This is a genomic window from Pseudoxanthomonas sp. SGNA-20 (assembly GCF_003931635.1).
In the GTDB taxonomy this organism is placed as follows: Bacteria; Pseudomonadota; Gammaproteobacteria; order Xanthomonadales; family Xanthomonadaceae; genus Pseudoxanthomonas.
Window position 1 is genome coordinate 217,653 of sequence record NZ_RRYK01000004.1, and the last position, 48,807, is coordinate 266,459.

48 protein-coding genes (1 of these 48 cut by a window edge) are annotated in these 48,807 nt (G+C 69.6%); 30 read left to right on the forward strand and 18 right to left on the reverse strand.

Annotation, left to right across the window (positions count from 1 at the left end; genetic code table 11):
• From metG to EIM48_RS09865, 3 genes are all read right to left on the reverse strand, one after another.
• Positions 1 to 1,906, reverse strand: the 5' portion of a protein-coding gene (metG, locus tag EIM48_RS09855) for a methionine--tRNA ligase (RefSeq protein WP_125111548.1). Its footprint begins 215 nt before the window's first position; 1,906 of the gene's 2,121 nt are visible here — the first part of the coding sequence; its start codon is at positions 1,904 to 1,906; its stop codon lies beyond the left edge, outside the window.
• 119 nt (positions 1,907 to 2,025) lie between these two features.
• On the reverse strand, positions 2,026 to 5,010 hold the full coding sequence (locus EIM48_RS09860) for a TonB-dependent receptor (protein ID WP_125111549.1): 2,985 nt from the start codon (positions 5,008 to 5,010) through the stop codon (positions 2,026 to 2,028).
• 247 nt (positions 5,011 to 5,257) lie between these two features.
• Positions 5,258 to 5,698: a DUF2147 domain-containing protein gene (locus tag EIM48_RS09865; RefSeq protein WP_125111550.1), complete on the reverse strand. Its 441-nt coding sequence runs from the start codon at positions 5,696 to 5,698 to the stop codon at positions 5,258 to 5,260.
• 214 nt (positions 5,699 to 5,912) lie between these two features.
• Here EIM48_RS09865 and apbC point away from each other — a divergent pair, with 214 nt between their 5' ends.
• Both apbC and dcd read left to right on the forward strand, forming a co-directional pair.
• Positions 5,913 to 6,983 carry an iron-sulfur cluster carrier protein ApbC gene (apbC, locus tag EIM48_RS09870; protein ID WP_019399896.1) on the forward strand — a complete coding sequence of 357 codons (1,071 nt, stop codon included), beginning with the start codon at positions 5,913 to 5,915 and terminating at the stop codon, positions 6,981 to 6,983.
• 118 nt (positions 6,984 to 7,101) lie between these two features.
• Positions 7,102 to 7,674 carry a dCTP deaminase gene (gene dcd, locus EIM48_RS09875; protein ID WP_019399897.1) on the forward strand — a complete coding sequence of 191 codons (573 nt, stop codon included), beginning with the start codon at positions 7,102 to 7,104 and terminating at the stop codon, positions 7,672 to 7,674.
• Positions 7,675 to 7,692: 18 nt separating this feature from the next.
• On the opposite strand, the gene EIM48_RS09880 is transcribed toward dcd, so the two are convergent.
• The 4 genes from EIM48_RS09880 to EIM48_RS09890 form a co-directional block, all read right to left on the reverse strand.
• The gene (locus tag EIM48_RS09880) at positions 7,693 to 7,872 is read right to left on the reverse strand and encodes a DUF5668 domain-containing protein (RefSeq protein WP_019399898.1); all 180 of its coding nucleotides are present in this window, start codon (positions 7,870 to 7,872) and stop codon (positions 7,693 to 7,695) included.
• A 110-nt stretch (positions 7,873 to 7,982) separates the two neighbouring features.
• Positions 7,983 to 8,147: a DUF5668 domain-containing protein gene (locus tag EIM48_RS15430; RefSeq protein WP_019399899.1), complete on the reverse strand. Its 165-nt coding sequence runs from the start codon at positions 8,145 to 8,147 to the stop codon at positions 7,983 to 7,985.
• A gap of 29 nt (positions 8,148 to 8,176) precedes the next feature.
• Complete coding sequence (locus EIM48_RS09885) at positions 8,177 to 8,584, reverse strand: HIT family protein (protein WP_037034477.1); 408 nt, start codon at positions 8,582 to 8,584, stop codon at positions 8,177 to 8,179.
• A complete protein-coding gene (locus tag EIM48_RS09890) occupies positions 8,581 to 9,282 on the reverse strand; it encodes a dienelactone hydrolase family protein (protein WP_019399901.1) in 702 nt (233 codons plus the stop codon). Before EIM48_RS09890 ends, EIM48_RS09885 begins: the two co-directional genes overlap by 4 nt.
• A 153-nt stretch (positions 9,283 to 9,435) precedes the next feature.
• Between EIM48_RS09890 and rimO the strand changes: the two genes are divergently transcribed.
• The gene (rimO, locus tag EIM48_RS09895; protein ID WP_125111551.1) at positions 9,436 to 10,803 is read left to right on the forward strand and encodes a 30S ribosomal protein S12 methylthiotransferase RimO; all 1,368 of its coding nucleotides are present in this window, start codon (positions 9,436 to 9,438) and stop codon (positions 10,801 to 10,803) included.
• 169 nt (positions 10,804 to 10,972) lie between these two features.
• On the opposite strand, the gene EIM48_RS09900 is transcribed toward rimO, so the two are convergent.
• The 3 genes from EIM48_RS09900 to EIM48_RS09910 form a co-directional block, all read right to left on the reverse strand.
• Positions 10,973 to 11,992 (reverse strand): DegV family protein, encoded by a 1,020-nt coding sequence (locus EIM48_RS09900; RefSeq protein WP_019399903.1) that lies wholly within the window; start codon positions 11,990 to 11,992, stop codon positions 10,973 to 10,975.
• A gap of 95 nt (positions 11,993 to 12,087) precedes the next feature.
• Complete coding sequence (greB, locus tag EIM48_RS09905) at positions 12,088 to 12,588, reverse strand: transcription elongation factor GreB (protein ID WP_125109066.1); 501 nt, start codon at positions 12,586 to 12,588, stop codon at positions 12,088 to 12,090.
• A gap of 97 nt (positions 12,589 to 12,685) precedes the next feature.
• On the reverse strand, positions 12,686 to 14,242 hold the full coding sequence (locus EIM48_RS09910) for a helicase HerA-like domain-containing protein (protein ID WP_125111552.1): 1,557 nt from the start codon (positions 14,240 to 14,242) through the stop codon (positions 12,686 to 12,688).
• 107 nt (positions 14,243 to 14,349) lie between these two features.
• Here EIM48_RS09910 and EIM48_RS09915 point away from each other — a divergent pair, with 107 nt between their 5' ends.
• Positions 14,350 to 15,912 (forward strand): transglycosylase SLT domain-containing protein, encoded by a 1,563-nt coding sequence (locus EIM48_RS09915; protein WP_039731787.1) that lies wholly within the window; start codon positions 14,350 to 14,352, stop codon positions 15,910 to 15,912.
• A gap of 96 nt (positions 15,913 to 16,008) precedes the next feature.
• On the opposite strand, the gene asd is transcribed toward EIM48_RS09915, so the two are convergent.
• Positions 16,009 to 16,857 carry an archaetidylserine decarboxylase gene (asd, locus tag EIM48_RS09920; protein ID WP_019399878.1) on the reverse strand — a complete coding sequence of 283 codons (849 nt, stop codon included), beginning with the start codon at positions 16,855 to 16,857 and terminating at the stop codon, positions 16,009 to 16,011.
• Positions 16,854 to 17,507 carry an SCO family protein gene (locus EIM48_RS09925; protein ID WP_019399879.1) on the reverse strand — a complete coding sequence of 218 codons (654 nt, stop codon included), beginning with the start codon at positions 17,505 to 17,507 and terminating at the stop codon, positions 16,854 to 16,856. Before EIM48_RS09925 ends, asd begins: the two co-directional genes overlap by 4 nt.
• 122 nt (positions 17,508 to 17,629) lie before the next feature.
• Here EIM48_RS09925 and prmB point away from each other — a divergent pair, with 122 nt between their 5' ends.
• The 7 genes from prmB to EIM48_RS09960 all read left to right on the forward strand — a co-directional run bounded on the left by prmB (position 17,630) and on the right by EIM48_RS09960 (position 25,679).
• Entirely contained in the window at positions 17,630 to 18,562 is a 933-nt protein-coding gene (gene prmB, locus EIM48_RS09930) for a 50S ribosomal protein L3 N(5)-glutamine methyltransferase (protein WP_026010782.1), read from the forward strand.
• A 170-nt stretch (positions 18,563 to 18,732) separates the two neighbouring features.
• The gene (aroC, locus tag EIM48_RS09935; RefSeq protein ID WP_125109070.1) at positions 18,733 to 19,857 is read left to right on the forward strand and encodes a chorismate synthase; all 1,125 of its coding nucleotides are present in this window, start codon (positions 18,733 to 18,735) and stop codon (positions 19,855 to 19,857) included.
• A 10-nt stretch (positions 19,858 to 19,867) separates the two neighbouring features.
• On the forward strand, positions 19,868 to 20,908 hold the full coding sequence (locus tag EIM48_RS09940; RefSeq protein WP_019399883.1) for a D-glycerate dehydrogenase: 1,041 nt from the start codon (positions 19,868 to 19,870) through the stop codon (positions 20,906 to 20,908).
• Positions 20,909 to 21,032: 124 nt separating this feature from the next.
• On the forward strand, positions 21,033 to 22,058 hold the full coding sequence (locus EIM48_RS09945) for an aspartate-semialdehyde dehydrogenase (protein WP_125111553.1): 1,026 nt from the start codon (positions 21,033 to 21,035) through the stop codon (positions 22,056 to 22,058).
• A gap of 421 nt (positions 22,059 to 22,479) precedes the next feature.
• A complete protein-coding gene (locus EIM48_RS09950; RefSeq protein WP_125111554.1) occupies positions 22,480 to 24,246 on the forward strand; it encodes a FimV/HubP family polar landmark protein in 1,767 nt (588 codons plus the stop codon).
• 6 nt (positions 24,247 to 24,252) lie between these two features.
• Complete coding sequence (gene truA, locus EIM48_RS09955; protein ID WP_125111555.1) at positions 24,253 to 25,026, forward strand: tRNA pseudouridine(38-40) synthase TruA; 774 nt, start codon at positions 24,253 to 24,255, stop codon at positions 25,024 to 25,026.
• Positions 25,023 to 25,679 carry a phosphoribosylanthranilate isomerase gene (locus tag EIM48_RS09960; RefSeq protein ID WP_019397962.1) on the forward strand — a complete coding sequence of 219 codons (657 nt, stop codon included), beginning with the start codon at positions 25,023 to 25,025 and terminating at the stop codon, positions 25,677 to 25,679. Before truA ends, EIM48_RS09960 begins: the two co-directional genes overlap by 4 nt.
• 481 nt (positions 25,680 to 26,160) lie before the next feature.
• Here EIM48_RS09960 and EIM48_RS09965 read toward each other — a convergent pair whose 3' ends face one another.
• Entirely contained in the window at positions 26,161 to 26,526 is a 366-nt protein-coding gene (locus EIM48_RS09965; RefSeq protein ID WP_232207890.1) for a helix-turn-helix domain-containing protein, read from the reverse strand.
• Between the two features lie 417 nt (positions 26,527 to 26,943).
• Here EIM48_RS09965 and EIM48_RS09970 point away from each other — a divergent pair, with 417 nt between their 5' ends.
• The 8 genes from EIM48_RS09970 (at position 26,944) to EIM48_RS09980 (ending at position 32,551) form a co-directional block, all read left to right on the forward strand.
• Positions 26,944 to 28,206, forward strand: a complete 1,263-nt coding sequence (locus EIM48_RS09970; protein ID WP_026010384.1) for an HlyD family efflux transporter periplasmic adaptor subunit — start codon at positions 26,944 to 26,946, stop codon at positions 28,204 to 28,206.
• A 157-nt stretch (positions 28,207 to 28,363) separates the two neighbouring features.
• The gene (locus tag EIM48_RS09975; RefSeq protein ID WP_037034467.1) at positions 28,364 to 30,481 is read left to right on the forward strand and encodes a peptidase domain-containing ABC transporter; all 2,118 of its coding nucleotides are present in this window, start codon (positions 28,364 to 28,366) and stop codon (positions 30,479 to 30,481) included.
• Between the two features lie 82 nt (positions 30,482 to 30,563).
• The gene (locus tag EIM48_RS15325) at positions 30,564 to 30,728 is read left to right on the forward strand and encodes a hypothetical protein (protein ID WP_158675204.1); all 165 of its coding nucleotides are present in this window, start codon (positions 30,564 to 30,566) and stop codon (positions 30,726 to 30,728) included.
• A 71-nt stretch (positions 30,729 to 30,799) separates the two neighbouring features.
• Positions 30,800 to 30,949 carry a hypothetical protein gene (locus tag EIM48_RS15330; RefSeq protein WP_156810417.1) on the forward strand — a complete coding sequence of 50 codons (150 nt, stop codon included), beginning with the start codon at positions 30,800 to 30,802 and terminating at the stop codon, positions 30,947 to 30,949.
• Positions 30,950 to 31,043: 94 nt separating this feature from the next.
• On the forward strand, positions 31,044 to 31,202 hold the full coding sequence (locus EIM48_RS15335; protein ID WP_019397967.1) for a hypothetical protein: 159 nt from the start codon (positions 31,044 to 31,046) through the stop codon (positions 31,200 to 31,202).
• A 40-nt stretch (positions 31,203 to 31,242) separates the two neighbouring features.
• Entirely contained in the window at positions 31,243 to 31,401 is a 159-nt protein-coding gene (locus tag EIM48_RS15340) for a hypothetical protein (RefSeq protein WP_019397968.1), read from the forward strand.
• 121 nt (positions 31,402 to 31,522) lie between these two features.
• Complete coding sequence (locus tag EIM48_RS15345; protein ID WP_158675205.1) at positions 31,523 to 31,678, forward strand: hypothetical protein; 156 nt, start codon at positions 31,523 to 31,525, stop codon at positions 31,676 to 31,678.
• A 420-nt stretch (positions 31,679 to 32,098) separates the two neighbouring features.
• A complete protein-coding gene (locus EIM48_RS09980; RefSeq protein WP_083852393.1) occupies positions 32,099 to 32,551 on the forward strand; it encodes a CPBP family glutamic-type intramembrane protease in 453 nt (150 codons plus the stop codon).
• A gap of 30 nt (positions 32,552 to 32,581) precedes the next feature.
• Here the strand turns inward: EIM48_RS09980 and EIM48_RS09985 are convergent, their stop codons facing one another.
• Positions 32,582 to 33,469, reverse strand: a complete 888-nt coding sequence (locus tag EIM48_RS09985) for a LysR family transcriptional regulator (protein WP_125111557.1) — start codon at positions 33,467 to 33,469, stop codon at positions 32,582 to 32,584.
• A 93-nt stretch (positions 33,470 to 33,562) separates the two neighbouring features.
• Here EIM48_RS09985 and trpB point away from each other — a divergent pair, with 93 nt between their 5' ends.
• Together trpB and trpA are read left to right on the forward strand one after the other, a co-directional pair.
• The gene (gene trpB, locus EIM48_RS09990; RefSeq protein WP_125111558.1) at positions 33,563 to 34,777 is read left to right on the forward strand and encodes a tryptophan synthase subunit beta; all 1,215 of its coding nucleotides are present in this window, start codon (positions 33,563 to 33,565) and stop codon (positions 34,775 to 34,777) included.
• An 83-nt stretch (positions 34,778 to 34,860) separates the two neighbouring features.
• A complete protein-coding gene (trpA, locus tag EIM48_RS09995) occupies positions 34,861 to 35,664 on the forward strand; it encodes a tryptophan synthase subunit alpha (RefSeq protein WP_026010385.1) in 804 nt (267 codons plus the stop codon).
• Positions 35,665 to 35,976: 312 nt separating this feature from the next.
• On the opposite strand, the gene EIM48_RS10000 is transcribed toward trpA, so the two are convergent.
• The 3 genes from EIM48_RS10000 to EIM48_RS10010 form a co-directional block, all read right to left on the reverse strand.
• Positions 35,977 to 36,525, reverse strand: a complete 549-nt coding sequence (locus EIM48_RS10000; RefSeq protein ID WP_125111559.1) for a methylated-DNA--[protein]-cysteine S-methyltransferase — start codon at positions 36,523 to 36,525, stop codon at positions 35,977 to 35,979.
• Complete coding sequence (locus EIM48_RS10005; RefSeq protein WP_125076197.1) at positions 36,522 to 38,048, reverse strand: AlkA N-terminal domain-containing protein; 1,527 nt, start codon at positions 38,046 to 38,048, stop codon at positions 36,522 to 36,524. The genes EIM48_RS10000 and EIM48_RS10005 overlap by 4 nt, the downstream gene beginning before the upstream one ends.
• 97 nt (positions 38,049 to 38,145) lie before the next feature.
• Positions 38,146 to 39,384, reverse strand: a complete 1,239-nt coding sequence (locus EIM48_RS10010; RefSeq protein ID WP_233581672.1) for an ectonucleotide pyrophosphatase/phosphodiesterase — start codon at positions 39,382 to 39,384, stop codon at positions 38,146 to 38,148.
• A gap of 192 nt (positions 39,385 to 39,576) precedes the next feature.
• Between EIM48_RS10010 and EIM48_RS10015 the strand changes: the two genes are divergently transcribed.
• Together EIM48_RS10015 and hutU are read left to right on the forward strand one after the other, a co-directional pair.
• On the forward strand, positions 39,577 to 40,023 hold the full coding sequence (locus tag EIM48_RS10015) for a hypothetical protein (RefSeq protein ID WP_028914767.1): 447 nt from the start codon (positions 39,577 to 39,579) through the stop codon (positions 40,021 to 40,023).
• Between the two features lie 81 nt (positions 40,024 to 40,104).
• A complete protein-coding gene (gene hutU / locus EIM48_RS10020; protein ID WP_125111560.1) occupies positions 40,105 to 41,778 on the forward strand; it encodes a urocanate hydratase in 1,674 nt (557 codons plus the stop codon).
• A gap of 662 nt (positions 41,779 to 42,440) precedes the next feature.
• Here hutU and EIM48_RS10025 read toward each other — a convergent pair.
• On the reverse strand, positions 42,441 to 43,448 hold the full coding sequence (locus tag EIM48_RS10025; protein WP_125111561.1) for an integron integrase: 1,008 nt from the start codon (positions 43,446 to 43,448) through the stop codon (positions 42,441 to 42,443).
• 181 nt (positions 43,449 to 43,629) lie between these two features.
• Here EIM48_RS10025 and EIM48_RS10030 point away from each other — a divergent pair, with 181 nt between their 5' ends.
• The 7 genes from EIM48_RS10030 to EIM48_RS10060 all read left to right on the forward strand — a co-directional run bounded on the left by EIM48_RS10030 (position 43,630) and on the right by EIM48_RS10060 (position 48,741).
• Complete coding sequence (locus EIM48_RS10030) at positions 43,630 to 44,595, forward strand: GDSL-type esterase/lipase family protein (protein ID WP_125111562.1); 966 nt, start codon at positions 43,630 to 43,632, stop codon at positions 44,593 to 44,595.
• 71 nt (positions 44,596 to 44,666) lie between these two features.
• Positions 44,667 to 45,068, forward strand: coding sequence for a hypothetical protein (locus EIM48_RS10035; RefSeq protein ID WP_125111563.1), 402 nt, complete (start codon positions 44,667 to 44,669; stop codon positions 45,066 to 45,068).
• Between the two features lie 81 nt (positions 45,069 to 45,149).
• On the forward strand, positions 45,150 to 45,419 hold the full coding sequence (locus tag EIM48_RS10040; protein ID WP_125111564.1) for a hypothetical protein: 270 nt from the start codon (positions 45,150 to 45,152) through the stop codon (positions 45,417 to 45,419).
• 48 nt (positions 45,420 to 45,467) lie between these two features.
• The gene (locus tag EIM48_RS10045) at positions 45,468 to 46,094 is read left to right on the forward strand and encodes a hypothetical protein (RefSeq protein ID WP_125111565.1); all 627 of its coding nucleotides are present in this window, start codon (positions 45,468 to 45,470) and stop codon (positions 46,092 to 46,094) included.
• An 842-nt stretch (positions 46,095 to 46,936) separates the two neighbouring features.
• Entirely contained in the window at positions 46,937 to 47,464 is a 528-nt protein-coding gene (locus EIM48_RS10050; protein WP_125111566.1) for a hypothetical protein, read from the forward strand.
• A gap of 69 nt (positions 47,465 to 47,533) precedes the next feature.
• Positions 47,534 to 48,160, forward strand: coding sequence for a hypothetical protein (locus tag EIM48_RS10055; protein ID WP_125111567.1), 627 nt, complete (start codon positions 47,534 to 47,536; stop codon positions 48,158 to 48,160).
• A 68-nt stretch (positions 48,161 to 48,228) separates the two neighbouring features.
• The gene (locus EIM48_RS10060; protein ID WP_125111568.1) at positions 48,229 to 48,741 is read left to right on the forward strand and encodes a hypothetical protein; all 513 of its coding nucleotides are present in this window, start codon (positions 48,229 to 48,231) and stop codon (positions 48,739 to 48,741) included.
• Positions 48,742 to 48,807 lie beyond the last annotated feature (66 nt).

A 48,807-nucleotide genomic window follows, 5' to 3' on the forward strand; every position in this document is an offset into this window, starting at 1 on the left:
GCTCGCCGGCGTCCAGCAGGAAGCGCAGCAGCTTGTCCGAGCCTTCCACGAAGCCGCACTCCAGCACCTTGCCGATGCGCAGGTCGAGCTTGGCGAAGTCCTCGATGCCGATGTACTGCGGCGCGCTGGCCGCCGGCGCGGCGTCCTTCTTCGCCTCGGCCTTCTTTTCCGGCTGGGCGGGGGCGGCGGGAGCGGCGGCGAGGGTGTCCTTGGAGGCTTCGGTCATGGCGTCGATCAGCTTGGGGTCGATACGGGTGAACAGGGGGGTATAGGCGGCCACGGTGCGACCGGCCAGGTCCACGCGGCGGTCCACCGCCAGGGTGGTGCCCAGCCAGGCCTCGGCACGGGCGATGGTCGCCGGCACGATGGGCTTGAGCACGCCGGCGATGTCGGCGAAGGCCTGGATGGCGGTGCTCAGCACCAGGTGCAGGTCGGCGCGCCGCGACGGGTCCTTGGCCAGCGCCCAGGGTGCGGTAGCAGCGATGTACTCGTTGGCCAGGTCGGCGGCCGCCATCGCGTTGCGTGTCACCGCCGCGAAGTTGTCTTCTGCGTAAAGTTCCGGCGCGGTTTCGATTCGTCCGCGTACATTGGCGAGCAGATGGCGCGCGGTCTCGGCCCAGCCTTCGGAGAGGTCGCCGGTCTCATTGACTAGCGGCGGGGGCGTGGCCAGCACGTTGCCGAAATGCACGTCCAGCAGCTTGGCGCAGCGGCTGGCGATGTTGGCGAACTTGCCGACCAGGTCGCTGTTCACGCGGGCGACGAAATCGGACAGGTTGAGGTCCAGGTCGTCCACGCCGCCGGAGGACTTGCACGCGAAGTAGTAGCGCAGCGCGTCCGGCTCCAGTCCCACGTCCAGGTAGGTGCGGGCCATGATGAAGGTGCCGCGCGACTTGGACATCTTGGCCCCGTCCACGGTCAGGTAGCCGTTGACGTGCAGGCGGTCGGGCTTGCGCAGGCCGTTGCCTTCCAGCACCGCCGGCCAGAACAGGCCGTGGAAATTGACGATGTCCTTGCCGATGAAGTGGTGCAGCTCGGCGTGGTCGCCCGGCTGCAGCAGCCGCTCCATGGCCGCCTCGTCGAAGTCGCCGGCCTTGCCGCTGCGGGCCAGGGCCAGCAGGCTGGAGAAGTAGCCGATCGGCGCGTCCAGCCACACGTAGAAGTACTTGCCGGGGTGGCCGGGGATCTCGAAGCCGAAGTAGGGTGCGTCGCGGGAGATGTCCCAGTCGCGCAGGCCGCCTTCGCCTTCGATCCACTCGGCCAGCTTGGCCTTGACCCCGGGCAGGGCCACGTCGCCGGCCAGCCACTCGCGCAACACCTCGGTGTACTGGCCCAGGCGGAAGAAGAAGTGCTCGGAGGCACGCAGCTCCGGGGTGGCGCCGGACACGGCCGAGCGCGGATCGATCAGGTCGGTGGGGCCGTAGGTGGCGCCGCAGACCTCGCAGTTGTCGCCGTACTGGTCCGGGGACTTGCAGCGCGGGCAGGTGCCCTTGACGTAGCGGTCGGGCAGGAACATCTGCTTGACCGGGTCGTACAGCTGCTCGATCGAGCGGCGCTCGATGCTGCCGCGCGCCTCCAGGGCGGCGTAGAAACGCCCGGTCAACTCGCGGTTCTCCTCCGAATGGGTGGAGTGGTACCAGTCGAAGGCCACGCCGAAGGCGTCGAAGTCGCGCTCGTGCTCGGCCTTGATCCGGGCGATGAAGGCCTCCGGGGTGACCCCGGCCTTCTCCGCCGCCAGCATGATCGGGGTGCCGTGGGTGTCGTCGGCGCAGACGTAGTACACCGCGTCCCCGCGCATGCGCCGCGCCCGGACCCAGATGTCGGCCTGGATGTAGCCGACCAGGTGGCCCAGGTGCAGCGGGCCGTTGGCGTAGGGCAGGGCGTTGGTGACGAGGACGGAGCGGGACATGGCGGTCGGTGGGGAAAGGGACCGCCGATTATCGCATGGCGGGCGCTCCGGGCCCGCCGGGCGGCTGCCGGCGCCCCGGCGCACGGGCCCGGCGGGGCCGGGCCCGTGCGCGGCGGCGCTCAGAAGCGGTAGGTCGCGCCCATGTAGAAGAACCGGCCGATGCTGTCGTAGTTGGCGCTGCCGATGTCGGCGCCGAAGTAGTTCAGCGGCGGGTCCTTGTCCGAGGCGTTGTCGATGCCGAGGTACACGTTCAGCTCGCTCTCCGGGAAGGTGTAGCCCAGCCGGAGGTTGTGGTAGGTGTACGAGCCATTCATGATCGGCCTGGCCGAGCCCGGGTTGGCGTTGTAGCTCTTGGGCTGGACCCGCAGGTTGCCGTCGACGTACTTCATGTTCCAGCTGGCGCTCCAGTTGCCGAACTCGAAGCTGTTGTCCAGCGTGGCGCGCCAGCGCGGGTCGGTGTAGTAGGTGACGTTCTCGTCGAACTCGTCCGGGAAGTCCTGGAACTGCCACTCCCGCGACTGCAGCAGGCGGGTGCCGACGAAGCGCGAGACCACGCTGGCGCCGAACAGGTTGTAGCGGTAGTCGATCTCCAGGTCCACGCCGACCCGGCGCGACTTGGCCAGGTTCTCGTTCAGCGCCACCCAGCGGGTGATCGAGTAGGCCGGGAAGTCGCGGCCCTGCGGGTCGACGTAGCCGCCCACCGGGGCGCGGGTGATCATGGCGCAGAACTGGTTGCCGATGCCGCCGGGCGAGTCGACGCAGCGGGTGGCCAGGGTCTGCGCGTTGACCGCGCCGATCGCGTCCTTGAGGGTGATGTTCCAGTAGTCCACCGACACGCCCAGCCCGTTGATGAAGTCCGGCTGCCATACCAGGCCCAGGGTCCAGCTGCGGGCGCGCTCTTCCTCCAGGTCCGGGTTGCCGCCGCTCACGCCCGGCCGGCTGGCACTGAAGGTGTCGATCCAGCCTTCCGGGATGCCCAGCGCGCTGCAGTTGGCCACGCGCAGGGCGCGGTCCTCGGCGGTATCCGGGCGGTTGGGGTTGGTGGGCTGGTAGTTGCAGGGGTCGTTGATGGTCGCGAAGTTCTCCGACTGCGGGTTGTACAGCTCGCCGATGCTCGGCGCGCGCACCGCCCGCGCCAAGGTGCCGCGGAAGCGCAGGGTGTCGATGATTTCCCAGTTCAGGCCGATGTTCCAGGCCAGGGTCTCGCCGATGCTGCTGTAGTCGGAGTGGCGCGCCGCCAGGTCCAGGGACATGTTGTAGATGCCGGGCAGGTCGGCCAGCAGCGGGATGGTGGTCTCGGCGAACACCTCGGTGACGTCGTACTCGCCGCCGCGGCTGGGGATGGCGTTGAGGAAGGTCAGGCCCAGCGCGGCCAGCGGGTCGGTGTTCTCCTGGCTCTTCTCCTTGCGGTACTCCACGCCCGCGGCGAAGCCCACGTCGCCGGCCGGCAGCGAGAACAGCCGGCTGTTGGCCACCGAGGCCGCCACCACGTTCTGCTCCAGGGTCGAGGAATTGAGCGAGGTGGTGTTGAACCAGGCGATCGCCTCGGGCGTGCGCGCCACCGCGCCGTCGCCGAACACGCTGAACGGGATGCAGCCGTTGCTGGCGAAGCTGGAGTAGCGCGTGCCGGTGTGCGGGTTGACCGCGTCCTCGTCGATGCTGGCGCGGCAGACGATGTTGCCGTTCTCGTCGCGCACCGCGTCCAGGCCGGCGTGCCAGCGCTCGTTGATGCGGTTGTTGAGGTTGCGGCGGTCGATCTTGGACTGGCCGTAGTTGACCGATGCCTCGTAGGTCCAGTCCTCGCCGAGGTTGCCCTCGAAGCCGAACACCGCGCGCACGGTCTGGCGGTCCACGTCCTCGCCGCGCCGGCCGGCGTCGACGTTGAAGCGGGTGACCTGCAGCTGGGTCAGGCCGTTGGCGTCCATCAGCGCGCCCAGCTCGGGCGAGATGAAGGCGTTGTCGCGGCGGATGCGGATCGGCTGGTCGAACGCCGGCTGGCCGTAGAAGTTCGACTCGGTCTTGCTGTACTTGCCCTCGAAGAACATGCGGTGGTTCTCGTTGAGCTCGAAGTTCAGCTGGAAGTTGGCGCTGAAGCGGTCGAACGCCGGCTCCAGGTCGGCCACCGCGTTGAGGTCGGCGAAATCGCAGTCCACGCATGAGGTCGGGCTGACCACCACGCCGTCGTAGCGGGCGCGGCGGAACGTGCCGTCCGGGTTGAACAGGTAGCGGTTGGTCGGGTTGTTGACGTTGAAGCTGCCGATGGTGAACACGCCGCCGTAGGAGATTGAGTGGTTGCCGCCGGGCCTGGCGAACACGTTCTGCGGGTTGCGCTGGCTGGGCGGCTGGCTGGGGTCGAAGTCCGGGTTGGGCACCGAGACCATGAAGCGCCGCCCGATCTCGCGGTCGCCGCGGCCGAAGCGGTCCTGGGTGCTGTACTCGAGCGAGAAGGCCGCGTTGCCGCGGTCGTCGGCGAAGTTCTTGCCGGCGGTGAAGCTGACGAAGGAGCGGTCGAAGCTGCCTTCGTCGGCCATGCCGTGCTGGCCGCGCAACTCCATGCCCTCGAAGTCCTTCTTGAGGATGAAGTTGACCACGCCGGCCACCGCATCGGCGCCGTACACGCCCGACACGCCGCCGGTCATCACCTCCACGCGCTCGATCCATTCCACCGGGATGGTGTTGACGTCGACCGCGGTGGAGCCGGGGCTGGCACCCACGTGGCGGCGGCCGTTGACCAGCACCAGGGTGCGGGACGTGCCCATGCCGCGCAGGTCCAGCAGGCCGAGGCCCGCGGTGCCGATGAAGCGGGTGGAATTGCCCAGGGTGTAGGTGGGCGACAGCGCCGGCATCCGCGCCATCAGGTCGCCGATGTTGGTGGCGCCGGTGCCGCGGATTTCCTCGGCGGTGACCGCGGTCACCGGGGCGGGGGTGATGAAGCCGGTGCGGGCGATGCGCGAGCCGGTGACGATCACCTGGTCCAGCTGGGTGGGTGCGCCGTCCTGGGACCCGGATTCCTGGGCGAGGGCGGGACTGGCGAGGGGTGCGAGCAATGCCATCACCAGGGCAGCGGTGAGGCGGTTGCGGGGGATGACGATCCTGTCATTCATACGGCCACCTGCGCTTTGGGGGACGCCAGAATGCTAGGACCTTCAGGAAAAAATAATTGTTGAGTTATTCGTTATTTCAGAAGTTTTTCTCTATCGGGTAAATGCCGTCCGATTTGCATTGTATATACGTAAGTCCCTGATTATCCCGGAAATATGCATACGTATGGGAATTGTGCAGGCGCCGTGAAAAAGAAGGGGCGCCATCATGGCGCCCCTTCACGGATCCTGTGCCTTGCTTAATGCGGCGTCACTCGCGGATCCAGGTCTGCGACTTGCAGATGAAGGCGACGCAGCCGGAAACCTCCAGCTTCCTGCCGCCGTCGATCAGGGCCAGCTTGGACTTGTACACCTTGCCCTCGTCGGGCTTGAGGATGGTGCCGCCGGAATACTTGCCGCCGCCGTCGGCCTTCATTCCGCGGATGATCTCCATGCCGGTGATCGGCTTGCCCTTGCGGTCGTCACTGCACTTGTCGCAGGTCGGGTTGGGGCGGCTGGGGTTGATCAGTTCGACGATCCGGCCGCTGAAGCTGCCGTCGGCGGCCTGGGTGATCTCGACGTAGGACTTGGGCTTGCCGGTCTCGCCGTCGATGGTCTTCCAGCGGCCGACGACCGGATCGGCGGCCGTGGCGGTCATCGAGGCCAGGGCCAGAAGCGGCAGGGCGAGGCCGGCCAGCAGGGTCTTGCGCATGTTTTCCTCCCGGATGCAGATGGCCTGCCGGATGCGGCGGGCCTGGCCTCTTATACCAGCATCCGCCCCCGTACGGCTGACCGGATGCGGACGCTGCGTGGCGCCGCCGGGGGGCAGCCAAGCGGCGCGCATTCTTGTACCGTGGCGCGCTCAACCGATATCGAGCCGGTCGCCCGCGCCACCCGGGGCGGGGCCGGCCTGGCGTGACCTACACATGACTGCTGCTTCCCCCCTCCAAGACATCCTCGCCACCCTGGAAGACCCGGCCGGCGGCGGCCCGCTCGGTGCGGCCGTGCGTTGGGACGCGCGCCCGGGCGGCCGCGGCGCCCAGGTCCAGGGCACCACCGGATTCCCGTTTTCCGCCGCCTGGGCGGCCCAGCTGCAGGCGCGCGCCGAGGCGGCCCTGGCCGCCGCCGGCCAGGCGCTGGAAACGTTCGAACTGCGCCCGCGGATCGCCGCCCACGCGGTGCAGGGCGGGCTGGCCCCGCATCCGCGCATCCGCAACGTGGTCGCGGTCGGCTCGGGCAAGGGCGGCGTCGGCAAGTCGACCACCGCGGTGAACCTGGCGCTGGCGCTGCAGAGGCTCGGCGCGCGCGTCGGCGTGCTCGACGCCGACGTGTACGGCCCCAGCGTGCCGGCCATGCTGGGCCTGTCCGGGCGGCCGGAGAGCCCGGATGGCAAGTCGATCGAGCCGATGCGCGCGTTCGGCATCGAGGCCATGTCCATCGGCCTGCTGGTCGAGCAGGACACGCCCATGATCTGGCGCGGGCCGATGGCCACCTCGGCGCTGATGCAGCTGTTCACCGACACCCTGTGGGGCGACCTGGACTACCTGGTGGTCGACCTGCCGCCGGGCACCGGCGACATCCAGCTGACCCTGGCGCAGAAGATCCCGGTGGCCGGTGCGGTGGTGGTGACCACGCCGCAGGAGATCGCCACCCTGGACGCGCGCAAGGCCGTGGCCATGTTCAACAAGGTCGAGGTGCCGGTGCTGGGCATCGTCGAGAACATGGCCATGCACGTGTGCAGCAACTGCGGCCACGTCGAGCACGTGTTCGGCCACGGTGGGGCGCAGGCCATGGCCGAGCGCTACGGCGTGCCGCTGCTGGGCTCGCTGCCGCTGGACCTGCGCATCCGCGAGCAGGGCGACGCCGGCGCGCCGGTGGTGGTGGCCGCGCCGGACGCGGCTCCGGCCCAGGCCTACCTGGCCGCCGCGCAGGCGCTGGCCACCGCGCTGGCCCGGCGCCCGCGCGCCTCGATTCCGATCGCGGCCCGGCTGGCCTGACGCCCCGGTCCGCGCTTCCCGCCGCCGCGGCGGGAGGCCCGGCCGGGCGCGGGTACACGCGGCCCGGCCGGCCCCCTACAATCGCGCGTTCACGCGCCTTGCCCCAGGGAACCACTGCATGAGCATCAAGAGCGACCGCTGGATCCGGACGATGGCCGAACAGCACGGCATGATCGACCCGTTCGAGCCCGGACAGGTGAAGCAGGTCGACGGCAGGCGCATCGTCAGCTACGGCACGTCCAGCTACGGCTACGACGTGCGCTGCTCGCGCGAGTTCAAGGTCTTCACCAACATCAACTCCACCATCGTCGACCCGAAGAACTTCGACCCGAAGAGCTTCGTGGACGTGGTCGGCGACGAGTGCATCATCCCGCCCAACAGCTTCGCGCTGGCGCGCACGGTGGAGTACTTCCGCATCCCCCGTGACGTGCTGGTGGTGTGCCTGGGCAAGAGCACCTACGCCCGCTGCGGCATCATCGTCAACGTCACCCCGCTGGAGCCGGAGTGGGAGGGCCACGTGACCCTGGAGTTCTCCAACACCACGCCGCTGCCGGCGCGCATCTACGCCAACGAGGGCGTGGCCCAGATGCTGTTCCTCCAGTCCGACGCGGACGACGTGTGCGAGACCTCGTACAAGGACCGCGGCGGCAAGTACCAGGGCCAGACCGGGGTCACCCTGCCGCGCACCTGAGCAGGCGCGCCCGCCGGCTCAGCCGCAGCGGGTGCCGTCGCCGCGGCGCAGCAGCCAGCCGGCGCCGACCGCGATCAGCGCCAGCGGCCACCAGGTGGACAGCACGCGGCCGGCATCGATGCCGATTCCGAGGTTGTCGAGCAGGAACAGGACGCCCAGCACGATCAGGACGAGGGCGGGAACCAGGCGACGGCACATGGCGGCTTCCTCCTTGGGGGATGGAGCGCATCTTGCGCCGCCGCCGGACCGGCGTCAGGTGACAGGCGTCAGCCACCGCTGCCGCCCCCTGTCACCGGCAGCCGCGCGGCTTACTTGCGCCGCAGCAGCATGGCCACGCCGACCACCACCAGGCCCGCCGGCCACCAGGTGGCCAGCAGCGCGCCCAGCCCCGTGTCGATCCAGCCCAGGTTGCGGGCCAGGAAGAACAGGCCCACGACGATCAGGACGAGGGCGGCGAACACGTTGGAACCCATGGGCGCGTAACCGGCAGTGGAAAGGGCGCCTATCCTAGCCGCGAACGCCAGTCCGCGGCAGCCGCCGCCAGCGCTTCCGGGGCGTGCCGCACCGCGCTGCCGCTGCCCCACACCGGCCCCGGCCAGGCGGCGTCGCCCGGGTGCCGGCCGACCAGGTGCACGTGCAGCTGCGCCACCACGTTGCCCAGCGCGCCGATGTTGAGCTTCTCCACCCCGGGCGTGGCGCGCAGCGCCTGCGCGGCGCGGTTGAGCTCGGCCAGCAGCAGGCGCTGCTGGTTGCCGTCCAGGTCGATCCACTCGCGCGCCCCGGGCACCCGCGGCACCAGCAGCAGCCAGGGGAAGCGGGTGTCGTCCATCAGCCGCACCTGCGACAGCGGCCCGTCGGCGACGAACACGCTGTCGGCGGCCAGGCGCGGGTCCAGTTCGAACCCGCTCACTGCAGGTGCTCGGCGAAGAAGGCCAGGGTGCGCTCGCGCGCCAGCCGCGCGCTGGGCTTGTCGTAGGCCTTCGGATCGACCTCGCGGTTGAAGGCGTGGCCGGCGGGGTAGGTGTGGACCGGCATGCCCGGCAGCTTGAGCCGGTGCTGCTCCACCGCCTCCGGCGGGATCGAGGGGTCCTGCTCGCCGAAGTGGAACATCACCGGCGCCCTGGGGCTGGCGACCAGGGCCGGGTCGTCGAGGAAGGCGGTGTTGCGCGCGCCGTAGTAGCTGACCGAGGGCAGGCCCAGCCTCAGTGCGCCGAGCATGGCCAGGGTGCCGCCCCAGCAGTAGCCGACCGTGCCCACGGCGCCGCGCGGCTCGTTGAACGCGCCCAGGTACCGGCGCAGGCGCTGCGCGGCCGCATCGAGGATCTGCAGCGCGGCGTCGAAGCCCAGTTCGCCGGCCAGCTTGCGGCCGTGGGCGAAGCCGGCCTCGTCGTAGCCCAGCTCCACGCCGGGCTCCACCGGGTCGAAGAACGCAGGCGCCAGCACCGCGTAGCCCTCGGACACGAAGTCCTCGGCCACCGCGCGGATGTGCGGGTTGACCCCGAAGATCTCCTGGATCACCACCAGGCCGCCGCGCGGCGCCGACGGCGGACCGGCCTGCCAGGTCGCGACCTGGCCGCGGGGCGTGTCGAGCTGGATCCATTGGCCCATGGCGTCGTCCTCGGTTGTGTGGGGGGGGGGCGCCATTATGCGTCGCCCGGGCGTTCCGGCCGCGTCTGCGGGCGCGGTGGCCGGGGCGGGTATAATCGCGCGCCCCGCGCACCGGCCCGCCGGTCGCGCCCGCCCGCCGTTCCCGAGCTTCCCATGTCCGTGCACAACCCCAAGGTCGGCTTCGTCAGCCTCGGCTGTCCGAAGGCGCTGGTCGATTCCGAACGCATCCTCACCCAGCTGCGGGTGGAGGGTTACGACATCGTCCCGACCTACGACGATGCCGACGTGGTGGTGGTCAACACCTGCGGCTTCATCGACTCGGCCGTGGCCGAATCGCTGGACGCCATCGGCGAGGCGATGAACGAGAACGGCAAGGTCATCGTCACCGGGTGCCTGGGCAAGCGCTCGGAACTGATCCGCGAGCAGTACCCGGACGTGCTGGCCGTGTCCGGGCCGCAGGACTACGCCAACGTGATGGAGGCCGTGCACAAGGCGCTGCCGCCCAGGCACGACCCGTTCGTGGACCTGGTGCCGGACTACGGCATCAAGCTGACCCCGCGCCACTACGCGTACCTGAAGATCTCCGAGGGCTGCAACCACCGCTGCAGCTTCTGCATCATCCCGTCCATGCGCGGCGACCTGGCTTCGCGGCCGGTGGACGAGGTGCTGCGCGAGGCCGAGCGCCTGGTCAAGGGCGGCGTGCGCGAGCTGCTGGTGGTGTCGCAGGACACCTCGGCCTACGGCGTGGACCTGAAGTACGCGCCGGGCACCTGGCGCGGCCGCGAGTACGCCACCCGGATGAAGGCCCTGTGCGAGGGCCTGTCCGAGCTGGATGCCTGGGTGCGGCTGCACTACGTCTACCCGTACCCGCACGTGGACGAGGTGATCCCGCTGATGGCCGAGGGCAAGGTCCTGCCGTACCTGGACATCCCGTTCCAGCACGCCAGTCCGCGCATCCTCAGGCTGATGAAGCGCCCGGGCGCGGTCGACAAGACCCTGGAGCGGATCCAGCGCTGGCGCGCGACCTGCCCCGAATTGACCATCCGCTCGACCTTCATCGTCGGCTTCCCCGGCGAGACCGAGGCCGAGTTCGAGGAACTGCTGGATTTCCTCGACGAGGCCCAGCTGGACCGCGTCGGCGCCTTCGCCTATTCGCCGGTGGAAGGCGCGGCCGCCAACGACCTGCCCGGCGCGGTGCCGGAAGAGGTCAAGCAGGAGCGCCTGGCCCGTTTCATGGAGCGCCAGGGCGAGATCTCGGCCGCGCGCCTGGAGGCCAAGGTCGGCAGCGTGCAGCGCTGCCTGGTGGACTTCCTCGACGGCGAGCTGGCGATCGCCCGCTCCATGGCCGATGCGCCGGAGATCGATGGCACCGTGCAGATCCAGGACGGCCGCGATGCCGGCCTGCAGCCGGGCGAGTTCGTCGACGTGCGGATCATGGGCAGCGACGAGCACGACCTCTACGGCGAGGTCGAATACGCCGAAACCGGCGACACCTTGCCGCTGGCGCTGCGCGTGCTCTGAGCCCCGCGCGGGCGGCAACCTCGAGGGCGGCGCCGCAAGGCGCCGCTTTCGTTTCCGGGGAGCGCCGCCGCAGCTTGGCGGCGCGAATCCGGCGGCAGGCCAGGCCCGCCGCGGCCGATTTCCGGCCCGGGCTCTCCCGGCGGCCGGGAGCGGTGCGGGCCGTCGCCGCTCAGGGCGCCTCGTTGGGGACGGGGCCGGAATAGGCCAGGGTCAGCCCGCCGGGGCCGATGTTCATCATCCCGGTGATGCTCATCTGCAGCACGTGCAGGGAGACGCCGGCGCGCTCGCAGGCCTGGCGCAGCTCGCCCAGTTCCGGGGTCGCGTGCAGTTCGCCCATCGCCCCGGCGTAGGAGACGATCACGTGCGGGGTGTGCAGCTGGCCTTCGGCCACCCTGCGCGCGGCGTACCGGAACAGCTTGCCCCAGGCCTGGGCGCGGCCGCGGTACTTGCTCACCGGGTGGGTATCGCCCTGGTAGCCGCGGATGATCGGCTTGATGTCCAGCGCGCTTCCCAGCAGCACGCTGGTCAGGTGGATGCTGCGGTCGCCGCGCACGCGCGAGCGGGTGCGTGCATAGCCCAGGTCGTCGGGGATGTAGTAGGTGTAGGTGGTATCGACGATCCGCAGCAGCTCGGCGCGGACGTCCTTGGGCGACATCCCCGCCTGCAGCATGTCGCGCAGCGCCATCGCCGCGATGCCGGAGCCGGCGAACATGTTGCGGGTATCGATCACCCGGAACTGGAACGGCCGCCGCATCTCGGCCGCCTGGCGCAGGCCGCGGATGTGGTGCAGCGCCAGCGCGCTGCCCTCGCTGCAGGCCTCGTGGATCGGGCTGCGGGTGGAGGTGATGGTCAGGCAGTAGACCGAGTCGTAGTCCAGGGCGAAGCGCTCGATGAAGAAGTTCTTCATCTGCGCCGCGTCCAGCGGGATCGACTGCCCGGCCACGCCCTCGCCGTTGCCGTTCTCGCGCATGTAGCGCGCGCTGGCCTCCGGGTCGTGCTGGTCGATGTAGGTGCTGGCGCCGATCCTGATCGGGATCGGGATCACCGCCACGTCCGGGTCGGCCAGGAACTCCGCCGAGACGTCGACCGAGGCGTCGATCACGATGCCGGTACGGGCGCGATGGGTGCTGGGCGCGGGCGCCAGCGCAGCGGCCGGCGCGGCGGCCAGGCCGGTTTCAATAGCCGTCAAAGCACTTCCCCTGATGCGATTGCAGTCAGGCGGGAAGGTCGCCGGTCGGCGCGGGGGACGTCAAGCTGCGTCGCCGTATGGCCGCCGCCGGCGGCTCAGCCGTAGCTCACGTCCACCACCACGAAGCGCGCCGGGCCGCCGGGCAGCTGCGCCTCGACCTCGTCGTCGATGCGCTTCTTCAGCAGGGCACGGGCCAGCGGCGAGTCGATGCTGATATGGCCCTGGGCGGCATCGGTCTCGTCCGGGCCGACGATGCGGTAACGCACGCACTCGCCGGTGGCCAGGTTCTCCAGCTCCACCCAGGCGCCGAAGTAGACCGCCTCCGGGTCGGAGGGCACGGTATCGACCACCCGCAGGGCGGGGATGCGCTTGGACAGGTAGCGCACGCGGCGGTCGATCCCGGCCAGCTGCTTCTTGCGGTAGGTGTACTCGGCGTTCTCCGAGCGGTCGCCCTCGGCCGCGGCGGCGGCCAGCGCCTTCACCACTTCCGGGCGCTGCACCCGCCACAGGTCGTCCAGCTCGGCCTTGAGCCGGTCGTGGCCGTCGCGGGTGATCAGGGCGGTGCTTTTCTCGGGGGGCGGACGCCAGCGCGACATGCGGACAACCGATGGGTATTGCGGGGGCGTGATGCTAGCGCCTGGTGGCGTGGGCGGGGAGTCGGCGGTCGGCGCCGCTTGCGCGGCGCCGGGGCGCTCAACGCCGGCCGAAGATGCCGCCGAGGATGCCGCGCACGATCTGGTTGCCGATCTGCCCGCCGTATTTCTTCCCGGCCTTGCCGGCCACCGACTCGCCGATGCTGCTGCCGAGGCTGCGGCCAACCGAGCCGCCGACGTTGCGCGCGGTCTGCTTGGCCACCGTCTGGACCACGCCCTGGCGGCGCTTGGTGCCGAACAGGAACTCGCCGATCTTCTGGCCGATGCCGCCTTCGCCGTCCTGCTGCGCCGACGGCGTGCCGGCGGGTGTGCCGGCCTGGACCCGCGCGGCCAGCAGCTCGGCCGCCGATTCGCGGTTGACCGGGGTGTCGTAGCGGGTACCGACCGGGCTGGCGGCGCGCACCCGGGCGCGCTCGGCCGCGGTGATGGCGCCCATGCGGCAGCGCGGCGGGGCGATCTTCGTCACCTGCACCGGCGCGGGGATGCCGCCGGCCTGCAGCGTGCTGACCAGGGCTTCGCCGGTGCCCAGCTGGGGCAGGGTGGCGGCCACGTCCAGCTTCGGGTTGGGCACGAAGGTCTGGGCCGCGGTCCTGACCGCCTTCTGGTCGCGCGGGGTGTACGCGCGCAGCGCGTGCTGCACGCGGTTGCCGAGCTGGCCGAGGATGTTGTCCGGCACGTCGTCCGGGAACTGCGAGCAGAAGTACACGCCCACGCCCTTGGAGCGGACCAGCCGCACCACCTGCTCGATGCGCTGGCGCAACGCCGGCGGCGCGTCGTCGAACAGTAGGTGGGCCTCGTCGAAGATGAAGGCCAGCTTCGGCTTGTCCAGGTCGCCCACCTCCGGCAGGCTCTCGAACAGCTCGCCCAGCAGCCACAGCAGGAAGGTCGAGTACAGCCGCGGCTTGAGGATCAGCTGGTCGGCGGCGAGGATGCCGACCACGCCGCGGCCGTCATGGTTGACCCGCATGATGTCGGCCAGTTCCAGCGCCGGCTCGCCGAAGAACTGTTCGCCGCCGTCCTGGGACAGGCGCAGCAGGGCGCGCTGGATCGCAGCCACCGTCTGCGCGCTGACCAGGCCGTATTCGGCCGAGACCGCCTTGCGCTCCTCGGCCACCAGGCCGAGCAGCGCGCGCAGGTCGTCCAGGTCCAGCAGCAGCAGGCCGCGGTCGTCGGCCAGCTTGAACACGATGTCCAGCACCCCGGCCTGGGTGTCGTTGAGCTCGAGGATGCGCGCCAGCAGGGTGGGGCCCATCTCGCTGACGGTGGTGCGGACCGGGTGGCCGAGCTTGCCGTACAGGTCCCAGAACACCACCGGGCTGGCTTCCGGCGCGTAGTCCTTCACGCCGATGGCCGCGGCGCGTGCGGCCAGCTTCTCGCCGCCTTCGCCGGCTACCGCGAGCCCGGCGACGTCGCCCTTCACGTCGGCCACGAACACCGGCACGCCGATGCGCGAGAAGCCTTCGGCCAGGGTCATCAGGGTCACGGTCTTGCCGGTGCCGGTGGCGCCGGCGACCAGGCCGTGGCGGTTGGCGAGCGCCGGCAGCAGGGTGACCGGGACGTCGTCGGTGGTGCCCTTGCCGAGCAGGATCGGGTCCATTGGGGCCTCGCGCGGTGGAATGGCCGGGATTCTAGCGGCGTCGGCGCGGGTTGCCCCTGCGCGGCGGCGGGGGCTACCCTGCCTGTCGCTTCTGGAACCCGCTGCCGATGTCCTCCCGTCCATCGTTGTCGCGGCCGTTGCTGGCCGTGTTGCTGTTCGCCTGCATCGTTCCATCCGCCTTGGCCCAGCGCGTCTCCGCGCGCGACCGGGCCGCCGCCGAGGCCCTGGTGGCCCGCATGGCCCAGGCCGAGACCCGCTTCCGCGCCGCCACCGTGCTGGCCGGCAACGGCGACCCGCGCGGCGCGGAGGAGGGCAATGCCGCGCTGGAGGACATGGAGGACGTGATCGACGCCTGCGTGAAGCAGCGCGGTTGCCCGCTGTCGGACCTGCTGGCCAGCTACAAGCGCCTGCTCAAGGAGGGCATCGACGACAGCGGCGCCGGCCCGGACGAGGCCGGCGAGGACGACGAGCTGCTGGAGGCCGACCCGGCGCTGGCCGCCGACGTGCCCGAGGCGGTACGCGCCGCGCGCCTGCTGGGCGACGACAGCCGCCATGCCTTCGACCGCATGGTCCGTTACAACCCGGCGATCCAGGCCGGCATCCGCCGCTGGCTGACCGACATGCGCCCGCAGCTGATGACCAGCTACGAGAACTACCAGGTCATGCGCCACCTGATGTGGCCGGAGTTCGAGAAGCGCGGCCTGCCGGAGGCGCTGCTGTTCGGCATCCTGGCCAAGGAATCCAACGGCCGCGTGCACTCGGTCTCGCGCGCCGGCGCCGCCGGGCCGATGCAGTTCATGCCTTCCACCGCGCGCCGCTTCGGCCTGGGCCCGGACGGCACCGGCTTCGACACCCGCTACGACCCGCGCGCGGCGGCCGAGGCCAGCGCCGCCTACCTCAACGAGCGCCTGCGCGAGCTCAACAACGACGTCGAGCTGGCCCTGGCCGGCTACAACGGCGGCGAGGGCCGCGCGTTGCGCGTGCACCGCGCCAGCGGCGGCTCCGGCTTCTGGAACCTGCGGGCCTACGAGCAGTTCCCGCCTGAAACCCGCGACTACGTGCCGATGGTGATCGCCGCGGCCTGGATCTTCCTGCACCCGCGCCAGTTCGGCGTGACCTTCCCGAAGGTGGAGGCCACCCCGGCGGCGCTGAAACTGGTGCGCCCGGCCAGCATCTACGAGCTGACCGTGTGCCTGGGCAACAGCGGCAACCGCGACGGCTACATGCGCACCCTGCGCAACCTCAACCCGCGCTTCGACGCCGAGACCGTGATCCCGGCCGGCACCGTGCTGGCGGCCACCGCGCGGGTGGCCCAGCTCTACCGCCGCCATTGCGAGGGCGGGGCCCGCGCCGAACTGGCCCATGCCCTGGTGACCGCGGACCCGAATGCGGCGCTGGAGGGGGCGGCGCCGCTGGGCAGCGTCGCGGTGGGCGACGTGACCCCGGTGCCGGGCGTGGCGACCACGATCGCCACCGGTAGTCCGCAGCCGGCGCGGCCCAAGGCGGCGCAGGCGCGCACCTATACCGTGGCCCGTGGCGACACCCTGGGGCGCATCGCCCAGCGCCACGGCTGCCAGATCAAGCAGCTGGCGGCGGCCAACGGCCTCAAGGCCCCGGCCTACGCCCTGCGCCAGGGGCAGAAGCTGCAGCTGGTCGGCTGCTCGAAGTAGAGCGCTGCCCGTTGCGCATCAACGGTGCGGGTCGCGCACGTGGCCCGGGTAGCGAGGCGCACCCGGGGCGCCAGATGCCGGAGTCCCCGCCGCCGGTCAGCGCGCCAGGTGCGCCAGCGCCTGCCCCAGCCGCACCGGCGACTCGGCCTGCAGCCCCGGGGCCAGGGTGGCGGCGCCCGGCGGCAGCAGCACGATCACGGTCGAGCCGTAGTTGAAGCGCGCCATCTCGGCGAAGCGCTCCAGCACGATGCCCTTGCCGCGCCAGTCCTTGCGGGTGATGTCGTCGCCGTACTCCGGGATCTCCACCCCGCTCCAGACCGTTTCCACGCCCGAGACCAGCATCGCCCCGACCATCACCGAGGCCATCGGCCCGAAGCTGGTGTCGAAGTGGCACACCAGCCGCTCGTTGCGCGCGAACAGGCGCGGCACCGTGCGCACCGCGGCCGGGCCCACGCTGAACAGCCGGCCCGGCACGTGCACGGTCTCGCGCAGCACGCCGGTCCAGGGCATGTGCACGCGGTGGTAGTCGCGCGGCGACAGGTACACGGTGGCGAAGCTGCCGCCGGCGAACACGCGCGCGGCCTCGGCGTCGCCCAGCAGCTCGGCGGCGGTGAACGAGCGGCCCTTGGCCTGGAAGATGCGGCCGTCGTCCTCGATCCGGCCCAGCTGGCTGATGCGGCCGTCGGCCGGCATCAGGATCGCGCGCGGGTCGGGGTCGGGCGTGCGTGCCCCCGGTTTCAGTGCGCGGGTAAAGAAGGCATTGAAGCTGGGATAGGCGGTCGGGTCCGGTTCGGCGGCCTCCTCCAGGTTCACGTCGAAGCGGCGCACCACCGCGTCGATGAAGCGCTGCTTGACCGCCGGGTTCTCCGAGTAGGCCAGTTGCCGTGCCAACGAGGACAGCAGGCGGTGCGGCAGGGCCCAGGTCAGGTAGGTGCCGAGGCTCACTGTCCACGCTCCTTCGCGGTCAGCACCGCCAGGTCCTCGGCGATCGCCTGCGGCTTGAGCGGCGGCCGGATCAGGCCGGCCAGCCGGCCCTGGCTGTCGAGCACGGCGATGTTGGCCGAGTGGTCGACGCTGTAGTCCTGCGGATTCTCGTCGTAGGTCTTGCCAGGCACCTTCATGAACACGAAGCCCAGCGAGGTGGCGAACTTCTCCAGCGCCGGCACGTCGGCGGTGGCGGCCAGGGTGTCGGGGTGGAAGGCGTGGGCGTACTCGCCGGCCTTGGCCGGGGTGTCGCGCTCCGGGTCCACCGACACGAACAGCACGCGCGGGCGCACCGCCTCCGGCAGCGCCTCCCACTGCTTCTGCGCCGCGGCCAGCTCGGCCAGGGTGGTGGGGCACACGTCCGGGCAGAAGGTGAAGCCGAGGAACACCAGGGTCCAGTGCCCGGCCAGCTCGCCCGGCAGCAGCGGCGTGCCGTCGGACTGGCGCAGGTTGAACGGCGGCAGCTCGCGCGGCTGCGGCAGCAGGGTCACCGCCTGCAGCGCAGGGCCGGCGGGCGCGGCGGGGCGGTCGAGCAGCTGGCGTGCGACCAGCAGCCCCAGCCCGGCGGCGAGCGCGGCGGCGAGGATGTAGCCGAAGGTGCGGTTGAACATGGCGTCAGCGTCCGTGGGGCGTGGCGTCGGGCCGGCCATGATAGCCGTTGCGGGGGAAAAGGCGGCCGTTGCCCTATAATTCCCGGCCCTTTCCAGCCGGCGCCGCAGGCGCGCACACCCCCATGACCGACGCCGACGTGGCCAGCGAGCTGCACACGATCATCGACCTGATCCGCTATGGCGGCAGCCGCTTCAACGAGGCCGGGCTGACCTTCGGCCACAGCTACGACAACGCCATGGACGAGGCCACCCAGCTGGTGCTGCACGCGCTGCACCTGCCGCACGACCTCAGCCCGGTGTACGGCCAGTCGCGCCTGACCTCGGCCGAGAAGGCAAAGATCCTGGAGCTGTTCCGCCGCCGCATCGAGGAACGCATCCCGGCGGCCTACCTGACCGGCGAGGCCTGGTTCGCCGGCCTGAGCTTCAAGTCCGACCCGCGCGCCCTGGTGCCGCGCTCGCCGATCGCCGAACTGATCGAGCGCGGCTTCGAGCCGTGGCTGGGCGGGCGCGAGGTGCGCCGCGCGCTGGACCTGTGCACCGGTTCGGGCTGCATCGCCATCGCCATGGCCCACTACAACCCGGACTGGCAGGTCGACGGCGTGGACATCAGCGACGACGCCCTGGCCCTGGCCGCGGAGAACAAGGAGCGGCTGCACGCGACCAACGTGGAGTTCGTGAAGTCCGACCTGTTCGCCGGCCTGGCCGGTCGCCACTACGAGCTGATCGTCACCAATCCGCCCTATGTCACCGACGCGGAGACCGACGCCCTGCCGCGCGAGTACGACTACGAGCCGGAGCTGGGCCTGCGCGCCGGCCCGGACGGGCTGGACCTGGTGCTGAAGATCCTGCGCGACGCGCCGCTGCACCTGAGCCAGGACGGCCTGCTGGTCTGCGAGGTGGGCGAGTCCGAGCAGCACCTGGTCAAGCTGCTGCCAGAACTGGACCTGGCCTGGATCGAGTTCAAGGTCGGGCAGATGGGCGTGTTCGCGGTCGAGTGCCGCGAGCTGATCGCGCACAACGCGCGCATCGCCGAGCTGGCCGCCGCGCGCGGCTGAGGCTCCGGGAAAGCGCGCCGCGGGTCCATGCCCGGGGCGCGCCGGCCGGGTCGCCGGCCGCGTCTAAGCCGTTACCGCGGCAACGTTTTTTCCCGCTGCTGACGCGCTGCAGCAGGCGTCGCGATATGCGATGCTTGGCGGCCTTGTAGAGGTACAGCGCGGGGCGCGTCTTGAGCAGCAATACCTTCGGCAGGCTGCTGTCGGTCACCACCTTCGGCGAATCGCATGGCCCGGCCATCGGCTGCGTCATCGACGGCTGCCCTCCCGGGCTGGAGATCGCGCCGGAGGAGTTCGCCCACGACCTGCAGCGCCGCGCCACCGGCAAGACCCGCCACACCTCGGCGCGGCGCGAGGCCGACGAGGTCGAGATCCTGTCCGGGGTGTACGAGGGCCGCACCACCGGCACCCCGATCGCGCTGCTGATCCGCAACACCGACCAGCGCAGCAAGGACTACGCGAACATCGCCGCGCAGTTCCGTCCCGGCCACGCCGACTACACCTACTGGCAGAAGTACGGCATCCGCGACCCGCGCGGCGGCGGCCGCAGCTCGGCGCGCGAGACCACCATGCGCGTGGCCGCGGCGGTGATCGCCAAGAAGTGGCTGAAGCAGCGCCACGGCGTGACCGTGCGCGGCTTCATGGCCCAGATCGGCGACGTCGTCCCGGCCGGCTTCGACTGGGACGCGGTGGAAGCCAACCCCTTCTTCTGGCCGCATGCGCCGCAGGTGCCGGAGCTGGAGGCGTACATGGACGCCCTGCGCAAGTCCGGCGACTCGGTCGGCGCGCGGGTGACCGTGGTCGCCGACGGCGTGCCGCCGGGCTGGGGCGAGCCGGTCTACGGCAAGCTCGACGGCGAGCTGGCCGCGGCCCTGATGAGCATCAACGCGGTCAAGGGCGTGGAGATCGGCGACGGCTTCGGCGTGGTCGCGCAGAAGGGCACGCAGCACCGCGACCTGATCGCCCCCGACGGCTTCGCCAGCAACCACGCCGGCGGCATCCTCGGCGGCATCTCCACCGGCCAGCAGATCGTGGCCTCGATCGCGCTCAAGCCCACATCCAGCCTGCGCCTGCCCGGGCCGACCGTGGACGTGCACGGTAATCCGGTCGAGGTCATCACCACCGGCCGCCACGACCCGTGCGTGGGCATCCGCGCCACCCCGATCGCCGAGGCGATGGTCGCCCTGGTGCTGATGGACCAGGCCCTGCGCCACCGCGCCCAGTGCGGCGACGTGGGCGAGGTCGGCCCGCGCATTCCCGCCGGCGCCGGCGCGCTGGGCGAAGGGCAGGGGAGCTAGGCACGCGGCCATGGCCAGCCAGCGTCCGCGCGTATGGGTCTCGCAGCCGCTGTTCGACGACATCGTCGACCAGCTCGCGGCCCATTGCGACGTGGACGCGGTGCGCGAGGTGACCGTGCACGCGCCCGCCGACGTGGCCGCGGCCCTGCGCGAGGCCGACGGCGCCCTGGTCACGCTCAACGAACGCATCGGCGCGGCCGAGCTGGCGCAGGCCCCGCGCCTGCGCGCGGTGGCCAACGTCGGCGTCGGCTACAACAACCTCGACATCGCCGCGCTGGACGCGGCCGGCGTCATCGCCACCAACACCCCGGACGTGCTCACCGAGACCACCGCCGACCTGGGCTTCGCCCTGCTGATGGCGGCCGCGCGCCGGATCAGCGAGTCCGAGCGCTGGCTGCGCGAGGGCCAGTGGCGGCAGTGGTCGTTCTCGACCATGCTCGGCGCCGACGTGCACGGCAGCACCCTGGGCATCCTGGGCATGGGCCGGATCGGCCAGGCCATCGCCCGCCGCGGCCACCACGGTTTCGGCATGCGGGTGCTCTACCACAACCGTTCGCGCCTGCCGGAGGACGTGGAGCGCGGCGTCGGCGCCCGCTACGTGGACCTCGACACCCTGCTGGCGCAGGCCGACCACCTGCTGCTGGTGCTGCCGTATTCCCCGGCCAGCCACCACATCATCGACGCCGCCGCGCTGGCGAAGATGAAGCCCACCGCCACCCTGGTGAACATCGCCCGCGGCGGCCTGGTCGACGAGCTGGCCCTGGCCGATGCCCTGGCCCATGGCCGCCTGGCCGCGGCCGGCTTGGACGTCTACGAGGACGAGCCGCAGGTGCGCCCGGAACTGCTGGCACTGCGCAACGTGGTGCTGACCCCGCACATCGGCAGCGCCTCGCTGGCCACGCGCCGGGCGATGGTGCAGCTGGCCGTGGACAACCTGCTGGCCGCGCTGGACCTGGGCCCGGATGCCGGCCGCCCGGCCACCCCGGTCACCGCGAAGAAAACCACCGGCGCCATTGCCGGTGCGGGGAAAGACGCGACCGGCAAACGATAGGGAACCTCCGCCCGCGCCACGCAGCACGGCGCCCACCCCGGCAGAGGTTCCCCGAACCCGGCCCCGCGCATCGCGCTCCTGCTTTCCGAATACCAGTCACCAATCACGAACCACGGACATTCCAATGAGCAACGCAGAACGCCGCTTCACCGTCGCAGTCGTAGGCGCCACCGGCGCGGTCGGCGAGACCATGCTGAACATCCTGGCCGAGCGGAACTTCCCGGTCGCCGAGATCATCCCGCTGGCCTCCGAACGCTCGGCCGGCGGCGAGGTCGAGTACGCCGGCCGCAAGGTCAAGGTGCAGGACCTGGCCACCTTCGACCCCAAGGGCGTGGACATCGCCCTGTTCTCGGCCGGCGGCAGCGTGTCCAAGGAATACGCGCCGAAGTTCGCCGCCGCCGGCGCGGTGGTGATCGACAACTCCTCGGCCTTCCGCTACGACGACGACGTGCCGCTGGTGGTGTCCGAGGTCAACCCGGAGGCGGCGAAGAACCGTCCGCGCGGCATCATCGCCAACCCCAACTGCTCGACCATGCAGATGCTGGTGGCCCTGGCCCCGCTGCACCGCGAGTACGGCATCGAGCGCATCAACGTGGCCACCTACCAGTCGGTGTCCGGCGCCGGCCGCTCGGCGCTGGAGGAGCTGGGGCGCCAGACCGGGGCGCTGCTCAACTTCCAGGATCCGGACCCGCAGCGCTTCCCGGTGCAGATCGCGTTCAACCTGATCCCGCACATCGACGACTTCCTGGACAACGGCTTCACCAAGGAGGAGATGAAGCTGGTCTGGGAGACCCGCAAGATCCTCGGCGACGACAGCATCCAGGTGAACCCGACCGCGGTGCGCGTGCCGGTGTTCTACGGCCACTCCGAGGCCGTGGCGATCGAGACGAGGAAGAAGGTCACGGTCGAGGCCGCGCGCGAGCTGCTGGCCCGTTCGCCGGGCGTGGAAGTGATCGACGAGCGCAAGGCCGGCGGCTACCCGACCCCGGTCACCCACGCCTCGGGCAACGACCCGGTGTACGTGGGCCGCATCCGCGAGGACTTCTCGCACCCGCGCGGCCTGAACCTGTGGATCGTGGCCGACAACATCCGCAAGGGTGCCGCGCTCAACGCGGTGCAGCTGGCCGAACTGGTCGCCGCCGGCGGCTGATCCGGACGGCGGCGTCCCTTGCCGCCGCCTCCTGCACCACGGCAAGGCCGGGGCTCCATGCCCCGGCCTTTTCGTTGGGCCGGACCTGGATGCGTGCCGGGCTGCAAAGGGGGCTTGGCCCGGACAAGGCCGCAGTTTGCATCCGCGCAAGCCGCCTGGCCGATGCGGGCTTGCCAGGCCGGCGACGCAGGCCCCGCCCTGGGCCGCTGCGCCTGGGCCGGCCATGCCGGTCCCGGTCGCAAACGCGTGCCGCGGGCAGCCATGGGTGGCCGCGCGATTGCCGCAAGGCCCGGGGGAGGGGCAACGGCCGCTTCCGGCCGGGCGGGGCGGCCGGCTGCAAGCGGGCGTTCCGTGCCGCGCCGGACGGTTCCCGGGCTGCCGGCGCTGCGGTGGGAACGGCGAAACCGCTATAGTTCGCGCCATGGAAAAGAGGGGACAGGGCGCGTGGCGCCCGTTGCAATGGCTGGTGGCGACCGCCCTGTTGCTGGCCAGCAGCAGCGCACTGGCGCTGGGCCTGGGCCAGATCCGGGTGCTGTCCGGGCCGGGACAGCCGCTGCTGGCCGAGATTCCGATCATCTCCAACCAGCCCGGGGAGCTTGAGAACGCGCGGGTGCGCCTGGCTTCGGCCGAGACCTTCGCCCGCGTCGGCCTGCAGCCTCCGACCAGCCTGGTGCGCGACCTGCAGTTCGCGATCAGCGCCGACGCCCACGGCCGCGCCGTGGTACGCGTCACCAGCAGCGCCCCGGTCGACGTGCCGGCGGTGTCCTTCCTGGTCGAGGTCGACTGGGGCCAGGGCCGCCTGGTGCGCGAATACTCGGCACTGGTGGAGGCGCCGCAGAGCGCGGTGGCGATCGAGGCCCCGGTGATCGAGGCGCCGCAGGCACTGCCTTCGGACATGATCGTGCGCGCGCCCGAGCCGCTGCCGCCGCCTCCGCCGGCGCCCGTGGAACCGGCGCCTGCGCCGGCCCCGGCACGGGCTCCGGCTGCGGCCATCCAGCCCACGGTGGCGGCCGCCCCCGGCGAGACCCTGGCCCGGGTCGAGCGCGGGCAGACCCTGTCCCACGTGGTCGCCGCCATGGACCGCGGCGGCTACAGCCGCGAACAGGCGATGGTGGCGCTGCTGCGCGCCAACCCCGAAGCCTTCATCGGCGGCAACATCCACCGCGTGCGTGCCGGCGCGGTGCTGCGCATGCCGGGCGCGGAACACTATGCCGACGCGGCCACCGCGGCCGCGCTGGTGCGCGAGCAGACCGCGCAGTGGCGCCAGCTGGCCCAACCGGTGCCGCAGCCGGCGGTGGCCGGCGCACCGGAGCAGCAGGGCACCATCGGCGACAGCGCCGCCGCGGCTCCCGCCCCGGCAGCGGCCGCGGCTGCTGCCGGCGCGCGGCTGGAGATCGCGCCGGCGGTGGCGGCCGAAGGCACGCAGGCGGCGACATCCGGACTGGGCAGTGGGGGCGAGGGCGACATGCTGGCTAACGAACAATTGCGCCAGGCGCAGGAAGACCTGGCCGCCCGCGAGTCGGAGGTGCAGGAGCTGCGCAGCCGGGTCGAGGAACTGGAAAAGCTGCAGCAGCAGCAGATGAAGCTGATCGAGCTGAAGGACAGTGAGCTGGCCGCGGCGCAGCAGCGCCTGGCGCAGATGGAACAGGAATCCGCGCACAGCGGCCTGGGTCTGTGGCCGCTGGTCCTGCTGCTGCTGGCGGCGGCCGCGGGCGCGGCCTGGTGGTTCGCGCGCCGGCCCAAGCCGCTGCCGATCCCGGTCGGCCGCGGCGCCGGCTTCGATGCCGCCGCGCTGGCCGCGGCCGCGCCGTCCACCCACGTGCCGGCCGACCCGGTGGTGCCGGTGGAGGCGCCGGAACTGGAACCGCATCCGGTCGAGCCGGAGGCGTACGTGGACGAGCAGGCCCCGGAGCCGGACGTGGAACCGGAGCTGCCGCTGCGCCACGACGACCTGCCGCCGCCGGCACCGGCCGCGCGCGAGTCCGCGGCCCCGGCCTGGCACGACGACGCGTCCGCTTTCACCCCGCTCAACCCGGCCCCGGCCGGGCGCGAGCGCCTGGAGCTGGCCGTGGCCTACCTGGATCTGGGCGACGTGGACACCGCGCGCACCCTGCTGCGCGAGGTGCTCGCCGGCCAGGATCCGGCCGCCCGCGACGAGGCGGCGCAGCTGCTTCGCGAGATCGGCTGAGCGGCGATGCGCTACGCGCTGGGCGTGGAGTACGACGGCGGCGCCTTCCAGGGCTGGCAGGGCCTGGGGCCGTCCGGGCCGCCGACGGTGCAGGCCACGCTGGAGCGCGCGCTGTCCTCGGTGGCCGACCAGGAGATCACGGTCAGCTGCGCCGGGCGCACCGACGCCGGGGTGCACGCCGAATGCCAGGTCGTGCACTTCGACAGCACCGCCGAGCGCGATCCGCGCGCCTGGACCCTGGGCGTGACCGGGCGCCTGCCGCCGACCGTGTGCGTGCGCTGGTGCGTGCCGGTGGACGCGGGCTTTCACGCCCGCTTCTCCGCCCGCGCCCGACGCTACCGCTACACCCTGGTCAATCGTCCGGTGCGGCCCGCGCTGTACCGCGCCACGATGGCCTGGGAGCGGCGCCCGCTGGATGCCGATGCCATGCACCGCGCGGCCCAGGCGCTGTTGGGCGAGAACGACTTCAGCGCCTTCCGCACGGTGCATTGCCAGGCACCGCATGCACGCCGCAACCTGCAGGACATCCAGGTCCGCCGCAGTGGCGAAACCGTCACCATCGAGGTACAGGCCAATGCGTTCCTGCACCACATGGTCCGCAACATCGTCGGTTCGCTGCTGGAGGTGGGCGCCGGTGCCCAGGACGAGGGCTGGATCGCCCGCCTGCTCGCGGGGCGCGACCGCACCCTGGCCGGGCCCACAGCGCCGCCGCAGGGCCTGGTCTTCCTGCGTCCCCTTTACCCCGCCGAATGGGGCCTGCCGGATGAGGTGACGCTGTGAGCCGAGCGCTGTACCGCACCCGCATCAAGTTCTGCGGCATGACCCGCCCCGGCGACGTGCGCCTGGCCAGCGAGCTGGGCGTGGACGCCGTGGGCTTCGTCTTCGCCGAGGGCAGCCCGCGCCAGGTGACGCCGATGGCGGCGCGGCAGCTGCGCCTGGCGATGGCGCCGCTGGTCAGCGCCGTGGCGCTGTTCCGCAACAACAGCGCCGAGGAAGTGCGCGAGGTGGTGCGGCAGATCCGCCCGGCGCTGTTGCAGTTCCACGGCGACGAGGACGACGCGTTCTGCCGTGCCTTCCGGGTGCCATACATGAAGGCCATTCCCATGGGCGACGGCAGCACCTGGGACGCGCAATCGCTGCAGCAGCGCTGGCCCAACGCGGCCGCCTTCCTGTTCGACAGCCATGGCGCCGGCGGCTCCGGCGGCAGCGGCAAGGCGTTCGACTGGCGGCGCCTGCCCACCGGCCTGCACCGGCCGTTCGTGCTGGCCGGCGGCCTGGACCCGGACAACGTGGCCGAGGCCATCGCCGCGACCCTGCCTTGGGCGGTCGACGTGGCCAGCGGCATCGAACTGTCCCCGGGCATCAAGGACGGCGACAGGATGCGCCGCTTCGTCGCCGAGGTGCGGCGCGCGGACTGCGCCGAACTGGACTGAGCGGCACGCGAGGGCGCAGGCCAGCCGCGCAGCCGTGCCAGCGTCCGCGTGTGCATTCGGGCCGAAGAGCCGTCTGTTGCTCCCGCCGTTCCATGCGCTGCCGCGCGTCGCGCAGGCATGAGCGCTCTGGACAAGCGCAACGGTAGCCGCGCGCCACTGCCTGCCCGCCATCGGCGCGTACGCGAGCCTGTGGCCGCGTGGGCGGTTCCCCTTCGTAGCGCAAGGCGCCGGTCCGGATGCTTCGGGCCGGATCAAGCGCACCTTGCCAGGGGCGCCCGGACAATGCATCTGCTGCCCCGCTCCTGAGGAACGAGGACGGGAGACTGTTGCCCGCACCCGCTGCCGGGTGATCGCAGCGGGGCGGGGTTGATGGCCGCACAGGCGCTCGTGCAGGCAGCCGCGGGTGCGGCCGTTCGGCGCGCATCGGCCAGGCAGGCGGTGCTCCGCGCCGGAGCCATCGCGCCGCGCGATCGGCGCCTGCTCAGGCGCGGCGGCGGCCCTCCACGCCCTGGACCTGGACCTCGGCCATTTGCAGCAGCAGTTTCTGCACCGGGCGGCTTGCCAGGCGGTAGGCGTGCAGCAGGCGGCGCTCGGCCGGATCGTGCACCAGTTCCGCATCCACCGCAGGCAGGTCGTCGCTGCCGTCGTAGGTGAGCGGACCGCGCCCGGTGGCCAGCCATTCGAAACACACGCCGGTGACCTGCGCCAGGCGTTCGAGCCTGGCCGTCGCCGGCTGCGCGCCCACCGCGCATTCCCAGTTCGCCACCGCGCCGCGGGTGACGCCGAGGAGTGCGGCCAGCGCCTCCTGCGACAATCGGGCCCGCTGGCGCGCAATGCGGATTCTCATCGAGAGATTCATGCGTTCCCTTCCTGCCCTGTCCGTGGCATTGGCTTGGAGCCTAGCCCTGCCAAATGCGATTGCGCAACCGGCGCAAATGCAAGCGATTCTGGCTGCATTTCGTGCAGTTTCGCTTGCACCGCCTGGTGCGTTGCTTGTGTGACGCGGCGCGAGGCCTGCGCCGCAAGCGGCTTTGCACGTGCCACGCACCATCGTCGGGCTTGTCGTCGCAAATCCCGGCGGGCAAGTATCGGGACGAAGCGAGTGCGCGTTGCGTCATCTTTGTGACGCGGCGCACATCGAGCGCGAGGGGAGAGGGATGAAGGAGTCATCTGGTACCCACGAAGCGCCGCGCGCCGCGCGGAGCGCGGCAGCCATCCGGCGCACATGGACGGCGCGTGCCCTGGCAACGGACACGGACGCGACATGAGCCAGGAACTGTTCCGCAGGGAAGCGCTGGAGGCGCGTCGCGGCAGCTGGCTGGGCGCGATCTCGCTGGCCCAGCCGCTGCGGCTGTGGCTGCTGACCGCTGCCGCCGCCGCGGTGGCGCTGGCGGTGATCCTGTTCCTGCTGTTCGGCACCTACACCCGGCGGTCGCCGGTGGTGGGCCAGCTGGTCCCCAGCGCGGGCATGGCCACCGTGGTGGCGCCGGCCACCGGGGTGGTGGTGGCCGCCCACGTGCAGGAAGGCGCGCGCGTGCAGGCCGGCCAGGCGGTGGCGGTGGTGGCGGTCCCGCGCGCCACGCGCGCCGCCGGCGACACCAACGCCGCCCTGGAGGAGCGCCTGCGCCGCCGCCGCGAGAGCCTGGAATCGGCGCACGCGGCGCAACTGGCGCAGCTGGAAGCGCAGGAATCCGGGCTGCGCGTGCAGCTGGCCACCGCGCGCCAGGAACTGGCCCAGGTGGAGGCGGAGATCCGCACCCGCGAGGAGCAGATCCGGCTGGCGCGCGAGACCCTGGACCGCCTGCGCCAGCTGCAGGACGAGCGCTACGTGAGCCTGCTGCAGATCAAGCAGCAGGAATCGGTGGCGCTGACCCAGGTCGGCGAGATGCAGGCGCTGCAGCGCCAGGCCGTGTCCACCCGGCGGATGATCGCGCAGCTGCAGCAGGCGCTGGCGGAGATTCCCGGCCAGCGCAGCGCCGGCGAGGCCTCGTTCGCGCGCGAGCTGGCGGCGCTGGAGCAGGAGCTGGTGGAGACCCAGGCGCGCGGCGAGCTGGTGCTGACCGCGCCGATCAGCGGGGTGGTCGCCACCCAGCTGATCAAGCCGGGCCAGTCGGTGCAGGCCGGGCAGCCGCTGCTGTCGGTGCTGCCGGGCGAGGGCACGCTGGAGGCGGAACTGCTGGTGCCCAGCCGCGCGATCGGCTTCATCGAGCCTGGCGACGCGGTGATGCTGCGCTACCAGGCCTTCCCCTACCAGAAGTTCGGGCACCAGCGCGGCACCGTGGACCGGATCAGCCGCAGCGCGCTTGGTCCGGGCGAACTGGCCACGCTGACCGGCAACGCGCAGGCACCCGAGCCCTATTACCGGGTGACGGTGACGCTGCCGGCGCAGGCGATCCGCGCCTACGGCCGCGCCGAGCCGCTCAAGCCGGGCATGGTGCTGGACGCGGACATCCTCGGCGAGGAACGCACGCTGATCGAATGGCTGCTGGAGCCGCTGTGGTCGGTGCAGGGACGGGTTGCCGGTTGAGCGGCGGCGCGGGATCCGGCGCGCGCGGGCGCGCCGGCGGTGGACGGAGAAGGCGATGCGGATGTGGCGGCAACGGCAGGAAAGGATGGCGGCGGCGCGCTTGGCAGGGCAGGCGGCGGCGCGCGCCGGCGTGCCGGCTGCGGGAGGGCGGGCGCGCATGCTAGGCCGTTCCCCGCGGGTGGTGCTGCAGGCCGAGGCGGCCGAATGCGGACTGGCCTGCCTGGCCATGGTGGCGTCCGCGCATGGGCACCAGACCAGCCTGTCCGAGCTGCGCCAGCGCTTCCCGCTCTCGCTCAAGGGCGCGCGCCTGGACCAGCTGATCCGCATCGCCCAGCAGCTGGGTTTCGCCACCCGTCCGCTGCGGCTGGACCTGGAGGAACTGGACAAGCTGCGGCTGCCCTGCATCCTGCACTGGGACTTCAACCACTTCGTGGTGCTGGCGCGGGTCGACCGCTCCGGCGTGGTGCTGCTGGATCCGGCCAGCGGCGAGCGCCGGGTGTCGCTGCGCGAGGCGTCCGACCACTTCACCGGGGTGGCGCTGGAGCTGGGCCCGGCGGCCGAGTTCCGCCCGCGCAAGGCGCCGGCCTCGGTCGGCGTGCGCCAGCTCACCGGCCCGGTGCGCGGGCTGTGGGGCGCGCTGGCGCAGATCCTGGTGCTGTCGGTGGCGCTGCAGGTGTTCGTGGTGCTGGCGCCGTTCTTCATGCAGTGGGTCGTGGACCAGGTGCTGGTGTCCGCCGATCGCGACCTGCTGACCGTGCTCGGCCTGGGCTTCCTGCTGGCGCTGCTGCTGCAGGTCGGTATCGGCCTGCTGCGCGGCTGGTCGGTGGTGTACCTGTCCACCCGGCTGGGCCTGCAGTGGATGGGCAACGTGTTCGCCCACGCCCTGCGCCTGCCGCTGGACTTCTTCGAGAAGCGCCACCTGGGCGACATCACCTCGCGCATGTCCTCGGTGCAGGCGATCCAGCGCACGCTCACCACCAGCTTCGTGGAGGCGCTCATCGACGGCCTGATGGCCGTCGTCACCCTCGGCCTGATGCTGCTGTACAGCTGGAAGCTCGCCCTGGTGACGCTGCTGGCGGTGGCGCTGTACATCGGCATCCGCGCGCTGGCCTACCGCCCGGTGCGCGACGGCACCGAGCGCCAGCTGGTCGCCGCGGCCAGGCAGCAGACCCACCTGCTGGAATCGCTGCGCGGCATGCAGAGCCTGAAGGTCGCCGGCGAGGAACCGCGGCGGCGCGCCGCGTACGAGAACCTGATGGTCGACACCGTCAACCACGAGGTGCGGCTGGCGCGCATGGGCCTGGGCTTCAACAGCGCCAGCCAGCTGGTGTTCGGCATCGAGCGGGTGGTGGTGATCTGGATCGGCGCGGTGCTGGCGCTGCAGAACGTGCTGTCGGTGGGCATGCTGATCGCCTACCTGGCCTACAAGGACCAGTTCGCCACGCGGATGGCAGCGCTGATCGACAAGTGGATCGAGTTCCGCATGCTCCGCCTGCACGGCGAGCGCCTGGCCGACATCGTGCTGACGCCGCCGGAGGACGAGCGCGAACGCTCGGAACTGCCGCCGCCGCCGGATACCCGGATCGAGGTCGAGGGGCTGTCGTTCCGCTACGGCGACGCGGAGCCGTGGGTGATCAGGGACTGCAGCTTCACCATCGAGCCTGGCGAGTCGGTGGCCATCGTCGGCGCTTCCGGCTGCGGCAAGACCACCCTGGTCAAGCTGATGCTGGGCCTGCTCCGGCCCACCGAGGGAAGGATCTGCATCGGCGGCTACGACATCCAGAAGGTCGGGCCGCGCAACGTGCGCGCGATCGTCGGTGCGGTGATGCAGGACGACCAGCTGTTCGCCGGCAGCATCGCCGACAACATCAGCTTCTTCGACCCGCAGGCCGACCAGGCGCGGATCGAGGAGGCGGCGCAGCTGGCCGCCATCCACCACGAGATCGCGGCCATGCCGATGGGCTACCACGGCCTGATCGGCGACATGGGCAGCTCGCTGTCCGGCGGGCAGAAGCAGCGGATCATCCTGGCGCGTGCGCTGTACCGCAAGCCGAAGCTGCTGTTCCTCGACGAGGCCACCAGCCACCTGGACGTGGCCAACGAGCGCCTGGTCAACGAGGCGGTGAAGGGCCTGGCGCTGACCAAGGTGATCGTGGCCCACCGCCCGGAAACCATCGCCAGCGCCGACCGCGTCCTGGTCATGGACCAGGGGCGGATCGTGCAGCAGCTGCGCCACGAGGTCGTCGACGGGCGCTTGGTGCCCGTGCCGTGCTGAGAGTGCCCGGGCCGGTGCGGCCCGGGCGGCATACCGTGGTGTGCGGAACACACCGGACAGGTACGCGTTCCAGGAGGAACACATGCGGAAGCTGGCGCAGATGGAAATGGCCCGGATCGCGGGCGGGATCGGCGAACCGGACGAGTCCCCGCACCTGCCGCTGCCGGGCGGCATCTCCGAGGCCGAGTGGCAGCAATGGCTCGACTTCTTCGAAGAGCAGGCGCGGCGCAACCAGCCCAGGCCCTGAGGCGGGGCGCGGCGCGAGAGCTGCGGCCCGCCGGATGTGTGGTGCAACCGTCAACCCAGAGGAGCACAGGAATGCGCGAGATCGAAAGCGGAGAGGTCGGGCAGGTGGTGGGTGGACAGACCTGGCCCTGGCCTCCCGAGCCGCCTGATTACCCCCGTCCGGAAATTCCCGAGTGGGGCGACATCCGGCGCGAACGGATAGAGGCACGGTTGAAGCCGTGAAGCCGTTCGTTGGTTGGCTGCGGCCGGCATGCCCGCGCGACGCGGATGCCGGCACGGCCATCCCTGGTGCACTAGGACTTCGAGGAGATCGCCAATGCGCGTGATGGAACAGGCAGAGATCGGAAAGGTGGCGGGCGGGGCGGGCGAGGAAGCGCCCCCGCCGCAGCCGTGGACGGGCGTGTCCGATACGGGGTGGCAACTGCTGCTCAACCTGCTCAGGGAACAGGAGCGCCGCTACCGGCAGCATCGCTGACCGGCGCGGATCACTTTGGCAATCGAACGGGAGAAGAGGAATGCGTGACCTGTACCGCGGGGAATTCCCGCATGTCGGCGGTGGCGAGCTGGTCCGGGTGCCGCCGCCGGATCCGCTGGCGGGCTACCTGGATCGCGCCCAGCGCGAGCTGGAATGGCTGCTGGAGCAGTACCAGCAGGTGAAGCCGGTCGCCCCCTGACCGGCTGCCGGCGGGTGCGCGGACCGGCCCGACTGCCGGTCCGCGCGACCGCTGCATCCGTGGCTGCAAGTGGCCGTCCCGCCCGGGGCGGCCTCGATCAACGGAGGACGAGATGCGCGACATGACCCAAGAGGAACTCCGCCATGTAGTCGGCGGCCTGGTCGTAGTGGCGCCCGGCTACAAGCCGCCGGGGCGCGACGATGCCACCGAAGCCTGGCTGGACTGGCTGGCCCCCAGTCCCACGCCCGAGCCGCGGGAGCGTTCGGCGGCGGCCTGAGGCTGCTGCGGTCCGTAGGCGGGGATGGCCGAGGCCCTCCCCGCGGGCGGCTTGCGGGATGAGTGGGGCTTTCCGGCTGAAGCAGCGCCGCTGGCAGGCGGGTGAACCCGGCATGCAGCCGGGGACGCGGCCCGGTAGTACCTGGAACCCTGGCTTCATGCGGGGGGATCCGACCCAAAGCGCCGGTTTGTTCCTGCGCATCGGTGCAGGTAATCCGATTGATCTTGCCGGGCAGCGCCATAGTATTCCGCGAGGACCGTACCCAGGAATCAAGGATGGATCCTTGATCCGCGACGCCGGATGCGTCATGCAAGGAGGCAAGAAAGCCCGCCACCTTCATCAACGTGTACGGCGCTTGATTGAAGGGCCGGGGCGGGCGGTGCCTGCCCCGGCTCCAATGGACGGAGGCATGGGGGCAGCATGACTCGACCGCCTATCCCCAAACTGGTTGCGGAAAGTGCATGCGCGAGCGCGGTCAGCCTCGCCGGTGGCGCCAGCTTGGCTTTTGCCTTTGGCGCGACAGGCAGCACCGGTTCTGTCGGCGAACTTCAGTCTCCCGAGGGGTGGCGGGTGTTCGGGTGGGTGCTGGTCAGCCCGCTGCTGGAAACCCTGGTGATGGGGGCGTTGCTTTCCTGGATATTCCTGCCAAGGACACGCAGCAGCGCGCTGGCAATCCTGATGTCGAGCGTGGTCTGGGGTCTGGTGCACGGGCTCGCCGACTGGATCAGCGGCATCGCGAACCTGGCCAACTTCGCGGTGTTTTCCTTCGTATATGTCAGGTACCTGAAGTTCGGTGCGGGCTGGGCGGTGCTTGCTGCGTCCATCACGCATGCCATCCACAATTCCGTGGTGGCAACGCTTCTGGTGTTGTAGTGGTTCCTGCGCCAGCCCGGCGTGCCGGACTCAGTGGTCCAGTTGCTTCCGCAGCCATGTGGTGAACGGCGCGATCCGCGCATCGCCTCCACCGCGCAGCGTGCATAGCGCCCAGTAGCCGTCGGTTTCGGTAAAGCCCCAGGGTGCGACCAGGCGGCCGGCGCGCAGGTCGTCGGCGACCAGTTCCTGCGGGGCGATGGCCACGCCCAGGCCGGCAGCGGCGGCTTCCAGCAGGTAGTAGAGATGGTCGAAGCCGGTGCCCAGGCGCAGGGCTTCCGGATCCAGGCCGTTGCGGCGGGCCCATTCCGGCCACGCCGAGGGCCGCGAGGCGGTGTGCAGCAGCGCCTCCTGCAGCAGCGCGGTGGCGGGAGCACCCTGCAGCCGGGCATGCGCCGGATGTCGCGCGCTCAGCACCGGCCCGATGCGTTCCGGTGCCAGCCGGTGCACGTCCCAGCCGGGCGGCCAGGGCGGGGTGCCGATCAGGAGCGCGGCGTCCATCCCGGTGAGCGCCGCATCGGGCGTCGCCTCGCTGGCCGCCAGGTGCAGGCGCAGGTCCGGCAGCTCGGTCGCCAGCTGCTCCATCCGCGGGATCATCCAGCGTGCCAGCAGGCTGCCCGGGCAGCCCAGCACCAGGGCGGGGGCCGCCGCCGGCGAGCGCAACTCCGCCCAGCTCCGGCGCAGCGGCTCGAACGCGGCGGCCGCGGCCTCGCCCAGGCGGCGACCAGTGGCGGTCAGCGCCAGCCCGCGGCCGTGCCGGGTGAACAGCGGGGTGCCCAGCGCGTCCTCCAGCAGCTTGACCTGGCGGCTGACCGCGCCGTGGGTCACGTGCAGCTCCTCGGCCGCCGCGGCCATGCTGCCCAGGCGGGCGGCGGCCTCGAAGGCGCGCAGGGCATTGAGCGGGGGCAGGTCGCGTGACATGTGAGTTTTCCTGACGTGTCGCGCCAGACTTTATCACTTTATGGGCGGCATGTCGTGCGTTAAGGTCAACCCACCTTACATACCGTCAAGCCGATGAGCGCCCCCATCCAGGACTTCCACGCCTATCCCGACGCCAGTGGCCACTTCGGCCAGCACGGTGGCCGCTTCGTCGCCGAAACCCTGATCGGCCCGCTGCAGGAACTGGCCGCCGCCTATGACGAGGCCAGGGCCGACCCGGCCTTCCAGGCCGCCTTCGAGAAAGACCTGAAGCACTACGTCGGCCGGCCTAGCCCGATCTACCACGCCGAGCGCCTGAGCCGGGAAGTGGGCGGCGCGCAGATCCTGCTCAAGCGCGAGGACCTCAACCACACCGGCGCGCACAAGATCAACAACACCATCGGCCAGGCGCTGCTGGCCGCGCGCATGGGCAAGAAGCGGATCATCGCCGAGACCGGCGCCGGCCAGCATGGCGTGGCCAGCGCCACCGTGGCCACGCGCCTGGGCCTGGAGTGCGTGGTGTACATGGGCGCCACCGACATCGAGCGGCAGAAGATCAACGTCTACCGCATGAAGCTGCTGGGCGCGACCGTGGTCCCGGTGACCTCCGGCTCGGCCACGCTCAAGGACGCGCTCAACGAGGCCATGCGCGACTGGGTGACCAATGTGCAGGACACCTTCTACATCATCGGCACCGTCGCTGGCCCGGACCCGTACCCGCGCATGGTGCGCGACTTCAATGCCGTGGTCGGGCGCGAGGCGCGGGCGCAGATGCTGGCCGACTACGGCCGCCTGCCGGACGTGATCACCGCCTGCGTCGGCGGTGGCAGCAACGCCATGGGCCTGTTCCATGCCTTCCTCAACGACCGCCAGGTGCGCATCGTCGGCGCCGAGGCCGCGGGCGACGGCGTGCACACCGGGCGCCATGCGGCCTCGCTGTCGGCCGGGCGTGTTGGCGTGCTGCACGGCAACCGCACCTACGTGCTGTGCGACGACGACGGCCAGATCATCGAGACCCATTCCATCTCCGCCGGCCTGGACTACCCGGGCGTGGGCCCGGAGCACGCCTTCCTGCAGGACAGCGGCCGCGCCGAGTACGTGGGCGTGACCGACGAGGAGGCGTTGGGGGCCTTCCACCGGCTGACCCGCACCGAGGGCATCCTGCCGGCGCTGGAATCCAGCCATGCGGTCGCGCAGGCGATCAAGCTGGCGCGCGAGCTGCCGAAGGACGCACTGGTCCTGTGCAACCTCTCCGGCCGCGGTGACAAGGACGTGCACACCATCGCCGCGCGCGAGGGCATCCAGCTGTGAACCCGGCGCCGGCCGCGCTGGCGCCGAACCGCATCCACACCGCGCAAACGCGCCACCGGCGCGACGCAACCCACGGGCGATCCATGAGCCGCTTCGAAACCACCTTCTCGCGACTGCGCGCCGACGGGCGCAAGGCACTCATCCCCTTCATCACCGCCGGCGATCCCGCGCTGGAGGCGACCGTGCCGGTGATGCACGCGCTGGTCGAGGCCGGCGCCGACTGCATCGAGCTGGGCGTGCCGTTCTCCGATCCGATGGCCGATGGCCCGGTGATCCAGCGCAGCTCCGAGCGCGCGCTGGCGCGCGGGGCGACCGTGGCCTACGTGTTCGACTGCGTGCGCCGCTTCCGCGAGCGTGACGCGGACACGCCGGTGGTGCTGATGGGCTACCTCAACCCGGTGGAGATCCGCGGCGCGGCCCGGTTCGCCGCCGAGGCGGTGGCCGCCGGCGTCGACGGCGTGCTGCTGGTGGACCTGCCGCCGGAGGAAGCGCCGCAGTTCCAGCCGGCGTTCAACGAACTGGGCCTGGCCCTGGTGATGCTGGCCTCGCCGACCACCTCTGACGAGCGCGCGGCCATGCTCAGCGCCAGCGCGCAGGGATACCTGTACTACGTCAGCTATGCCGGCGTGACCGGCGCCGACCGCCTGGACACGGATGCCGCCAGCCGCCGCCTGGAGGAACTGCGTGCAGCGGCGAAGGTGCCGGTGGTGGCCGGCTTTGGCATCAAGGACGCGGCCAGCGCCAAGGCGATGGCGGCCGGCGCCGATGGCGTGGTGGTCGGCTCGGCGCTGGTATCGGTGCTGGCCGAAGCCGCCGATGCGGACGATGCCGCCGCCCGCGCCCGCGCCTTCCTCGCCCCGCTGCGCGCCGCAATCGACGCCGGCTGAACGACGGCGCGGCACATCACGTCTTCGGGGCGGTCCCGACCGTGGCCTCGTTCGGCGCTCGCGCATACCCCTGGACAAGGCCCCGGGCCGCATCCAGGGCGGGCGCGCGTCAGCCCTGGCGTTGGACGCCGGGAGCCCTGGTGCGCTTCGCTTGGCCGGGCTGCGAATCCGTCCACCAGCGCTCAGGCCGGCAAACGCCAGCACCCGATGGCTTGCTCCTCGAACCGCCCGCAAGCCACGCCCGCCACTACGGGCGTAGCCAGTGACGCCCGTATCAACCCGAATCCCGAATCCCGAATCCCGAATCACCAATCACCAATCACCAATCACCAGTCCCGGATCCCGAACCCCACCAAACAGATCGCGCGCGGCCTCCTGCGGCGGGATCGCGCCTTCCAGCTGCAGCAGGAAGCGCTTGGTCGGCAGGCCGCCGCCGAAGCCGGTGAGCGAGCCGTCGGCGCCAATCACGCGGTGGCAGGGCAGCACGATCGGCAGCGGGTTGCGGCCGTTGGCCGCGCCGACCGCGCGCATCGCCGCGGGGCGGCCGACGCGCATCGCCAGCTGCGCATAGCTGATGGTGCTGCCGTAGGGGATGTCGGCCAGCGCCAGCCACACCTGGCGCTGGAACAGCGTGCCCTGCGGCGCCAACGGCACGTCGAACTCGCGGCGCTCGCCGTCGAAGTACTCCTGCAGCTGGCGCCTGGCCTCGCCAAGCACCGGGTGCTCCTTCGGCACCCAGCCGAGCCGGCGCTGCGGATGGCGGTTCTGCGGAAACTCGATTGCGTGCAGTCCCGCATCGGAGGCGGCCACGGTCAGCGGGCCGACCGGGCTGTCGAACCGGCAGTAATGGATGGCGCTCATGGGATGACCTCCGCTTCGGTGCCGGCACGGGACGCGGGCAAGGCGGCCTCGCGCCAGAGATGGATGACGGCGTACGCACGCCAGGGGCGCCAGGCCTGCGCGCGCTCGCGCAGCTGGCGGGTGGACAGGCGCGTGCCGTCGCCGGACGCGGCCTTCTGCAGCACCAGGTCCTCGGCCGGGAACGCGTCCGGATGGCCGAGCGCACGCAGGGCCAGGTACTGCGCCGTCCATGGGCCGATCCCGGGCAGGGCGCACCAGGCTTCGACGAATTCCTCCAGGGTTTGTTCCGGGCCGAAGCCGACCTTGCCCTCCAGCACCGCGCGCGCGATCGCGCGCAGGCTGGCGATGCGCGCACCGGTCAGGCCCAGGCCGTCCAGGTCCGCCGCGGCCAGGGTGGCCGCGTCCGGGAACAGCCGGTCCAGGCCGGGTGCGGCGTCCAGCGCCACCTGCGCGCCATGGCGCTGCACCAGGCGCGCGGCCAATGTGCGCGCGGCGGCCACGCTGACCTGCTGGCCAATCACCGCGCGCGCCGCGATCTCCAGCCCGTCCCAGCCGCTGGGCAGGCGCAGCCCGGGTCGCTGGCGCAGCAGCGGCCGCAGGCGCGGATCGGCCCCCAGCACCGCGGCGATCGCGTTCGGGTCGGCATCCAGGTCGAACATCCGCCGCACCCGCTGCACCGTGTCCGCGAGCCGGGCCGGCGCCACGCCGTGCAGTTCCAGCCTCAGCGCATGCACCGGGCGCGCCCGGGCCGATGGCCAATGGCTGACCCGCAGCCAGGCCGGCGCGCTGGCGTCGCCGACCACGCGCGCATAGGACTGACCATCCACCCGTTCCACCCCGGGCAGGGCGCGGTCGCGCAGGAAATCCAGGATGGCCGCGAAGTCGTACGGCGGCCGGTAGCCCAGGCGCAGCACCAGCGAACGGTCGGCCGCCAGCGCCGGGCGCTGCTGCAGGCTGCGGCGCAGTTCGCGCGGCGCCATGCGATAAGCCTCCTGGAACGCGGCATTGAAGCGGCGCAGGCTGCCGAAGCCGGCGGCCAGCGCCACCTCGGTGACCGGCAGCGTGGTCTCGGTCAGCAACTGCTTGGCGAACAGCAGGCGGCGGGTAACGTGCACGCCCAGTGGTGCCGCGCCCAGGCGCTGCACGAACAGCCGCCGCAGCTGGCGCTCGCCGACCGCCAGCCGCTCGGCCAGGGCCGCCACCGGATGCTCGGCCAGGAAGCCCTGCTCGATCAGCGCCAACGCCCGCGCCACCAGCGCATCGCCACGCCGCCAGGCGCCGTCCTCCGGCGCCAGCTCGGGGCGGCAGCGCAGGCAGGGGCGGAAGCCGGCCGCCTCGGCCGCGGCGGCGCTGGGGTAGTAGTCGACGTTGGCCGGCAGCGGCGGCGGCGCCGGGCACACCGGCCGGCAATAGATGCCGGTGCTGCGCACCGCGGTGAAGAACAGCCCGTCGAACCGCGGGTCGCGGCTGAGGCGGGCGCGTTCGCATACGCGCGGATCGGGCAGGGCGGCGACGGAGGACATGCGCGCAGGCTAGCACCGGCGCCCGGGCCCGACTGGCCGTTTCCGGACATCAAAGCGGACGCCGCCGGCACGGCCCGGCCGCCGGCGGCGCCGCGGATCAGGGCGCCTGCAGCGCCGGCAGCAGGGTTTGCGGGTTGCCGTCGCCCGGCTGCGGCTGCACGCCCACCAGGCGCGCCAGCAGCGGGTAGACGTCGACGTTGTCGAACACCGGCAGGCGCAGGCCGCGGCGGAACGCCGGGCCATGGGCCAGGAACACCGCGCGCATCGACGGAAGGTCCGGGTCGTAGCCGTGCGCGCCCGCGTCGCGGCGGCCTTCGGCATTGCGCCGTTCGATCATCGCCCGCGGCAGGGCGTTCCAGCCTTCGTCCATCTGGCACACGATCGGCGGGATGCGCGGGTGGCTGCCGTAGTGCAGGCGCGCCGGGATGCGCTCCTTCTCCCAGCACTGGTACTGCGCGTGGCGGCCGGGCAGGCGCGCGCGCAGCACGTCCCCGTATCCGGCGCGCGGCACCAGGCCGATCACCTGGCCGATGCTCACCACCTCGGCCTCCTCCATCGCGGCGATGTCCTCCACCGCGAGGAAGTTCCGGGCGTCGGCCATGCCGTGGTCGGACACCACCACCACGTTCGGGACCACGCCGGCGGCCTCCAGTCGCGCCAGCAGCTGGCCGATGGCCGCGTCCACCGTGCGGATCGCCGCGCGGGCCTGTTCCGAGCCGGGGCCATGGTCGTGGCCGGCGCCGTCGACCATCTCGAAGTACATCGCCACCAGCCCGGGGCGCGGCCCCTGCGGCGTCGCCACCCACGCGGCAACCCGCTCGACGCGCTCGTCCAGCGGGATGTTCGCGTCGAAGGCCTGGCCCTGGCGCGGCAGCACGCCGTCGCGCTCGGCGGTGGCGCCCGGCCAGGCCCACACCGCGGTGGCGATGCCGGCGCGCTCGGCCGTGGTCCATAGCGGCTCGGCCTGCCACCAGCCGGCGACCGTGGCCGCCTGCTTGTCCGCGACCACGAAGCGGCCCAGCTGCGGATCCTTCATCGAGTTGTGGACCACGCCGTGGTGGTCCGGGCGCAGGCCGGTCACCAGGGTGTAGTGGTTGGGGAAGGTGAGCGCCGGGAAGGACGGGCGCATGCCCTCGGCCTGCACGCCTTCGCGCGCCAGGGCGTCGAGCACCGGGGTATCGCCGCGGCCGAGCGCATCGGCGCGCAGGCCATCGACCGAGACCAGCAGCAGCGGGGTGTACGCCGGCTCCTTGGCGGTGCGGGCGGGAGCGGCCGCGCAGGCGGCCAGGGAGAGCAACAGGAACAGGAAGGCGCCGAGGCGCGGCAAACAGGACATCACATGGGGAGAGGGCAAAACAGGTGCGGAAGCTTGGCAGATGCGCGTTGCCGTCCGCCAGCCTTGACGTGCACCGGCCAAACCGCGCCTGAGCGGTTCCCGAGCGCCGGCTGAAGCAGCCCGCGCTCCCGCCGGCGCGGCTGCCGCCGCGCGCGTTATAACGGGGGCGTATCCATACGGAGCGCCGACCCGATGCCGATCCCGCGAGCCGCACGCCTCCCGGCCCTGGCCATCGCGCTGTGGCTGGCCCTGTCTCCGCTGGCCCAGGCCCAGTCCGTCACCCCCGACCGCTACCGCCAGCGTGCCGGCGACCAGGACACCCGTGCGCAGACCTGGGAACGATCGCGCCAGGCCGCGGAGCAAGCCCGCCAGCAGCAGCTGGACGCCAGCCGCCGCGCCGCCGCCGAGCGGCATCGCCTGGCGCTGGAGGACAACCGCCGTCGGATGGAGGCCGACCGCGCGCGCGCCGAGCGGCGCATGCTGCACGCCGCCTCGCCCGAACAGCGCGAGCGCTACCGCCAGGAGTTCGAGGCCCGGCGCATCCAGTACGAACGCGAGCGCGAGGAGATCGAGCGCGCCCGCGAGGCCGAGGAGCGCCGCCTGCAGCGCCAGCAGGAAGCGCCCCGCGCCGGCCACTGAGCCACCGCGCCCCGCGCTGCACAACGGGCCGGTGCGGGGCCGCTGCGATAATGCCGGCACCTTCCATCCAGGTGTACCGGCATGTCCGATCCACGCCACGATCCCTCCCGTGTCGTCCGCGCGCCGCGCGGCAGCCAGCTGACCTGCCGCAGCTGGCTGACCGAAGCCCCGTTCCGGATGCTGCAGAACAACCTGGACCCGGACGTGGCCGAGCGCCCGGAGGACCTGGTGGTGTACGGCGGCATCGGTCGCGCCGCGCGCGACTGGGAATGCTTCGACGCCATCCTCGCCACCCTGCGCGAGCTGCGCGACGACCAGACCCTGCTGGTCCAGTCCGGCAAGCCGGTGGGCGTGTTCCCGACCCACCCGGACGCGCCGCGGGTGCTGATCGCCAACTCCAACCTGGTGCCGCACTGGGCCACCTGGGAGCACTTCAACGAGCTCGACCGCAAGGGCCTGATGATGTACGGCCAGATGACGGCCGGATCGTGGATCTACATCGGCTCGCAGGGCATCGTCCAGGGCACCTACGAGACCTTCGTGGAGATGGGCCGCCAGCACTACGGCGGCGACCTCACCGGCAAGTGGATCCTGACCGCCGGCCTGGGTGGCATGGGCGGCGCGCAGCCGCTGGCGGCGTCCATGGCCGGCGCCAGCAGCCTGACCATCGAGTGCCGGCAGAGCCGCATCGACTTCCGCCTGCGCACCGGCTACGTCGACGAACAGGCCACCGACCTGGACGACGCGCTGGCGCGCATCGGGCGCTACACCAAGGCCGGCCAGGCCCGCTCGATCGCCCTGCTGGGCAATGCCGCCGACGTCCTGCCGGAGCTGGTGCGGCGCGGCGTGCGCCCGGACGCGGTCACCGACCAGACCTCGGCGCACGATCCGCTGCGCGGCTACCTGCCGCAGGGCCTGACCGTGGCCGAGTGGGAGGAGGAACAGGAGGTGGTGCCGGAGCGCGTGCAGGAACTGGCCCGCAGGTCCATGCGCGTGCACGTGGAGGCCATGCTCGCGTTCCAGCGCATGGGCGTGCCGGTATTCGACTACGGCAACAACATCCGGCAGATGGCCTTCGATGCCGGCTGCAAGGATGCGTTCGACTTCCCCGGCTTCGTGCCGGCCTATGTGCGTCCACTGTTCTGCCGCGGCGTTGGCCCGTTCCGCTGGGTGGCCCTGAGCGGTGACCCGGAGGACATCGCCAGGACCGACGCCAAGGTCAAGGAACTGATACCGGACGACCCGCACCTGCACCGCTGGCTGGACATGGCCGCCGGGCGCATCCGCTTCCAGGGCCTGCCGGCGCGCATCTGCTGGGTCGGCCTGGGCCAGCGCCACCGCCTGGGCCTGGCGTTCAACGAGATGGTGCGCAAGGGCGAACTCAAGGCCCCGGTGGTGATCGGCCGCGATCATCTGGACAGTGGCAGCGTCGCCAGCCCCAACCGCGAGACCGAGGCCATGCGCGACGGCAGCGACGCGGTCAGCGACTGGCCGCTGCTCAACGCCATGCTCAACGTCGCCGGCGGCGCGACCTGGGTCAGCCTGCACCACGGCGGCGGCGTGGGCATGGGCTACTCCCAGCACTCCGGCGTGGTGATCGTGTGCGACGGCAGCGAGGCCGCCGACCGCCGCCTGGAACGCGTGCTGTGGAACGATCCCGGCACCGGGGTGATGCGTCACGCAGACGCGGGCTACGAGATCGCCATCGACTGCGCGAAGGAGCAGGGGCTGCAGCTGCCGATGCTGGGGCGGTAGGACCGAGGGCGCCGGGGGGCGGTGGTACGGCCGTGACGGTCGTTCCCGTCGCTTCAGTGGTCGCCAGGTTGCCGAATTACCCGGAATGCCGGAGGGACTGAGGGACTGATGGACTGAGGTCAAGGCACGGCGGCGGTCGCCGGGGGCGCCCTGGCGTGTGGCCTGCTGCCGTCCCGCCCCCGGTCCTGGCCCTCGCGGGCCAGCACCTCCTCCTTTACCTCCCGGCAGCCGGCACACGCCATGGCGCTTCTGGCGTGGCGGGACGCGGGACGGTGGTGCGGGGCAGCCTCGACCTGGGGGGGCAGCCGGCCGGGTAGAGGCCAGAAACGGTTGATTGTGTGATTCCCACCCGGCGATGAGTGGCAATCGCTGGCGCGCGAGCGATTTCGATACGCGAACGAATGGAAATCAGTGGCCGTCGAGCAGTTTCCATACGCGGATGAATGGAAATCACTGGACGCCGAGCGGTTTCCATACGGCGACGGGTGATCAAGACTGGCGCGCCAGCGATTTCCATACGACGGTGAATGGAGATCGCCGGCGTCCTAGTGATTTCGATACGCGCGCGCATGGAAATCAGCCGACGGCCAGTGATTTCCAGTCGAGGCCCGGTGGCAGACATTGGCGCGTATCCGGCGGCAGGGCACGCGCGGGCAGGGCCGTCAACGGTCCAGCGGACTGAGCACACCGAGCGCGCCGCGGTTGAGCACGTGCGTGTAGATCTGGGTGGTGGCCACGTCCTTGTGGCCCAGCAGCTCCTGCACCGTGCGGATGTCGGCGCCGGACTCCAGCAGGTGCGTGGCGAAACAGTGGCGCAGGGTGTGCGGGGTGACCGGCTTGTCGAAGCCGGCTTCGCGCGCCGCCCGGCGCACCGCCGACTGCAGCACCTTCTCGTCGATATGGTGGCGCCGCCTCACCCCGTCGCGCGGGTCGACCGAAATGCGCGTGGCCGGGAACACGTACTGCCATCCCGGCTCCGCGGCCGCGTTGGGATACTTGCGTGCCAGCGCGTGCGGCAGGTGCACCCGGCCCAGTCCGCAGGCCAGGTCGCGCGCGTGCAGCAGGCGCACCTCCGCCAGCTGGCGCAGCAGCGCCTCGCGCAGCGCGCCTGGGAGCACCGTCATCCGGTCCTTGCCGCCCTTGCCATCGCGGATGGTCAGCTCGTTGCGCTCCAGGTCCACGTCCTTGACCCGCAGCCGCGCGCACTCCATCAGGCGCAGCCCGCTGCCGTAGAGCAGCCCGGCCATCAGTGCCTCACGGCCAGACAGCCGCTCCAGCAGCCGCACCACCTGCGCGCGCGACAGCACCACCGGCAGCCGCCGCGGCCGCTTGGCACGGACCACGTTCTCCATCCACGGCAGCTCGATGCCCAGCACCTCCCGATAGAGGAAGAGCAGGGCGGCCAGCGCCTGGTTCTGGGTGCTGGCGGCCACGTTGTCCCGCGTCGCCAACCCGGTGAGAAACGCCTCCACTGCCGCCCCGTCCAGCTCCGCCGGATGCCGCGGCAGCCACGCCCGGACATACCGGCGGATCCAGTACAGATACGCCTGCTCCGTGCGCAGGCTGTAGTGCTTCAGGCGCAAACGCCCCCGCACCTGGTCCAGCAACCGGGGCGTCCCGTCCCGTGCTACACCCCCTGATATCGCGGTCTGCTCGCCCTCATAAGACATATCGCGGCCTCCTTGCCGTCGAAACCGCAAGGGTGCCGCGGCGGCAAGCAGGTCACCATCAGGCAAATGCCTGATTCGAGTAAGACTTCGTCAATTGACGCGGTAAGGGACCCAGCCGCAGACTCGGGGCTACACCCCGGTTTGGGGTCTACTGGTAGTTAGGCATAAAGGAGCAAGAATCTTGCGAATTACAAGAAAAGCTTTCATCAGGCTTGCTATAACGATTGTGGTTGGGGCCACCGGTGGAGAAATCTTTGCTCGGTACTGCTTGGGCTTGGGAACGCCACCTCTTTTAATAACTCATCCGCAAATCGAATATATGTATAAGCCAAATCAGGATGTTATGAGGTTTGGAAATCGCTTCATTGTCAATCAATATGGGATGCGCACGGCGCCGTTTGATGCACACAAGACTGATGATGGCGAATTTCGGGTTATGGTTTTTGGGGATTCTGTCTTGAATGGTGGGAATCAAACAGATCATGTAGCTCTCGCAACAACCCTGCTACAGAATAGATTAACCGAAAATCAAAAGGCAGTTGTCGGGAATATTTCGGCGGATAGTTGGGGGCCGGGCAATTGGCTTGCCTATGCCAAGGAGTACGGCTTTTTTGATGCCAATGTCGTTGTATTAGTCATTTCAAGCCATGACTATGCTGACAATCCTACATTTGGAGCCCTCAATGAGAATACACATCCAACCAAGAATCCAGCATCCGCACTTCTTGAGGGAGTCACAAGATACTTGCCGCGTTACCTGCCCCAAGTTGACGCAGGCAGAGCGGTCAATGAATCAGACCGATTTGAAGAAAAGCCAAGTGAAAATGAAGTTCAACGGGGACTCAACGATCTGATGACCTTTTTGGAGTTAGCGCGAACAAGTTCAGCGAAGATCGTGGTGCTTCAACATTGGGAGAAGTCAGAAGTAGAACGAGGGATTCCCAAAAATGGACACCAGCGCATCCGACAAGTTTGCGAGTCAATCGGTGTGCCTTGCATATCGTTGGAACCATACTTTAGTCAGGCGATTAAGAACGGTAATAATCCGTATCGAGACAATATTCATCCAAACCAAATTGGACAGAAGCTTATCGCCGATGCGCTATTTGAAAACCTGCCTAACACGGCGCTCCAGCGGACGCGCTAACGCGCGCCGCTGAGCTTGGACGTTAGGCATCACACCGATTACCGTCTCGCATCAAACACATGGAGAATTTAATGAGCACGGACACATTCAAGGCATCAGTCCAGTACAACGACCTCACAGGCAGCGCCGCTGCCGACCGCGCCGACATGTCGGATGCAAGTGTGTGGCTCAAGAAACATGGCCTCATCAATGACAATGAACTTCTAGTTGGCTACGAAATCTACGTTGGCCAACTATCAACGGGGCCGACTGACAAAGTATCCATATCTACTACATTTCTTCTCGCACAAACGAGCGCAATGGATTCGTTCTCAAGTTCGGTGAAGGGTGGAGGAAGCATCAATCTTAGAAAGGTTACTCAAGACCTCTCGCCTGAAGAGCTTTTTTCGCTATTCAAGAGGTTCAACGTAACCCTGTCTTCTGGCGGACTGCTTGAGGGTCGTGAGTACAAATACACAGAGCGTGATGCCTAACAATTCATTCAAGCCGACGCCGCTTCGCGGCGCGGCTTAATTCAGGCGTTAGGCCCCGCGTGAATTGCCTCGGAGGTTCGGATGATTGACTTGGAAGAAGATGAGCGCAATTACCTTCTAGAGATGCGCGCACTGACCACTAACGCAAACGGAGAGGAGGTCTTTGCTGGCCTCACGGTTGACGAGTCAGTCTTCTATGCCAGCTACATCAAAAGAGCTAGAGCTGGCGACATAGCAACTCCGGTCGAGACGGACAGATACATCCTGCTCAACCACAAACATGAGACGGTCAGGCGCGGCATTATTAGTGATGAAGCTAGGCTTCGGATCGACAATCCTCTACGTCACTAGCAGACACACTAGCCATTTGGAACCGCGCTACGAAGATAAGGAGAAAAAATGATCGGTATTGTTCTTTATCTGGCTGTTGCCGCCGCGCAATCATCGCCAAGCCAAACACCAGGCTCAAATGCCAACATGCCGGCGGTTACATCTTTTATGGGCATTCCCATCGGCGTACCAGCCAGCGATCTTCAAGAATGTCCAACAAAGATTGTTGGAGCAATGCCTGAGTATAAGATTCGTGGCACCGTTATGTACGACTACTCAAGCGGCGGCCTCCCATGCTGGACCGGAACCTCTCCTGGCCAACCAATGGGAGGCCCACTTGTTCAAGTCGTACCAAAATCCACCAACCGCCCAGATGGAACCAGGATAGTTCATGCTTACGTCGCCGGCGACATGATTGAGGGCGTCTGGGTCGCTACAACCGGAATCGAAAGCCAAGAATCACTATTTAGCAAGCTCCGAGAGCAGTTCGGCGAACCCTCCAGCGTGCAACGAGTAGCAATTCAAACAATGATGGGCATGGAGGCAACAAAGATTAAAGCCACATGGAATGCGCCAAACGGAGTAACCATCGACTTCAATGGGGTCGAGGACAAGATAAATGAAGGCGGCATTTACGTTAACACCGCAGCAGGGAAAGCAGCCATTTCCAGCAAAATAGAACACAAGTCCTTTTAAATACATGATCCGTTCAACGCATCAGCGGGAGTGCTATCCGCCGCCTGCGGGGCCTAACAATTCATTCAAGCCGACGCCACTTCGTGGCGCGGCTTAATTCAGGCGTTAGGCCACGTGAAAAACATTGTCATTGTCTGTGCGGACGTTGGCGCGGTGGCGAAAGGAAACTTTGGCTGGTGGTCATCTCTCGGAGAAAGCGGCACTAGGCCGTCAACTCTTGCTAGACACGTCAGCGCTGCCTTGGACTCCGGCAAGCCGGTTGCCCTTGGGTTTGAATGTCCGTTGTTCGTACCGCTGGTCGATGATGAGCTTCGCCTCACTAGTGCTCGCCCTGGCGAAGGGAGCCGCCCTTGGAGTGCTGGAGCTGGCTGCGGTGCGCTCACTACGGGTCTGGTGCAGACTACTTGGGTACTTCAAGAGATTAAGAGGCAACTGGCGCAAGTCACCTCGGTCTTTTTGTCTTGGCACGAGTTCTCCGCTTCGCAATCGGGCTTGTTTCTCTGGGAGGCGTTCGTCACTGGAAAGGCCAAGGGTGATAGTCATACAGCCGACGCAAGACTTGGGGCTGAGGCTTTCGCCTGCGCCCTTCCAGACCCAATGAGCTGCAATGCGGTCACATGTGCAAACGGCGTCCACTCCTTGGTCGGAGCAGCGCTTCTTCGTACAGGCTGGTCAGATGATCTGCGCTTGCTTCAAGAACCTTGTCTTGTAGTGCGTGCACATGTGGCCTAACAATTCGTTCAAGCCGACGCCGCTTCGTTCCGCCAAGCACATGGCAGATACAGCTTGCCATGTGCTTGGCTCCACTGCGCGGCGCGGCTTAACTTAGGTGTTAGGTGGTCATGGGACTCTTCGACTTCCTCAAGAAGAAGGCTGCTCCGCCTGTCGAGGCAGAAGAGAGCTTCGAGGAGTTCGCCGCCCGCCTTCAGGCTGATTTTTCCAAGAACGATCACCTGGGCAAGGCAGCCATTGCGGGGTCAAAGGCTCAGGAGGCTGTGGCGTCCGGACAGTTCGATGTCGCTTGGGGGTTCTATCAGGACCAAAAGCAACACTATCTGCAACACGCCTCCCGTTGCGGCTTCACCAAAGCACAGCTGCTCGCGCTGGATGCCTCCGTGAGCGAGCCCATGGCAAACATTCTTAGGCTGGAGAATAGGCACTACGATGCCTTGGTGCACATTGTTTATTGGGTGGCAGCATCGCAACGAATCACAAAGTCGCAGCAGCGAAAGCTTCCGGCATACTTCAATCGCTGCCGGTTCAAGACGGTCACCCTCTCTCATCTCAACGAACTCGTTGAGGCGTCTAGGGTAGATCCAGATTTTGTTCGTATCAGAGACGTGATTGGTGGTTGGCGGGATAGCGGCTGACCACCTAACCATTCATTCAAGCCGACGCCGCTTCGCGGCGCGGCTTAACTCAAGCGTTAGGCATCACCCATGGCATTCTCGATTTCCCCAGGCGACAAGCGCGACATTGCCAAGACACTCGGCAGGCGTCACAAGGACTTTTCATGGTCAGAGGATTTCTTCCTAAATCTGATCGAGAAGAATGAGACAAAGATGGATGTGTATTGGTCCGTTATCGCATTGCGCGATTGTGGTACTCCACGGTCAATCCCATCACTTAAAAGCCTCGCAACGCACCCATCCCAGGACGTAAAAGCAACGGCGATGCTGACCATCGCCCGCATTTCCAGATCCTCTGAAACTGAGTATTACGCCCTGAAGTTACTGGACCCTTCATATCGTGCAAAGTCGTATGCCCTTTGGGCCATTGCAGCTTACGGAGATGAGCGCGCAACTGATGCTGTGCACCAATACGTTAAGAAAAATCACAAAAAGCTAGCTGAGCCGAGCATCGACGCAAGAGAGACGTATGACATCATCTCGTACTTGTACCGGACACTCGGAGCTGCCAAGGCAGCACAACTATTCGCTAGTGATTATGTCTTTATCAGGACATCACTTGCCAAGTCCCTTAGCCGCCTCCCACCCCGCAACAGGGACAGGTTCGCGGCTAGGTATCCGGAAATCGACATCTCACTGGCAAGCAGTGATGCCTAACAATTCATTCAAGCCGAACCCGCTTCGCGGGTCGGCTTAATTCAGGCGTTAGCCGTCAGGGAGGAATCATGGCCAACGGAAGCGACCATCTGCAAGAAAAGGTGCTGGCCAGCGGACTGATGACGATGGCCGCGGGAAAATCATCCGCCGTCATTGACAGCTTTGTCAGCTGGCTCATCGCAGGCGCCGGAGGTGCGATTGCGTTGGTGATTGGCAATCTGCCAGGGATCGGCCAACACCTTGACGTCGCCGTAGTCTCTTGCGCTTCCATCATCTATTTGATCGCGGCAGGCCTGACCGTGGTGGAAAAGTTCTTGGCCGCTGTTGTTATGGGCGCAGCGGAGAGCGCGTCCCAAGCCAAAGATTTCATACGCGATCTACCGCCGGATGGAAATCTCGACATGGAGGTGGTTTTTCGCGAGTTCGAGAGCGCCACTTTCAGGCCAATGCGATGGTTCATGTCCAAGTCCTTTGCAAAGGTTAGGAGCGGGGACTTCACTGCTTCCGCTAAGAACTTTGCTAGGTGCGACGTCCCCCCGCCTTCAGTAGCGGGGCGATTTAGAGTCCGGGGTGGATGGTAGCCGATGCCAGTTGCTTCGCGTAGGCGCTCGGTGTCAGCCCGCCCAATGCCTTCTTTGGCCGCTCCT

Coding starts and splice junctions, on each gene's coding strand:
- EIM48_RS09860 (WP_125111549.1), bottom strand. CDS start 5,010: ATGAATGACAGGATCGTCATCCCCCGCAACCGCCTCACCGCTGCCCTG.
- EIM48_RS09865 (WP_125111550.1), bottom strand. CDS start 5,698: ATGCGCAAGACCCTGCTGGCCGGCCTCGCCCTGCCGCTTCTGGCCCTG.
- apbC (WP_019399896.1), top strand. CDS start 5,913: ATGACTGCTGCTTCCCCCCTCCAAGACATCCTCGCCACCCTGGAAGAC.
- dcd (WP_019399897.1), top strand. CDS start 7,102: ATGAGCATCAAGAGCGACCGCTGGATCCGGACGATGGCCGAACAGCAC.
- EIM48_RS09880 (WP_019399898.1), bottom strand. CDS start 7,872: ATGTGCCGTCGCCTGGTTCCCGCCCTCGTCCTGATCGTGCTGGGCGTC.
- EIM48_RS15430 (WP_019399899.1), bottom strand. CDS start 8,147: ATGGGTTCCAACGTGTTCGCCGCCCTCGTCCTGATCGTCGTGGGCCTG.
- EIM48_RS09890 (WP_019399901.1), bottom strand. CDS start 9,282: ATGGGCCAATGGATCCAGCTCGACACGCCCCGCGGCCAGGTCGCGACC.
- rimO (WP_125111551.1), top strand. CDS start 9,436: ATGTCCGTGCACAACCCCAAGGTCGGCTTCGTCAGCCTCGGCTGTCCG.
- greB (WP_125109066.1), bottom strand. CDS start 12,588: ATGTCGCGCTGGCGTCCGCCCCCCGAGAAAAGCACCGCCCTGATCACC.
- EIM48_RS09910 (WP_125111552.1), bottom strand. CDS start 14,242: ATGGACCCGATCCTGCTCGGCAAGGGCACCACCGACGACGTCCCGGTC.
- EIM48_RS09915 (WP_039731787.1), top strand. CDS start 14,350: ATGTCCTCCCGTCCATCGTTGTCGCGGCCGTTGCTGGCCGTGTTGCTG.
- EIM48_RS09925 (WP_019399879.1), bottom strand. CDS start 17,507: ATGTTCAACCGCACCTTCGGCTACATCCTCGCCGCCGCGCTCGCCGCC.
- prmB (WP_026010782.1), top strand. CDS start 17,630: ATGACCGACGCCGACGTGGCCAGCGAGCTGCACACGATCATCGACCTG.
- EIM48_RS09940 (WP_019399883.1), top strand. CDS start 19,868: ATGGCCAGCCAGCGTCCGCGCGTATGGGTCTCGCAGCCGCTGTTCGAC.
- EIM48_RS09945 (WP_125111553.1), top strand. CDS start 21,033: ATGAGCAACGCAGAACGCCGCTTCACCGTCGCAGTCGTAGGCGCCACC.
- EIM48_RS09950 (WP_125111554.1), top strand. CDS start 22,480: ATGGAAAAGAGGGGACAGGGCGCGTGGCGCCCGTTGCAATGGCTGGTG.
- truA (WP_125111555.1), top strand. CDS start 24,253: ATGCGCTACGCGCTGGGCGTGGAGTACGACGGCGGCGCCTTCCAGGGC.
- EIM48_RS09965 (WP_232207890.1), bottom strand. CDS start 26,526: ATGAGAATCCGCATTGCGCGCCAGCGGGCCCGATTGTCGCAGGAGGCG.
- EIM48_RS09970 (WP_026010384.1), top strand. CDS start 26,944: ATGAGCCAGGAACTGTTCCGCAGGGAAGCGCTGGAGGCGCGTCGCGGC.
- EIM48_RS09975 (WP_037034467.1), top strand. CDS start 28,364: ATGCTAGGCCGTTCCCCGCGGGTGGTGCTGCAGGCCGAGGCGGCCGAA.
- EIM48_RS15325 (WP_158675204.1), top strand. CDS start 30,564: ATGCGGAAGCTGGCGCAGATGGAAATGGCCCGGATCGCGGGCGGGATC.
- EIM48_RS15330 (WP_156810417.1), top strand. CDS start 30,800: ATGCGCGAGATCGAAAGCGGAGAGGTCGGGCAGGTGGTGGGTGGACAG.
- EIM48_RS15335 (WP_019397967.1), top strand. CDS start 31,044: ATGCGCGTGATGGAACAGGCAGAGATCGGAAAGGTGGCGGGCGGGGCG.
- EIM48_RS15340 (WP_019397968.1), top strand. CDS start 31,243: ATGCGTGACCTGTACCGCGGGGAATTCCCGCATGTCGGCGGTGGCGAG.
- EIM48_RS15345 (WP_158675205.1), top strand. CDS start 31,523: ATGACCCAAGAGGAACTCCGCCATGTAGTCGGCGGCCTGGTCGTAGTG.
- EIM48_RS09980 (WP_083852393.1), top strand. CDS start 32,099: ATGACTCGACCGCCTATCCCCAAACTGGTTGCGGAAAGTGCATGCGCG.
- EIM48_RS09985 (WP_125111557.1), bottom strand. CDS start 33,469: ATGTCACGCGACCTGCCCCCGCTCAATGCCCTGCGCGCCTTCGAGGCC.
- trpB (WP_125111558.1), top strand. CDS start 33,563: ATGAGCGCCCCCATCCAGGACTTCCACGCCTATCCCGACGCCAGTGGC.
- trpA (WP_026010385.1), top strand. CDS start 34,861: ATGAGCCGCTTCGAAACCACCTTCTCGCGACTGCGCGCCGACGGGCGC.
- EIM48_RS10000 (WP_125111559.1), bottom strand. CDS start 36,525: ATGAGCGCCATCCATTACTGCCGGTTCGACAGCCCGGTCGGCCCGCTG.
- EIM48_RS10005 (WP_125076197.1), bottom strand. CDS start 38,048: ATGTCCTCCGTCGCCGCCCTGCCCGATCCGCGCGTATGCGAACGCGCC.
- EIM48_RS10010 (WP_233581672.1), bottom strand. CDS start 39,384: ATGTCCTGTTTGCCGCGCCTCGGCGCCTTCCTGTTCCTGTTGCTCTCC.
- EIM48_RS10015 (WP_028914767.1), top strand. CDS start 39,577: ATGCCGATCCCGCGAGCCGCACGCCTCCCGGCCCTGGCCATCGCGCTG.
- hutU (WP_125111560.1), top strand. CDS start 40,105: ATGTCCGATCCACGCCACGATCCCTCCCGTGTCGTCCGCGCGCCGCGC.
- EIM48_RS10025 (WP_125111561.1), bottom strand. CDS start 43,448: ATGTCTTATGAGGGCGAGCAGACCGCGATATCAGGGGGTGTAGCACGG.
- EIM48_RS10035 (WP_125111563.1), top strand. CDS start 44,667: ATGAGCACGGACACATTCAAGGCATCAGTCCAGTACAACGACCTCACA.
- EIM48_RS10040 (WP_125111564.1), top strand. CDS start 45,150: ATGATTGACTTGGAAGAAGATGAGCGCAATTACCTTCTAGAGATGCGC.
- EIM48_RS10045 (WP_125111565.1), top strand. CDS start 45,468: ATGATCGGTATTGTTCTTTATCTGGCTGTTGCCGCCGCGCAATCATCG.
- EIM48_RS10050 (WP_125111566.1), top strand. CDS start 46,937: ATGGGACTCTTCGACTTCCTCAAGAAGAAGGCTGCTCCGCCTGTCGAG.
- EIM48_RS10055 (WP_125111567.1), top strand. CDS start 47,534: ATGGCATTCTCGATTTCCCCAGGCGACAAGCGCGACATTGCCAAGACA.
- EIM48_RS10060 (WP_125111568.1), top strand. CDS start 48,229: ATGGCCAACGGAAGCGACCATCTGCAAGAAAAGGTGCTGGCCAGCGGA.